General features: G+C 58.0%; 54 protein-coding genes and 1 tRNA gene (1 of these 55 only partly in view). 45 read left to right on the top strand and 10 right to left on the bottom strand.

Annotated elements, in window-relative coordinates:
• The 3 genes from VB144_07170 to VB144_07160 form a co-directional block, all read right to left on the bottom strand.
• On the bottom strand, window positions 1-369 hold the beginning of the coding sequence (locus VB144_07170; protein MEA4883421.1) for a fumarate hydratase. The gene continues 492 nt to the left of window position 1, outside the view; only the first 369 of its 861 coding nucleotides appear in the window; it begins with the start codon at window positions 367-369; its stop codon lies beyond the left edge, outside the window.
• Between the two features lie 98 nt (window positions 370-467).
• A complete protein-coding gene (locus VB144_07165; protein MEA4883420.1) occupies window positions 468-1712 on the bottom strand; it encodes a malic enzyme-like NAD(P)-binding protein in 1245 nt (414 codons plus the stop codon).
• Between the two features lie 87 nt (window positions 1713-1799).
• Window positions 1800-3272, bottom strand: coding sequence for an aspartate ammonia-lyase (locus tag VB144_07160; GenBank protein MEA4883419.1), 1473 nt, complete (start codon window positions 3270-3272; stop codon window positions 1800-1802).
• Window positions 3273-3915: 643 nt separating this feature from the next.
• Here VB144_07160 and VB144_07155 point away from each other — a divergent pair.
• On the top strand, window positions 3916-6027 hold the full coding sequence (locus tag VB144_07155) for a sodium-translocating pyrophosphatase (protein MEA4883418.1): 2112 nt from the start codon (window positions 3916-3918) through the stop codon (window positions 6025-6027).
• Window positions 6028-6339: 312 nt separating this feature from the next.
• Window positions 6340-7875: a 2,3-bisphosphoglycerate-independent phosphoglycerate mutase gene (gpmI, locus tag VB144_07150; GenBank protein MEA4883417.1), complete on the top strand. Its 1536-nt coding sequence runs from the start codon at window positions 6340-6342 to the stop codon at window positions 7873-7875.
• Here the strand turns inward: gpmI and VB144_07145 are convergent.
• Window positions 7830-8228, bottom strand: coding sequence for a hypothetical protein (locus VB144_07145; GenBank protein ID MEA4883416.1), 399 nt, complete (start codon window positions 8226-8228; stop codon window positions 7830-7832). The genes gpmI and VB144_07145 overlap by 46 nt on opposite strands.
• 143 nt (window positions 8229-8371) lie before the next feature.
• Between VB144_07145 and VB144_07140 the strand changes: the two genes are divergently transcribed.
• Genes VB144_07140 through VB144_07120 form a run of 5 tightly spaced genes read left to right on the top strand, consistent with a single transcriptional unit; the run spans window position 8372 to window position 13291 of the window.
• Window positions 8372-9952, top strand: coding sequence for an aminotransferase class V-fold PLP-dependent enzyme (locus VB144_07140; GenBank protein MEA4883415.1), 1581 nt, complete (start codon window positions 8372-8374; stop codon window positions 9950-9952).
• Window positions 9952-10617 carry a dTMP kinase gene (gene tmk / locus VB144_07135; GenBank protein ID MEA4883414.1) on the top strand — a complete coding sequence of 222 codons (666 nt, stop codon included), beginning with the start codon at window positions 9952-9954 and terminating at the stop codon, window positions 10615-10617. The genes VB144_07140 and tmk overlap by 1 nt, the downstream gene beginning before the upstream one ends.
• Window positions 10604-11662 (top strand): DNA polymerase III subunit delta', encoded by a 1059-nt coding sequence (gene holB / locus VB144_07130; GenBank protein MEA4883413.1) that lies wholly within the window; start codon window positions 10604-10606, stop codon window positions 11660-11662. Before tmk ends, holB begins: the two co-directional genes overlap by 14 nt.
• Before the next feature lie 11 nt (window positions 11663-11673).
• Window positions 11674-12513, top strand: a complete 840-nt coding sequence (locus VB144_07125) for a stage 0 sporulation family protein (protein ID MEA4883412.1) — start codon at window positions 11674-11676, stop codon at window positions 12511-12513.
• Window positions 12503-13291 (top strand): tRNA1(Val) (adenine(37)-N6)-methyltransferase, encoded by a 789-nt coding sequence (locus VB144_07120; protein ID MEA4883411.1) that lies wholly within the window; start codon window positions 12503-12505, stop codon window positions 13289-13291. The genes VB144_07125 and VB144_07120 overlap by 11 nt, the downstream gene beginning before the upstream one ends.
• A gap of 66 nt (window positions 13292-13357) precedes the next feature.
• Here the strand turns inward: VB144_07120 and VB144_07115 are convergent, their stop codons facing one another.
• Both VB144_07115 and VB144_07110 read right to left on the bottom strand, forming a co-directional pair.
• A complete protein-coding gene (locus VB144_07115; protein ID MEA4883410.1) occupies window positions 13358-13603 on the bottom strand; it encodes an AbrB/MazE/SpoVT family DNA-binding domain-containing protein in 246 nt (81 codons plus the stop codon).
• Window positions 13604-13795: 192 nt separating this feature from the next.
• Complete coding sequence (locus tag VB144_07110; GenBank protein MEA4883409.1) at window positions 13796-14482, bottom strand: hypothetical protein; 687 nt, start codon at window positions 14480-14482, stop codon at window positions 13796-13798.
• Between the two features lie 143 nt (window positions 14483-14625).
• Between VB144_07110 and metG the strand changes: the two genes are divergently transcribed.
• From metG to VB144_07090, 4 genes are all read left to right on the top strand, one after another.
• A complete protein-coding gene (gene metG, locus VB144_07105; protein ID MEA4883408.1) occupies window positions 14626-16593 on the top strand; it encodes a methionine--tRNA ligase in 1968 nt (655 codons plus the stop codon).
• Window positions 16594-16601: 8 nt separating this feature from the next.
• Entirely contained in the window at window positions 16602-17369 is a 768-nt protein-coding gene (locus tag VB144_07100; GenBank protein MEA4883407.1) for a TatD family hydrolase, read from the top strand.
• A gap of 135 nt (window positions 17370-17504) precedes the next feature.
• Window positions 17505-18035: a hypothetical protein gene (locus tag VB144_07095; protein MEA4883406.1), complete on the top strand. Its 531-nt coding sequence runs from the start codon at window positions 17505-17507 to the stop codon at window positions 18033-18035.
• 111 nt (window positions 18036-18146) lie between these two features.
• A complete protein-coding gene (locus VB144_07090) occupies window positions 18147-19079 on the top strand; it encodes a hypothetical protein (protein ID MEA4883405.1) in 933 nt (310 codons plus the stop codon).
• Here VB144_07090 and glpX read toward each other — a convergent pair.
• Window positions 19051-20058 carry a class II fructose-bisphosphatase gene (glpX, locus tag VB144_07085; GenBank protein ID MEA4883404.1) on the bottom strand — a complete coding sequence of 336 codons (1008 nt, stop codon included), beginning with the start codon at window positions 20056-20058 and terminating at the stop codon, window positions 19051-19053. The two genes, VB144_07090 and glpX, sit on opposite strands and share 29 nt — an antisense overlap.
• A 248-nt stretch (window positions 20059-20306) precedes the next feature.
• Between glpX and VB144_07080 the strand changes: the two genes are divergently transcribed.
• The 19 genes from VB144_07080 to VB144_06990 all read left to right on the top strand — a co-directional run bounded on the left by VB144_07080 (window position 20307) and on the right by VB144_06990 (window position 41144).
• Window positions 20307-20900, top strand: coding sequence for a TatD family nuclease-associated radical SAM protein (locus VB144_07080; protein MEA4883403.1), 594 nt, complete (start codon window positions 20307-20309; stop codon window positions 20898-20900).
• 152 nt (window positions 20901-21052) lie between these two features.
• On the top strand, window positions 21053-22168 hold the full coding sequence (locus VB144_07075; GenBank protein MEA4883402.1) for a DUF3798 domain-containing protein: 1116 nt from the start codon (window positions 21053-21055) through the stop codon (window positions 22166-22168).
• 107 nt (window positions 22169-22275) lie between these two features.
• Window positions 22276-23880, top strand: coding sequence for a sugar ABC transporter ATP-binding protein (locus VB144_07070; GenBank protein MEA4883401.1), 1605 nt, complete (start codon window positions 22276-22278; stop codon window positions 23878-23880).
• 1 nt (window position 23881) lies between these two features.
• The gene (locus tag VB144_07065; GenBank protein MEA4883400.1) at window positions 23882-24964 is read left to right on the top strand and encodes an ABC transporter permease; all 1083 of its coding nucleotides are present in this window, start codon (window positions 23882-23884) and stop codon (window positions 24962-24964) included.
• A gap of 5 nt (window positions 24965-24969) precedes the next feature.
• Window positions 24970-26103: an ABC transporter permease gene (locus VB144_07060; protein MEA4883399.1), complete on the top strand. Its 1134-nt coding sequence runs from the start codon at window positions 24970-24972 to the stop codon at window positions 26101-26103.
• Between the two features lie 88 nt (window positions 26104-26191).
• Window positions 26192-26701, top strand: coding sequence for a hypothetical protein (locus VB144_07055; protein MEA4883398.1), 510 nt, complete (start codon window positions 26192-26194; stop codon window positions 26699-26701).
• A gap of 312 nt (window positions 26702-27013) precedes the next feature.
• Window positions 27014-27814 carry a 3D domain-containing protein gene (locus tag VB144_07050; protein ID MEA4883397.1) on the top strand — a complete coding sequence of 267 codons (801 nt, stop codon included), beginning with the start codon at window positions 27014-27016 and terminating at the stop codon, window positions 27812-27814.
• A gap of 179 nt (window positions 27815-27993) precedes the next feature.
• A complete protein-coding gene (gene rsmA, locus VB144_07045; protein ID MEA4883396.1) occupies window positions 27994-28818 on the top strand; it encodes a 16S rRNA (adenine(1518)-N(6)/adenine(1519)-N(6))-dimethyltransferase RsmA in 825 nt (274 codons plus the stop codon).
• Complete coding sequence (locus VB144_07040; protein MEA4883395.1) at window positions 28818-29291, top strand: ribonuclease H-like YkuK family protein; 474 nt, start codon at window positions 28818-28820, stop codon at window positions 29289-29291. The genes rsmA and VB144_07040 overlap by 1 nt, the downstream gene beginning before the upstream one ends.
• Before the next feature lie 304 nt (window positions 29292-29595).
• Window positions 29596-30516: a sporulation peptidase YabG gene (gene yabG, locus VB144_07035; GenBank protein ID MEA4883394.1), complete on the top strand. Its 921-nt coding sequence runs from the start codon at window positions 29596-29598 to the stop codon at window positions 30514-30516.
• Between the two features lie 213 nt (window positions 30517-30729).
• On the top strand, window positions 30730-31008 hold the full coding sequence (locus tag VB144_07030) for a Veg family protein (GenBank protein MEA4883393.1): 279 nt from the start codon (window positions 30730-30732) through the stop codon (window positions 31006-31008).
• A 250-nt stretch (window positions 31009-31258) separates the two neighbouring features.
• Window positions 31259-32278, top strand: a complete 1020-nt coding sequence (locus VB144_07025; GenBank protein ID MEA4883392.1) for a hypothetical protein — start codon at window positions 31259-31261, stop codon at window positions 32276-32278.
• Window positions 32279-32280: 2 nt separating this feature from the next.
• The gene (locus tag VB144_07020; GenBank protein ID MEA4883391.1) at window positions 32281-33597 is read left to right on the top strand and encodes a peptidoglycan-binding protein; all 1317 of its coding nucleotides are present in this window, start codon (window positions 32281-32283) and stop codon (window positions 33595-33597) included.
• Between the two features lie 61 nt (window positions 33598-33658).
• Window positions 33659-35269, top strand: a complete 1611-nt coding sequence (locus tag VB144_07015) for a DUF3794 domain-containing protein (protein MEA4883390.1) — start codon at window positions 33659-33661, stop codon at window positions 35267-35269.
• A gap of 92 nt (window positions 35270-35361) precedes the next feature.
• Window positions 35362-37983, top strand: a complete 2622-nt coding sequence (locus VB144_07010) for a DEAD/DEAH box helicase (protein MEA4883389.1) — start codon at window positions 35362-35364, stop codon at window positions 37981-37983.
• A 194-nt stretch (window positions 37984-38177) separates the two neighbouring features.
• Entirely contained in the window at window positions 38178-38930 is a 753-nt protein-coding gene (locus VB144_07005) for a basic amino acid ABC transporter substrate-binding protein (GenBank protein ID MEA4883388.1), read from the top strand.
• Between the two features lie 177 nt (window positions 38931-39107).
• Entirely contained in the window at window positions 39108-39734 is a 627-nt protein-coding gene (locus VB144_07000) for an amino acid ABC transporter permease (protein ID MEA4883387.1), read from the top strand.
• Window positions 39727-40449: an amino acid ABC transporter ATP-binding protein gene (locus tag VB144_06995; protein MEA4883386.1), complete on the top strand. Its 723-nt coding sequence runs from the start codon at window positions 39727-39729 to the stop codon at window positions 40447-40449. Before VB144_07000 ends, VB144_06995 begins: the two co-directional genes overlap by 8 nt.
• Before the next feature lie 92 nt (window positions 40450-40541).
• On the top strand, window positions 40542-41144 hold the full coding sequence (locus VB144_06990) for a TlpA disulfide reductase family protein (protein MEA4883385.1): 603 nt from the start codon (window positions 40542-40544) through the stop codon (window positions 41142-41144).
• On the opposite strand, the gene VB144_06985 is transcribed toward VB144_06990, so the two are convergent.
• Complete coding sequence (locus VB144_06985) at window positions 41116-42000, bottom strand: phosphatase PAP2 family protein (protein ID MEA4883384.1); 885 nt, start codon at window positions 41998-42000, stop codon at window positions 41116-41118. The two genes, VB144_06990 and VB144_06985, sit on opposite strands and share 29 nt — an antisense overlap.
• 128 nt (window positions 42001-42128) lie before the next feature.
• Between VB144_06985 and VB144_06980 the strand changes: the two genes are divergently transcribed.
• The gene (locus tag VB144_06980; protein ID MEA4883383.1) at window positions 42129-43151 is read left to right on the top strand and encodes a sugar kinase; all 1023 of its coding nucleotides are present in this window, start codon (window positions 42129-42131) and stop codon (window positions 43149-43151) included.
• Here the strand turns inward: VB144_06980 and VB144_06975 are convergent.
• Window positions 43096-43596, bottom strand: coding sequence for a DMT family transporter (locus VB144_06975; protein ID MEA4883382.1), 501 nt, complete (start codon window positions 43594-43596; stop codon window positions 43096-43098). The genes VB144_06980 and VB144_06975 overlap by 56 nt on opposite strands.
• A gap of 260 nt (window positions 43597-43856) precedes the next feature.
• On the opposite strand from VB144_06975, the gene VB144_06970 reads away from it, so the two are divergent.
• The 11 genes from VB144_06970 to VB144_06920 all read left to right on the top strand — a co-directional run bounded on the left by VB144_06970 (window position 43857) and on the right by VB144_06920 (window position 54011).
• Complete coding sequence (locus VB144_06970; GenBank protein ID MEA4883381.1) at window positions 43857-45467, top strand: peptide ABC transporter substrate-binding protein; 1611 nt, start codon at window positions 43857-43859, stop codon at window positions 45465-45467.
• A gap of 107 nt (window positions 45468-45574) precedes the next feature.
• Window positions 45575-46504 carry an ABC transporter permease gene (locus VB144_06965; protein ID MEA4883380.1) on the top strand — a complete coding sequence of 310 codons (930 nt, stop codon included), beginning with the start codon at window positions 45575-45577 and terminating at the stop codon, window positions 46502-46504.
• A gap of 60 nt (window positions 46505-46564) precedes the next feature.
• Complete coding sequence (locus VB144_06960) at window positions 46565-47461, top strand: ABC transporter permease (GenBank protein MEA4883379.1); 897 nt, start codon at window positions 46565-46567, stop codon at window positions 47459-47461.
• Between the two features lie 31 nt (window positions 47462-47492).
• On the top strand, window positions 47493-48506 hold the full coding sequence (locus VB144_06955; protein MEA4883378.1) for an ABC transporter ATP-binding protein: 1014 nt from the start codon (window positions 47493-47495) through the stop codon (window positions 48504-48506).
• On the top strand, window positions 48506-49480 hold the full coding sequence (locus VB144_06950) for an oligopeptide/dipeptide ABC transporter ATP-binding protein (GenBank protein MEA4883377.1): 975 nt from the start codon (window positions 48506-48508) through the stop codon (window positions 49478-49480). The genes VB144_06955 and VB144_06950 overlap by 1 nt, the downstream gene beginning before the upstream one ends.
• A 110-nt stretch (window positions 49481-49590) precedes the next feature.
• Window positions 49591-50850, top strand: coding sequence for a D-alanyl-D-alanine carboxypeptidase family protein (locus VB144_06945; GenBank protein MEA4883376.1), 1260 nt, complete (start codon window positions 49591-49593; stop codon window positions 50848-50850).
• A gap of 84 nt (window positions 50851-50934) precedes the next feature.
• Window positions 50935-51954 carry a 4-(cytidine 5'-diphospho)-2-C-methyl-D-erythritol kinase gene (gene ispE / locus VB144_06940; GenBank protein ID MEA4883375.1) on the top strand — a complete coding sequence of 340 codons (1020 nt, stop codon included), beginning with the start codon at window positions 50935-50937 and terminating at the stop codon, window positions 51952-51954.
• Window positions 51947-52627, top strand: a complete 681-nt coding sequence (locus tag VB144_06935; protein ID MEA4883374.1) for a GntR family transcriptional regulator — start codon at window positions 51947-51949, stop codon at window positions 52625-52627. Before ispE ends, VB144_06935 begins: the two co-directional genes overlap by 8 nt.
• Before the next feature lie 3 nt (window positions 52628-52630).
• Window positions 52631-53401, top strand: a complete 771-nt coding sequence (locus VB144_06930) for a nucleotidyltransferase family protein (GenBank protein ID MEA4883373.1) — start codon at window positions 52631-52633, stop codon at window positions 53399-53401.
• Between the two features lie 33 nt (window positions 53402-53434).
• Window positions 53435-53818: a Rid family detoxifying hydrolase gene (locus tag VB144_06925; GenBank protein ID MEA4883372.1), complete on the top strand. Its 384-nt coding sequence runs from the start codon at window positions 53435-53437 to the stop codon at window positions 53816-53818.
• A 118-nt stretch (window positions 53819-53936) separates the two neighbouring features.
• Window positions 53937-54011 (top strand) — tRNA-Gln (locus VB144_06920).
• Between the two features lie 121 nt (window positions 54012-54132).
• Here the strand turns inward: VB144_06920 and VB144_06915 are convergent.
• Entirely contained in the window at window positions 54133-54507 is a 375-nt protein-coding gene (locus VB144_06915) for an alpha/beta-type small acid-soluble spore protein (protein ID MEA4883371.1), read from the bottom strand.
• Between the two features lie 174 nt (window positions 54508-54681).
• On the opposite strand from VB144_06915, the gene glmU reads away from it, so the two are divergent.
• Genes glmU through pth form a run of 3 tightly spaced genes read left to right on the top strand, consistent with a single transcriptional unit; the run spans window position 54682 to window position 57552 of the window.
• The gene (gene glmU, locus VB144_06910; protein ID MEA4883370.1) at window positions 54682-56028 is read left to right on the top strand and encodes a bifunctional UDP-N-acetylglucosamine diphosphorylase/glucosamine-1-phosphate N-acetyltransferase GlmU; all 1347 of its coding nucleotides are present in this window, start codon (window positions 54682-54684) and stop codon (window positions 56026-56028) included.
• Complete coding sequence (locus VB144_06905) at window positions 56028-56975, top strand: ribose-phosphate pyrophosphokinase (protein ID MEA4883369.1); 948 nt, start codon at window positions 56028-56030, stop codon at window positions 56973-56975. Before glmU ends, VB144_06905 begins: the two co-directional genes overlap by 1 nt.
• A complete protein-coding gene (gene pth / locus VB144_06900) occupies window positions 56968-57552 on the top strand; it encodes an aminoacyl-tRNA hydrolase (protein ID MEA4883368.1) in 585 nt (194 codons plus the stop codon). Before VB144_06905 ends, pth begins: the two co-directional genes overlap by 8 nt.
• The last annotated feature ends 119 nt before the right edge of the window (window positions 57553-57671 follow it).

The following is a 57671-nucleotide window of genomic DNA, read 5'->3' as shown; positions in this document are numbered from 1 at the left end:
GCGCTCAAACAACGGTTCCGACACCACAGATTTTCTCAGGCAACCCTTCTCGTAACCGCGCCGCACGCCCTCGTTGATGGCTGCGGCAAGGTCGCCTCCCTCGATCCTGACATCCTGCCCCATTTCAAGGAAGACCACCGCCACCCCCGTGTCCTGACACGCGGGCCTCTGCTCCCTGGCCGCAAGGCGGTGATTTTCCAGTATCATCTCGAGCACTTGCCGCCCTACCTCCGACTCCTCAGTGGCGGCGAACGCCTCTATCCTCTTGAGGTTTTCTTCCGGGAGATTGCAGCAAGCGCTGATGCACAGCTTCTCCATTGCGTTTGTGATTTCGCCTGCTGGAATGACTCTGGATTTCGCGCACCCCATCTCGTCACCCTCCTTGTCACGAAACTGACTGTCTGGTCAGGCAATTGTCGACCGCAGCACGGCCCAAGCCCGGACGTGCTGCCGGTCGACGGCCTCCGTTACTTCCACGCAGTCCTGACCGCTTCGACCATCTTGACGGTGTGGGCAGCTATCTCCTCGGGGCAAACCTTGAGCTTGGCAACGCCGGTTTCCATCGCCGCCTTGGCAACTGCGGCAGCCACGGCTGGGGCCACTCTCGTATCGAAGGGGCCAGGGATGATGTAATCCGGGTTCAGCTCGCTCTCAGTCACGATGTTGCTGATGGCGTAGACTGCAGCCAGTTTCATCTCCTCGTTGATGGCGCTTGCCCGTGCATCCAGCGCGCCGCGGAAGAGGCCCGGGAAAGCCAGGACGTTGTTGATCTGGTTGGGGAAGTCGGACCTTCCTGTCGCGATGACCTTTGCTCCGCCGGCCCTGGCCTCATCGGGCATGATCTCCGGCACCGGGTTGGCCATCGCAAAGATGATGGCATCCTTAGCCATGCTGGCCACCATCTCTCGGGTCACGCAGCCTGCTGCAGAAAGGCCGATGAAGACATCGGCGTCCCGGATGACCTCCGCAAGCTGACCCTGAAGCTTGTTCCTGTTGGTGATCGAGGCGATCTCGTCCTTGTACGGGTTCATGCCGAATGGCCTGCCCTCGTAGATGGCGCCCTTGGAGTCGCACAGAATCGCGTTCTTCACGCCTACTGTCATCAGTAGCTTCGTCACGGCGATGCCTGCCGCTCCGGCCCCGTTAACGACTACCCTGACCTCCGATGCCTTTTTTCCTACGAGCTTGAGCGCGCTGATCATCGCGGCGCACACCACGATAGCCGTGCCATGCTGGTCATCATGGAAAACAGGGATGTTGCTGATCTTCTTGAGTTTGTTCTCAACCTCGAAACATGTCGGCGCCGAGATATCCTCCAGGTTGATGCCGCCAAACGTCGGCTCGAGGCGCTTAACTATCATGACTATCTCATCAGGATCCTTTGTGTCCAGGCAGATCGGGAACGCGTCTACTGCGGCAAACCCCTTGAAGAGAACCGCCTTCCCTTCCATGACAGGCATTCCGGCTCCTGCGCCGATATCGCCTAGGCCCAGTACGGCCGTGCCGTTGGTGATCACAGCCACCATGTTCCCCTTGTTGGTGTAGTCGTAGATCTTGTCGGGATCGGCGTTGATCTCTTTGCACGGTTCAGCGACGCCGGGGGTATACGCCAGGCTCAGGTCCTGCTTGTTTCGGAGAGGGACCTTGCTGACTACCTCGATCTTGCCCATGTTGTCCTTGTGAAGTTTCAGGGCATCTTCCCTTAGCGACATGCATACTCCTCCTTATCTGCCTCCGTAGGGGCAGTTCCGGCTACTGGACTGATGCTTGGATGGGTCAGCGATCCACAGAGACGCAAGTCAGGACTTGGTGGTCGCACACGCATTGCTGGCAGCAGCCACTCTGTGACGGTTCAACTCCAGATCCGGCTTTCCGGGCCTTGTTATTCTAGACGGCGCGAATACGTGGCTCAGTTCCTGCTCGGTCATGAGCCCTCTTTCCATGACCAGGGCACGAACGTTCTTGCCCGTTGCGCGAGCCTCTTTGGCGATGTCGCAGGAAGGCTGGTAGCCGATATACGGAACCAGGGCAGTTGCGATGCCCACGCCCTCCTCGACCATCTCCAGGCAGCGCTCCTTGTTGGCCTTGATGCCAACGATGCATTTATCTTTGAATGTCCGGGCAACGTTGCCGAGTATCTGGATGGACTCCAGCAGGTTGTAGAGCATCACTGGCTGGAACACGTTCAGCTCGAGCTGCCCGGCCTGCGCTGCCATAGTGACGGCGAGGTCGTTGCCGAGGATGTTGAATCCGACCTGATTGGCAACCTCGGCGATAACTGGGTTGACTTTGGCTGGCATGATAGACGATCCGGGCTGAACCTCGGGCAATCGAATCTCGTAAAGCCCGGCCATGGGTCCGGAGGCGAGCAGCCTGATGTCATTGGCGATCTTGATCAGGTTGATCGCACAGACCTTCAGACAGGCGGATACGAATGCCACAGTGTCAAGGTTCTGTGTAGCGTCAACAAGATCCTCAGGAGACTTCAGGTCGTAGCCGCTGATCTTGGAGAGCTGGTTGACGGCAAGACGTATATACTCGGCGTCGGCATTGAGGCCTGTGCCCACAGCGGTGCCTCCCAGGTTGACCCACTCCAGACCCTTGCCCGAATACTCGATTCTCTCCACATCGCGGCCTATAGCTTTGGCCCACGCATGGAACTCCTGTCCGAGAGTTATCGGAACGGCATCCTGCAGGTGAGTCCGCCCCATTTTCGGGACATCCTTGAACTCTTCGCCCTTGTTGCGAAGGGCCGCAGCCAGCTCGCGGAGGGCTTTGACGGTCGGCTTCAGCTCTGTCAGAAGAGCGATTCTTGCAGCAGCAGGAAGCGCATCGTTGGTGGACTGCCCGAGGTTCACATGGTTGAGCGGGCTCACAAGGCTATTTGCGCCTTTCTCGCCCCCGAGAATCTCACTTGCCCTGTTGGCCAGAACCTCGTTGGCGTTCATGTTCATGGATGTACCGGCGCCGCCCTGTATGGCGTCGACGATGAACTCGTCCAGATGCTTGCCGGCGATGATCTCGTCAGCTGCCGCCGCTATGGCAGATCCGACTTCGGGCGACAGATAGCCGAGTTCCGCATTGGCGAGTGCCGCCGCCTTCTTCACCATGGCCAGCCCGACAACGAGCCCGCGATGCATTCTCTGCCCTGTGATGTGAAAGTTCTCACTTCCACGGAGTGACTGAATGCCGTACAAGGCCTGTTTCGGCACTTCCCTTTCCCCGATAAAATCCCTCTCCACCCTAAAACTGACACTATTCGAACAACTCATCTCGATTGCACCGCTCCTCAAATCGTATTGATACCGTGGTCGCGTGTGACGTCGAATGCTCACCGAATCAGGTTTCACACTGCGAAGAGTCTAGCCGTCACAGTCCCCTCAGTGAACCCCTTGCTGAAGTCTCTGGGCGCCATGCAATAGGGACTCCCCTGTGCCCGTTGTTCGTTGTAGTGTCTCATGTATACAATGTTCACTTCATGGGCTTCCACGATCGTTCGGGACTCGTGCCTGCTATGCACTCGGCCAAACCCCTCAACTCGATGATACATCATACCCCGCACTTTCTCCAATCGGGTTAGGGGCCCGAGAGACCACTCGGCGCTGTACGCGACAGGGTAGTGCGAAAGCCCTGCTCAAGGGGAATGCACTGTAAGCTCTTGACATAGTATCAAGGCGGCGCTCAATCTCGAACCGGGCAGGAGGCTGCCGAAGGGAGATGGCATCCCAGCAGCAAGCCGAGGAATGCCAGACTATGTTTGAATAGTGCTGAACCGAACTGCGATGCAGGCAGGAACGAGATGGTTTGACTGGGAAGTCCCTTCTATGCTATCGTGTATGAAGGTAGCTGGCAGAATCAAGGCACCTATGGAGGGAGGGTGAACGCCCGGAAATCGTTTTTCGGGCGGAGGCGTTGATGGATTTCGGGTCATTGGCGTTCTTGGTTCCGGTGAGCGCTGTCATTGCGCTTGCAGTTGCAGGGTACTTCTCAGCAGTGATAAGCCACAAGGACGAAGGATCGGAGGAGATGCGTCACATCTCTGAGGCAATTAGGGAGGGCGCAAGGGCCTACCTGAGCCGCCAGTATCGTGGTGTTGTTCTGTTTTTTGCCGTGATGTTTCTCGTTCTGTTGGTGCTTGCAGGCACTGGTCACCTAAGCTACTTCACTCCATTTGCATTCCTCAGTGGCGGGTTCTTCTCAGGGCTTGCCGGGTATATAGGGATGAGCACCGCGACCAACTCCAACGCCAGGACGGCGCAGGCTGCCTCAAGGAGTCTCAATGAAGGGCTTCGAGTTGCGTTCGCGTCAGGTTCCGTAATGGGTCTCACTGTGGTGGGACTGTCACTGGTCCACCTTTCTATCTGGTACTTTGGACTCACATGGTACTACACTTCTGTCCAGCCAATAGCGGATGCTGCCATGCGTCTGTCCACGGTCACATCGGCCCTGCTTACTTCGGGCATGGGTGCGAGTTCGATGGCTCTGTTCGCCAGGGTTGGCGGTGGGATATTCACCAAGGCGGCCGATGTAGGGGCTGACCTGGTCGGCAAGGTCGAGAAGGGGATCCCAGAGGACGATCCGCGCAATCCTGCGGTAATAGCGGATAACGTCGGCGACAACGTTGGCGACGTGGCTGGGATGGGTGCTGATCTGTATGAGTCGTACGTGGGATCGATTGTCGCTACAGCAGCTCTAGGTGCATCACTCAAGCTTGGAATCAACTGGGTTGTGCTGCCGCTGGTTCTTGCATCCATCGGAGTACTGGCCGCAGTCGTCGGCAGTTTCCTCGTTCGCACCGGCGAGAAAACTGAGCAGTCTGCCCTTCTAGCTGCGCTGCGCCGCGGCGTCAACACAAGCGCAATCATAATTGTCATAGCTGCCTGGATCCTTATACGCTCGACTCTCGGACCTGAGCACATGGGGGTGTACTGGGCAGTCATTGCTGGTCTCGTATCTGGTGTGGCTATTGGGCTCGTTACTGAATACTACACCTCTGCTGACCACGCTCCAACCAGACTCGTAGCTCAGTCCGCCCTCACGGGTCCGGGGACAGTCATTATCTCAGGCATGTCGGTGGGCATGATATCCACGGCGCTCCCCATTCTGGTCGTAGGAGCGGCGGTGCTGGTTAGCTACTTTGTGGCAGGGGGCGCCGCAAGCGAGACGATGGGCCTCTACGGAATTGCCATTTCGGCTGTGGGAATGCTCTCGACTCTAGGGATTACCCTTGCTGCCGACGCGTATGGCCCGGTTGCCGACAATGCCGGTGGGGTCGCTGAGATGGCAGGGATGCCTGCGTCTGTCCGTGAGCGCACTGATGCGCTGGATTCGCTGGGCAACACCACTGCTGCCACGGGTAAGGGATTCGCCATAGGCTCTGCGGCTCTCACTGCCCTGGCCCTCATTGCCGCGTATCGAGATCAGATTGCCGCCATACTCCCCGAGGCGAAGTTCGTATTCAGCCTCATGGATCCACCGGTGTTGGTTGGTTTATTCATTGGAGGCATGCTTCCGTTCGTATTCTCTGCCCTCACGATGCAGGCCGTGGGCCGCGCTGCGCAGGGCATCGTGGTGGAAGTTCGTAGGCAGTTCAAGGAGATACCTGGTCTCATGGAGGCCAAGGCCAAGCCTGACTATGCTAGGTGTGTAGATATATGCACAGCTGCAGCGCAGAAGGAGATGGTGCTTCCCTCGCTGATAGCTGTAATCGCGCCGATTCTTACTGGCATCTTCCTCGGCCCGAACGGGGTTGGCGGGCTTCTCGTCGGCACCGTCGTTACTGGCTTCATGATGGCCGTCATGATGGCGAACGCCGGCGGGTCGTGGGATAATGCTAAGAAGTACATTGAATCGGGCGAGCTCGGCGGGAAGGGCTCTGAGGCACACAAGGCCAGCGTTGTTGGCGATACCGTGGGCGATCCGTTCAAGGATACCTCGGGACCGTCTCTCAACATCCTCATAAAGCTGATCTCGATGGTCTCGATTGTGTTCTCGTCGGTGATAGCTACTCTCTCCTTCATCAAGTAGATGGAAGAGCAGCCTTGCCGCGCCAGCCACCCTCATACATAGGCGCCTTTGAACAGCGAGAGATCCGCCGGCCTGCATAAAAGCGGGCCGGCGGATCTCAATGGTGTGTCAAGGCCGATCTGAGCCAGCCAGGGCGGCGTCATGGCAGGGTCCACCAGGCGGCCGGCTGCTGCATCAAAGCACGTGGCGCTGGTCACCCAGGCCGTGCGTCGTGCAGGCAGCCCGTGCAGGCGGTGTTGATGGACCAGGGTGCATGTGATACGATAGTTCTGCTGTTCGAGAGGACAGCCTGCCTCTGGGGGTGCTAGCTCGATGAATCACTACCGGCCAGTTGCCCTTGTGATCTTGGATGGATGGGGAGTTGGAGATGGCGGCGCCGATGATGCTATCTCGGTTGCCTGCACTCCGAACTTCAAGAGACTGCAAAAGCAGTGCCCTCACACGACTCTTCCGGCCCACGGCCGTTCGGTTGGGCTTCCGGACGGGCAGATGGGTGGATCAGAAGTCGGCCACCTGTGCCTCGGCGCGGGCCGCATCGTCTATCAGGACCTGACATATCTGAATCACCTCATCGAAACGGGTGAGTTCCAGAGAAACGAGGTCCTAGTGGACGCTATGCAGAATGCCGTGAAGGCTAACAGAGCACTACACCTGATGGGCCTAGTTTCGCCTGGAGGGGTGCACTCTCATCAGAATCACATCTACGTGCTACTGCAGATGGCCCGCAACCTAGGCGTGGAACGTGTGTATGTGCATGCGTTCCTAGATGGTCGCGATGTGCCTCCGTCCAGCGCGGAAGGTTTCGTCGAGGCTCTGGAGGCCAAGATTGCTGAGATAGGCGTTGGCGAAATAGCCACGGTGAGCGGCCGATACTACGGGATGGATCGGGACAATCGGTGGGACAGGACCAAACTTGCGTGGGATGCCATAGTCCATGGCAAGGGCCGGACGGCCCACTCGGCCCTGGACGCGGTGAGGAACTCCTACGCTGACGGCGTGACCGATGAGTTCGTAGAACCGGTGGTCATATGTAATCACGATGGCTCACCAGTTGGGGCTGTTCGCGATGGTGACTCCGTCATATTCTTCAATTTTCGCGGTGACAGGGCGAGGCAGCTCACCGGCGCCTTCAACTTCGAGGACTTCACTGGGTTCGACCGCGGCGCACGGCCTTGCGTACACTATGTGTGCATGATGAAGTATCTCGATGCCGGCATCGCGGTTGCGTTTTCTGTCCCCGAGCCCTCGGATACTCTCGCTGAGGTCCTGTCGAAAGCGGGCAAGTCCCAACTTCATGCGGCAGAGACCGAGAAGTTCGCCCATGTGACTTTCTTTTTCAATGGGGGCCGCGAGGAGCCGTTCGCCATGGAGGATAGGGTGCTTGTGCCATCGCCGAAGGTTGCCACTTACGACCTTGCACCAGAGATGAGCGCGAGGGGAGTCGCCGCCGAGGTGACGGAGAGAATCCGCTCTGGGATATACGATTTCGTCATCGTGAATTTCGCCAATGGCGATATGGTTGGCCACACGGGCAAACGTGATGCGACGGTGGCAGCGGTCGAGGTGGTCGACAGCTGCCTAGGACAGGTGTGGGATGCGGTGCGAAGTGCCTCCGGAGCGATGATCATTACCGCCGATCACGGTAACGCTGATGAAATGGTGGATCCCGCGACTGGGCAGCCTAACACCGCGCACTCGCTGAATCGAGTGCCGTTCATACTTGCCTGCACGGATGTGACCGAGCTGCGTGATGACGGCGATTTCGCTGACGTTGCCCCTACGATACTGCAGTTGATGGGGCTTCAGCAGCCGACAGTCATGACCGGCAGATCGCTGATTGTGGGATAGGCCGCGTACCGGAACTCGCTCCTTCTGTAGGAGTGCGCAAAGGCCCTGGCCTGCAGATACAGGCCGATAGCTCCCGGAACCACCCTTGCACGCTTGTTCAACGCCTCGATTGTCAGTGGATCATCGGAGTAGATAACGGCACTGTTCGCGCCATGTTTTCGCCCTACTGCCAGGGCGAGCAGGATAGCCGCGTAGGCAGCAATGCGGCTATCAGCATTGCCCGGATCCCGTATCGGCTCGATGAACTCCGATACTGACCGGCCGTTGGGCCTCTGCATTAGGGCGACGGCCTGCCACATTTCGGACGGACCAGGCGGCACAGTGGTGGTGTAGATGTGAACCGCGCCTTTCATTGTTGATGCCCCCTTCGCCCATGGCGCATTTGGAGAACATGCGTTCACTAACCAGATGTTAGCACGAACACGTGTTCGAGTCAAGGGCGATGTCGTCCTAGTAACCGCCGTTCGGCGGTGCAAAGGAGAAGATAAGATCGGAAGTGTCTACCACCAACGAGAGCATCTCAAACCTTCTTGATATTCCTCTCGAGGAGTTCGATGCCCCGCTTTTCCAGACACTGCTGGGTTATGTGAACCAGCATGCGGTTCGTTTCCACATGCCTGGCCACAAGGGCGGACTGGGTTATCCGCCAGAGGTTGCCGAGGCATTCAAGGCCAACCTGCTCGCGATGGACATCACCGAGACGCGAGGCATGGACAATCTCCACTCGCCTTCAGGATGCATAAAGCGTGCGCAGGACCTGGCAGCGGAGGCCTTTGGCGCCGACAGGACCTTCTTCCTCACTAATGGAACCACGGCGGGCGTTCATGCGATGGTGATGACTACGTGCAAAGAGCGGCAGAAAATCGTCATACCCCGCGATGCGCACTTATCAGTCATTGGAGCCGTGATTCTGTTCGGATTGGTTCCCGTGTTCGTGTATCCGGATATCGATCCGGAATGGGGCGTGAGCTTGGGCGTGAGGCCGGAGGCATATGCGCAGGCCCTCGAGGAAAATCCTGATGCAAAGGCGTGCCTTATCACCAGGCCCAACTACTATGGAATAGCTGAGGACCTAGCTCCACTTGTGAAACTGTGTCATGACAGGGACATCCCGTTGTTGGTCGACGAGGCTCATGGTCCGCACATTCACTTCCACGACGATCTTCCTTTGTCTGGGCTGGACTGCGGGGCGGACATGGTAGTCCAGAGCACGCACAAGATGCTCGGATCGTTTACCGGCAGCTCCATGCTGCACATAAAGGGTGAGCGAGTCCACCCAGACCGTGTCCAGCGGATGCTGGCTATTCTACAGTCCACGAGCCCATCGTATATTCTCATGACTTCGCTCGACATCGCTGCGACTGTTGTGAGGATGCGGGGGCGTGAGCTGATCGATTATGCCGTGAAGCTGTCGGCTAGGGCGCGGCAGCGACTGGCTTCCGTGCCAGGAGTGAGAGTCCTATCCAAACCCTCCATGGATACACTCAAGCTAACTATCTCCCTTATCGATCTGGGCGTGGCTGGCTATGATCTAAAGAACCGGCTGATCGATGAGTGCAACGTCAGAGTTGAGCTCGCCGACCTCGAGAACGTGATCGCGTTCGTGACCTACGGCGACACTGAGGAGACTATCGACAATCTGGTTGACGCCGTGATCAGGATCGCCGATGAGGCGAGGCGCGAGCGTGAAGCGACGGGGTGCTGCTCTTGCACGGGCGCCGACAATTGTTCAGGCGCCGGCGCCAGCAGCCGCAAGCTTGTGAGGGGCGCAGCTGGAGCGCAGGCGGTTTTCACCAAGCATCTGTTTGCATCCGCCGAACGTGCGCTTCTGCCGCGGCAGGCCACTTTGGCTGCACATGAGCTTGCGAACATCGCTGAAGCGGCGGGCAGGGTGTGCGCAGAAGTTGTAGCGCCCTATCCACCCGGAATACCCCTTCTGTACCCCGGCGAAGTCATTGACGAGGGCCACCTGGTGGTTATAGAGGAGGCGCTCTCTCTGGGCGCCGCTTTCCGTGGTCTGTCGTTTGGCTCTGATGGACAGCTCATCGTGACCGTGGTGAAAGATGGGAAACGCTGATGCTGACGCGAGGGGCTTTCATAACTCTCGAAGGCCCTGATGGGGGCGGGAAGACCACACAGGCTGGGCTTCTCGCCCGCCGCCTAGCGGCGGAGGGATATGATGTAGTTCGAACCCATGAGCCAGGCGGCACCGGAATTGGACAGAGGATACGGGATATTATCCTCGACACCGGGTCTTCCGGGATGTGCGGCACCGCTGAGTTTCTCCTGTACGCGGCTGACCGTGCTCAGGATGTTGCTGAGGTGATCCTGCCAGCGCTTGCCCGTGGGCAGGTGGTGATCGCGGAGAGGTTCGTGGACTCAAGCCTTGCATACCAGGGGTACGGGCTTGGGATGGACATCGAGTCTGTGACCGTAGTCAACAGCATCGCCACTGGTGGACTAAAGCCGGACCTCACAGTTCTACTCGATGTCGATCCTCGGATCGGTGTGGAACGGGTCACAGGCTGCCGTGATGCTGACAGGATAGAGGCTAGGAAGATCGAGTTTCACGGAGCTGTCCGGGCCGCGTATCTCAGCCTTGCATCTCGTGAACCTGAGAGGTTCCGGGTAGTGTGCGTCGCGAGACGACGAGTAGATGAGGTCCACGAGGAGATCTACGCTTCAGTCGCGAGGTTTCTGGAGGATCGCGCCAGGGAGGTGCGGCCTGATGCGAATCTCTGAGATTGTGGGACACAGTGACGCCATCCGCCTGCTGGATATGGAACTCTCTTCACAGAAACTGTCACATGCCTATCTCCTTTGGGGGCCCCGTGGGAGCGGCAGAACACTCCTGGCGACCAGGCTTGCTCTCTCTGCCAACTGCACTTCACGGCCTGGCGAGGAGTTTCGCCTTGGCTACTGCGGCGAATGCACTAATTGTGAGAAGATCATTCGTGGCAGTCATCCTGATTTCTCCACAATCTCCCCCGATGGGGGCAGCATCAAGATATCGCAGATCCGCGAAATGCAGTCGAGGATTTCCCTGAGGCCGAACGAAGCAGAGCTGAAAACCTGGGTGATCAGGCGAGCTGATCTTATGACGGAGGAGGCTCAGAATTGTCTGCTCAAGGTGCTTGAGGAGCCGCCAGGTCACGCTCTGATCATCCTTACTGCAGAGAGTCCAGCCGCCCTCCTTCCCACGGTCGCTTCAAGATGCCACAGGGTGAGAATGACGTGTTTGCCGGTGAACGTGCTATCAGCCTGGGCAATTGAACAACTCGGCCTGACAAAGGAACGGGCGCGCTTCCTAGCGAGGCTCTCCGGAGGCCTTCCTGGCCGCGTGGTGAGGCTTGCATCGGACGCTGAGTATTTCGAGACGAGAGATCTCATAATATCCACGGCGCGGAAGCTGGCAGGATGTGGAGATGGCGCCGATGCTCTGGCGGCGTCAGAGGAGATTCTGGAGTGCGTGAAGAAGGCATCAGGAAAGGCAGCTGAGGATGACGCCTCAACAGAGGCTGCAACGATTGCCAGTCCGTCTGGGGTGTGCAACGTGATCGCCGCCTGGTTCAGAGATCTTTTCTTGCTCCGGGCGACTGGTGACGAGGAATTGGTGATGAACTCTGATTATCTTACTGCCATGCTGGATGATGCCCAGAGGCACGAATCTGGAGTGTTCAGTGAATGGGCAGCGCACGCCGTGAGAACCGCTGAGGCCATCAGGGCCAATGCAAACGTGCGCCTCGCCATGGACGACCTGTTTCTGAGTATAGCTTTGGTTTTGTGAGAGGGTGGCCTATGGTCAATGTGGTTGGCGTCAGGTTCAAGAAAGCGGGAAAAGTGTACTACTTCGACCCTGGAGATATGGAGATTCCCTCTGAGGTGGAGGTGATTGTGGAAACCGCGCGCGGTGTTGAACTCGGGGAGGCTGTGGTGGGGCCGAAGTCCGTTCCCGATGAGGACATCGTGCAGCCTCTCAAGAAGGTAATTCGCATCGCGTCTGATGAGGATAGGCGGCAGGTGACGGAGAACGAGAAAAAGGCGAAACGCGCCATGGAAGTCGGCCTGCAGAAGATAGCAGCTCATGATCTGCCCATGAAACTCGTTGATGTGGAGTACACTTTCGATGGCAGCAAGATCGTATTTTACTTCACTGCCGACGGACGCGTTGATTTTCGAGAACTCGTCCGGGACCTAGCGTCGGTCTTCCGCACCAGGATCGAGCTCCGGCAGATCGGGGTCAGGGACGAGGCCAAGATGCTCGGCGGCCTTGGGCCGTGCGGGCGTCCCCTATGTTGCTCGACGTTTCTTGGGGATTTCGAGCCTGTGTCCATCAGGATGGCCAAGGAGCAGAACCTGTCGCTCAACCCGACGAAGATATCGGGCATATGCGGCAGGCTGATGTGCTGTCTCAAGTTCGAATCCTCTGCGTATCGTTGCGCGAAAGCGAGTGTTCCGGATATTGGGGCCAAGGTTGTCACTCCTTCAGGCTTGGGGAAGGTCCTTTCGATTGATCCCGAGACGCGTAGTCTCACAGTGCAACTAGAGAACGGCCAGAGGCTGTCGATTCCCGACTGCGAGGCTACGCCCGCGGGCGAGCCCGTCATGGGCGGAGGACCAATGGCCGATGGAGAGTGACTCAGCTGTGAACGGCGGCGATTCGGACGGGAATGGCAAGCGCGATGCCATGGTCTATGAACATGAACGCGTGGATGACCTGCAACGTTCGGGACTGGTGATCATCCAGAATCCGGCGAAGTTCAGGTTCTCCATGGACGCAGTGCTCCTGTCGGATTTCGCCACGGTGAAACAGGGAGACCGCTGCATAGACCTTGGGTCGGGGACCGGCGTGATTCCCCTCCTTGTGTGGGCAAGGCGCGCCCCATCGGAGATTGTGGGAATAGAGATCCAAGGAGACATGGCTGACATGGCGCGCCGCAGTGTAGAGCTCAATGGGCTTTGCGACAAGATCCGGATCATCCACGATGATCTGAAGAATGCTGCTGCGGTGTTCGGCCCCGATTCCTTCGATGTGGCTCTCTCCAATCCTCCATACATCAAGCTAGATCGGGGAATGGTGAACCTCGACGATGGCAAGGTAGTATCGAAGCACGAGGTCGCTTGCACACTTCAGGACGTGGTGGGCGCTGCCGGCAAGCTGGTGAAATCCAGGGGTCGGCTGGCCATGGTTCATCGCCCAGCTAGGCTTGTGGACCTGCTTGTCGCAATGCGCGGCGCCAATTTGGAGCCCAGAAGACTGCGGTTCGTTCAGGCGAGGGCTGATGCCCCGCCGATGATGGTTTTGGTGGAGGCGGTTCGCGATATGAGCGCAGACCTCCTGGTGATGCCCCCCCTTATCCTATACGGAGTGGACGGGCAGTACACAGCTGAGGTGCGACAGATATATTTCGGATGAGCGAAGGGGCGCCCACGGCGCCCCCTCCCACCCGATTGGCCGAACGCTAGCGCCCTCCACGTTGGGCTAGCCAACGCTCTTCATGAGGTCGAAACACTCCTTGCAGATGTTCTTATCCTTGAAGATTCGGATGCCATCAGCGTTGCCACAGAAGATGCAGGCTGGTTCGTACTTCTTCAGGATGATCTTCTCGCCGTCAACGTAGATCTCAAGAGAGTCCTTCTCCGCGATCTGCAACGTTCTCCGTAGTTCGATGGGTATTACGACTCGGCCGAGTTCGTCCACCTTTCGGACGATGCCCGTGGATTTCATTTTCGCAGCCCCCCTTCAACATAGTTCGACAATAGTCTACAAACATATAATAGGAATCTTTCCAAGAGGAGTCAAGTAGCATGTTCACAATTCCTCGGGTGGTTCATTGTCCATTTGGACACAACTAGTAGCATTTCTGTGCTTTACAGGCAGATGTCACAGTCTTGACGTCGGGCGATGCCTAGCCGTGCGTCATTGAACCGGGTCCGCACTCGTCCTCTGGTGAAGAACAACAGTGGATATCAGATCGTCAAGGGCCGCCCTATGAATCTCCGCATTTGCCTGGTGCTCTACGAGGGTGAAGCTCATTCCCATGGTGAAGTCCGTAAGGAGAACCACCCGCATCTCTCCAACGGGCATGTACCGATCATAGGCTATACCTTGCATGGAAATGTCCAACCCCGGAAGTCCTGCGGCTTCGATTTTGTCCGAATGGACAATTCTTGTCTTCTGACCCGAAACAAGGATACTCCTGGCAAGTATGTCTAGGGGCGATAGCAGCTCCATGTCCAATGGAAACATGTCCACCACAGCCTCGAACTCCATGCCCGCGGCGTTGTAGCGGGCGAGGCACAGGTGGCGCGCGCCTCTGCCATCATTGCGCTCGTATACCACATACCCGGCATCTAGTGGAACCTTGAAGGAGAAGCTATCTCCGTATGTGATCTCAAGGAAAGAGCTGTTGGTCCTGGCGGAGGCAAGCGACAACGCGCCGAGAACCTGAGATTCGGATGCATCGGCGACGACTCCCGTTCCCAGAAAGGCGACTGCAATGGCGATCATGATCACTGCAGCCATGGCGGTGACGCTGGAGTGTGGTCGCAACCCAGTGCCGGGCACGCATTTGAGCGCATTGCGATGGCATATGCGGGTGGGCATTGTTTTCACCTCCGCACTAAAATACCACGTTCGGTCGTCTCTTTCAACAGCAAGGAATTCCTTGACAGCTCCGAAGAACGCAAGGTATAGTCGAGTTGATTCGGGACCGTCAGCATTCCCGAACGCCACTGGAGGACTATAAAATGACAAAACAGCCGTTCTACGTCACTACGCCGATATACTATGTCAACGATGTGCCGCATATTGGGCACGCCTACACCACAATTGCCTGCGATGTGCTGGCTCGATACAAGAGGCTCAGGGGGTTCGATGTGTCGTTCATCACCGGAACCGATGAGCACGGCCAGAAGATCGACAGAGCCGCACAGGCGAAGGGCGAAACTCCTAAGCAATACACCGACAAGGTGTCGGCCGCGTTCCGGGATCTGTGGAAGAGGCTCGACATTTCGAACGACAATTTCGTGCGCACCACTGATGAGGATCATGTCCGTGTGGCGCAGGACGTTTTCCAAAGGCTGTACGATTCGGGCGACATCTACATGGGCAGCTACGATGGATGGTACTGTACCCCATGTGAAGCGTTCTTCCCAGAAGCCGATCTGGTTTCCGGGAATTGCCCGGATTGCGGTCGCCCTGTTGAATGGATAAAAGAGGAGAGCTACTTCTTCCGCCTATCGAAATACCAGGATCGGCTGCTTGCTCATATTGAGGCTAACCCGGATTTCATACAGCCTACGAGCAGGCGGAATGAGATGCTGAACTTCATCAAGGGCGGCTTGGAGGACCTCTCAGTTTCGAGAACCACGTTCAAGTGGGGAATTCCTGTCCCATTTGAGCCGAAACATGTGATCTACGTCTGGGTCGATGCGCTTTCGACCTACCTAACGGCCATAGGCTATCATGATGACCCCGCGAGATTCGCCAAATACTGGCCTGCCGATCTTCACATGATGGGCAAGGAGATCGTGAGGTTCCACGCGGTGATCTGGCCTGCCATGCTCATGTCTTTGGGCATGCCTCTGCCCAAGAAGGTGTTCGGCCATGGCTGGTGGACTGTGGAAGGGGAGAAGATGTCGAAGTCGAAGGGGAACGTCGTAAAGCCGCAGGAGTACGTAAGCGAGTTCGGCGTGGACTCACTGAGGTATTTTCTCCTTCGCGAGGTGCCGTTTGGGCAGGATGGGGATTTCTCCAGATCCGATTTCATTTACAGGATCAACGCTGATCTTGCAAATGACCTAGGAAACCTGTTGAGCAGGACGACTGCGATGATCAACAAGTTTGCTGATGGCGCCGTGCCGGCCCCTGGAGAGTGGGGAGATGCGGACAAGAAGATACCTGAGCTTGCGGCGGAGGTCATCGAGAAGTGCGCCGACGCCTTCGATCGCCTTGCCTTCCAGGAAGGACTGGAGCAACTGTTTAGGTTGGTGGATGCCGGGAACAAGTACATTGATTCCGAGGCCCCGTGGAGCCTTGCCAAGACTGAACAGGGCATGAGAAGGCTTGGGACCGTCCTCTACAACCTCGCGGAGAGCCTGAGGGTTGTCTGCATTGCGATTTCGCCAGTGATAACCAGGGCATCCTGCGAGATCTGGCATCAGCTCGGGCTCGACGGGAGTCCCACAGACGCGGGTTGGGAAGCGACGGCTTGGGGCGGGCTTGCCCCTGGCACTGTGGTTAGGCGAGGCAATCCCGTTTTTCCGAGGGTGGATACGAAGCTCGTCGAGGCGAATTCCGCGGTCTCCGGGGCATCTGCAGGATCCAAGATCCCTGTGCCTCCTGCTCATCAGCCTGCTCCGAGTGTTTCACCGGAGGGCCAGAATACCATCGCGATCGAGGACTTCGCGAAGGTTGAGCTCCGGGTGGCCACGGTGATTGAGGCTGAACGAATTGCAGGCTCCGACAAGCTTCTCCGGGTCCAAATGGATCTCGGATCGGAGAAGAGGCAGATAGTGGCCGGTATTGCGCAGCACTACGCGCCGGAGGAGCTGGTGGGCAAGCAGGTTGTGGTGGTGGCCAACCTGAAGCCGGCGAAGCTTCGAGGAGAGATGTCCTACGGAATGCTCCTCGCTGCCTCAACGAATGGGGAGCCGAGGCAGCTGGCATTGATAAGCCCGGAGAGACTGATCCCTCCTGGAAGCAAGGTGAAGTAGGCTTGATCGTGGATTCCCACGCGCACCTAGATGATGCCGCGTACTCTGAAGGGGTGCGGGCGGTTCTCGAGAGGGCGCACGCTGCTGGAGTCGGCACGGTGATCAACCCTGGCTACAATCTGCAGTCATCGCAGATGGCCGTATCCAACGCAGGAGCACATCCGGAGGTATATGCACTGGTCGGCATTCATCCTCACGATGCATCTGGAGTGGGGGACGCGGAGATCGCGACCGTGGCCGAGCTGCTTTCGCTTCCGAAGGTGGTTGGGATCGGAGAAATCGGCCTAGACTACTACAGGGACCTTTCCCCCCGCGACCAGCAGTTGCGCGTGTTCCGTTCCCAGCTTGAGCTGGCCCGCGAAATGGGAGTTCCGGTGGAGATACACAACAGGGATGCTCACCATGACACACTGGAGATGCTCCGGGAGTACGCTCCAAACTTGCCGGCTGTGGTTATGCACTGCTACTCAGGCAGCAGTGAGATGGCTTCCGACCTGATGAGGCTGGGATGCTACATCTCCTTCGCAGGTCCAGTCACCTATCGGAACTCGCGGCGCCTGATCGAGGCAGCCGCTGCGGTCCCTCTTGAACGCATGCTTGTGGAAACGGACTCGCCATATCTCCCTCCTAGCCCCTACAGGGGAGAGCGCAACGAGCCTGCCTATGTGGTAGAGGTGGTTCGCAGGATCTCTGAGCTCAAGAACGTTCCCGTAACCGAGGTGGAGGCAGCGACTGCCGCCAATGCCGCAGCGATATTCAGATTATCACCAGCATAGGCGATGGGAAATCGCCCATAAGTGTTAGAGGAAGAATTTGGAACTGGGCGAAAACCCCTTTCTGAAAGGACCTCAGATGCGTGGCGTCCGCGTGCAACGCTGAATGAGGGTCCAAGTAGGGAGGGGGTTTGTCATATGTTGAACTCGCTTGCGAGGCGAAAGCGAATCCTGACCGTGCTGATCGGAGCAGCACTCCTGGCGTGGGCCGGCAATGCCTGCCATGGCGCTCCAGTATTGGACGGGGAGATCCAGGTGATGGCCAAGGTGGTTCCGTCTGTCCTACTGACCACAGGTGGGGCCATTCTCACGTGGAATGGGCTCGCGCCTGGCGAGAACATTCTGGAGGACGCGATAGATCTCACTGTCCAGGCGAACGTTCCATACTCGCTAATGATACAATCCGATGTGCCCAACATGAAGGAACAGCCGGCGTCCGCAGGGCCGAGGGCTCTCAAAGCTCCACTGGAATGGAGTCGGGAAGGCCTGCCGTTCGCTGCATTGAGCACTACGCCTGCAGTTGTCAAAACAGGTGGTCCCACGGGCGAGATGCATGAACTGTTGCAGATCAGTCTCAGGCAGATGCTTGGTATGGATGACCTGGCGCTTGAGAATCCGAACGCGGCGTATTCCACGATAGTGAGGTTCACTCTCAGCTCCACAATATAGCGGCGCTGTGCTGATCCGAGCGGGTCAGTTGCCAAGGCGCAACCTGCATCAGAGAGGAGGAGTCGCGGCTCCTCCTCCACGGTACGCCTGTGGGGAGGAGCCGCGCATGCGATGATACATTCCAGCGAGAACCGAAACCCTGTGAGAGCTGTGCGCCTATGCGCAGGCATTCTGCTAGTTGCGCTCGTAATCGCAGTTGCCCCCGGGCTTCCGGCGAAGGGTGCGCAGGCGCCTGTCGCCTTAGCTCGAGGCATATCCGTGATGCTGGCCCCAGCCGTGATAGAAGCAGAACTCACGAGGTTCCTGTGGCATGCCGATACCGCGGCGGGAGCGATTGCCATCACCAACTTCGCGTCGGTGTCGCTTTCGGTAAACGTCAAGACATATGGTGTTGAGCATGACGCTAATGGGCATATCGACGCTATGACCGTTTCAACTGAGGAATCGAAGGCGCTTCGCGTGTCCCCAGCTGCTTTCGTGCTCAAACCCGGTGGATCCGCTTCCGTGAAACTCACGGTGGATCCCGCGTACGCGGCAGATCGGGCGAAGAACAGCCTCCTGGCCGCAGTCTCGTTCGCCACGAGGCCCGCGATTCAGGCGCGGGCCGGGTCATATATCGCCGCTGAGAGCGTATTCGTGGCGCCGGTGATGTTGAGATTCTCTGGGAAGTGGGTAAGGAAGATCTCGGTCGTTGGAGTACAGGCGACTGGAGGGGGTGACGGGAGTTCACCTACGCTCATGGTCACGGTGAGGAATGACGGAAACACATATGCTCGTGCTTCTGCTGTGCTCTCCCATAGGATGCCTGGAATGAAGACGGCGACGGAGCTTCCTGTGCCATCTGGAGTGGTGTTTCCAGGCAAGGTGAGGGTGCTTGAGGCTAATCTGAAGGACACCCGGATGCCAACCGGGCGATGGGCAGCCGAGGTGCGGCTGTACGCCGATGGGGTGGCATGCGCGGGTGTCCAGTGCATGATGGAGGTCGCCGCATCAGGAGAGGTTCGGGTATCAGAGGTCAAACTTGCATCTCTACCCCAGCCCTGAATGATCTGAGGGTCTTCCTCGACAGATCATGGGTCGCGCGTATTCTGCGCACCGTTCCTGTCTGCATTCGCATCACCAGCGAATCGGTGGCAGCCTTGGCGCCATAGTATCTCGCGCCCTCAAGCATGTCGCCATCGGTTATGCCTGTTGCCGCAAAGATGATGCTATTCCCGTGGGCTAGGTCCTCGGCGCAGTACACTTTGGAGGGGTCGGAGAATCCGCGTTCCATGGCGCGTCCGGCCTCCTCCTCGTCCCTAACCCACAGCTTGGTCTGCATCTCTCCGCCGAGGCACTTGATGGCGGCGGCCGCGAGCACTGCCTCTGGGGCGCCCCCTATTCCCATCAGCATATCTACTCCGGTATCCGGAAGCGCCGTGGAAATCGCTCCGGCAACGTCGCCATCGGGTATGAGCTTGATCCTCGCGCCAGCTTCCCTCACCTCTCGGATGAGATCGGCGTGGCGTGGCCTGTTCAGGATGACCACCGTTAGGTCTTTCACCTTGCGCCCGAGCGCGGCTGCAACAACTCGAAGATTCTCCCTAACTGGGGCGTCGATGTCTATGTAGTCCTTGGCCTCTGGCCCCACAGCGATCTTCTGCATGTAGAAGGTGGGCACAGGCATCAGGGCTCCCTTGTTCGCTATGACAATCACAGATATGGCATTAGGGAGTCCGTTTGCCACCAGGCTAGTTCCCTCAACTGGGTCAACGGCAATGTCTAGCTCCTGGCCGTCGCGGCCTGCGCCTACCCTTTCGCCGTTGTACAGCATGGGAGCGTGATCCTTCTCGCCTTCACCGATTACTACGGTTCCGTTGATATTCACCAGGGATAGCATTCCGCGCATGCCGTCAACAGCAGCATCGTCAACTAGGTTCTTGTCGCCCATTCCCATGCATCTGCCCGCTAGAAGTGCTGCAGTCTCAGTGACTCTCACGAGTTCCAGCATAACCTCGCGTTCCTTATCCTCCACGGAGCTCATTGAGTCCATTCCCTCCTCCCATACTCAAGAGGCAAGTTGTAGGCAAAATAACACTATTCACATTCCCAGGAAAAGTTGCCTATCTACAGGCGTCAGCAGGCATGACTTCCAGTATGATGATAACATAGAACTGTGCACGCACGTGGAATCGATAGGCTCACAATCGTGTGCCAATCTCTCTGGGACCGGATGGAAACTGCACAGTCACTTCCATGACGGGAGTGGTGGTTTGGAGGGAGATCGTTACTGTGACCCTGACATATGAGATTGATGATGCGATGTACATCAACATCACGAACAAGTGCCCGAACAACTGCACATTCTGCATAAGGCACACTGGCGCAATGGATGACTACGATCTGTGGCTTGACGAAGACCCAGAAGCGGGCGATATCATCGACGAGATTGACGAGTGCGGAGGCATCGGCAAGTACCGCGAAGTGGTGTTCTGTGGGTTTGGCGAACCACTTGCCAGGCCGGACGTGGTGGCGGAGGTGGCGCGCTGCCTCAAGAAACGGCGACCAGAAGTAAGGCTGCGGGTGAATACGAATGGACTGGCGAAGCTGATCACCGGCCGTGATGTTCTTCCTGAGCTTGCAGGCTTGATAGACGTGATGTCGATCAGCCTGAACGCTCAGGATGCGGAGGAGTACGACCGGCTATGCAATTCCGAATACGGCCAGCAGGCCTATAACGCCATGCTGGATTTCGCCCGGGAGAGCAAGAAGTGCATCCCTAAGGTTGTGCTGACCGTCGTGAAAGTGCCTGGGGTGGATGTAGAAGCGTGTTCCCGGACTGCCGCCGAGATGGGAGTGGAGTTCAGAGCCAGGGAGCAGCAGTAGACTGGGGCGGTGAGTCGGTGCGCGCTTGGCATGAGAATCCATGGAAAGCGGCCGAGCAAGAAGGAAACATGTCGTGCTAGTAGAATATACCGGCAACGACTATGGGGCGCGCAAGCACGCCCCACTACTTTACAAGGAGGGATAGTGTCGATATGGCAAAGAGAGGCTTTCTGTTGATTCTCGCTCTTGCATTGGTTCTCAGCCTCGCTGGCATGTCCAGTGGAGCCCCGGCATTCAAGATCGGAGTCCTCACTGGTACGGTCTCTCAGGGAGAGGATGAGTACAGAGGCGCCGAGGCGGCGATCAAGAAGTATCCCGGAATGATCGAGCATCGCACCTACCCCGACAACTTCATGAACGAGCAGGAAACCTTCATCGGTCAGATTACAGGCCTCGCGGCTAACCGCGACATCAAGGCCATTGTAATCAACCAGGGAGTCCCCGGCACTGTCGCCGGTATCCGCAAGGCGCGCGAGCTCAGGCCCGACATGATCTTCATCGTGGGCGAGCCGGCCGACGATCCTCCGCTAGTGGATGGCGTTGTCGACCTGGCGTTGCTTCCGAACAACCCGGCCCGCGGCAACTCCATACCGCAGCAGGCAAAGAAGATGGGCGCGAAGACTTTCATACACTACTCCTTCCCGCGCCATATGTCATATCCTGATCTCGCCCTCCGTCGTGACGTCATGAAGCAGGAGTGCGACAAGCTCGGAGTTCAGTTCGTATTCGTGACTGCGCCCGACCCAATGGGCGAGGGAGGCCTTCCAGCGACTCAGCAGTTCATCCTCGAGGACGTTCCCCGTCAGGTGGCCAAGTATGGGAAGGACACCGCGTTCTTCTCCACCAACTGCGGCATGCAGGAGCCTTTGATCACGGCAGTGCTCCATGCCGGAGCGATCTTCCCAGAGCAGTGCTGCCCGAGCCCGACGCATGGATACCCGGGCGCTCTGGGCCTCAAGATCACCGATGATATCAAGGGCAACTTCCCGGCCATTGTGAAGGCGATCAACGCTGAGATAGTAAAGAGGGGCATGGCTGGCCGCTTCGCCACATGGCCGATCGCCACGTCCTACCTCCACAGCACTGTTGGCGTGGAACTCGCCAAGCTAGCCGTAGAGAAGAAGATCGATCTTAAGGACATGGTCGCTGTGCAGAAGATCATGGAAGAGTACGCCGGCGTTCCCATGAAGTTCGAGCGGCTGAGTGCCAAGGGTTCCTACTTCAAGTATCTCGTAGGCTCCATCACCTTTGGAAAGGACGTCAAGTAGTCGGCGTTCCAGAACAAGGTGCTGTGCGGGCGCCGGGCGAAGCCCGGCGCTCCTCCTGTAGTATTCTTCTGTAGTGTCCTTTTCATCTTACCGAGAGGAGCCTTGAAATGTCTGATGGGAATGTCTTGGAGCTTCGGGACATAAGCAAGAGCTTCTTCGGGACCAGCGTTTTGAAGGGTGTCAGCCTCTCAGTCAAGCCAGGGGAGATCCATGCGCTTGTAGGCGAGAACGGAGCTGGCAAGACGACTCTCATGAACATCCTCTTTGGGATGCAGGTGATATTCGACACAGGCGGATTCGACGGCCAGGTGGCAATCGATGGGCAGGGTGTAGATATCAACTCGCCCCGCAAGGCCATGGAATTGGGCATAGGCATGGTCCATCAGGAGTTCATGCTGATCCCGGGGTTCACCATTACGGAGAACATCAAGCTCAACAGGGAGATAACGAAGCCAAACATCGTATCGAGAGTGCTCGGGCCTAAGATGGAGACCATGAATGAGCCTGCGATGCGCCGCGACTCCCGCGCTGCGTTGGAAAGGCTTTCGCTCTCCATTGACGAGACTGCCCTTGTAGCAGGCCTGCCAGTTGGGCACATGCAGTTTGTGGAGATCGCACGGGAGATCGACAAGAAGAGCGTGCGGCTCTTGGTGTTTGACGAACCCACTGCCGTCCTCACTGAGAGTGAGGCATCCAAACTCCTAGAGGCGATGCGCAGGCTGTCCGCCGACGGAATAGCGATTCTGTTCATCACTCACCGTCTGGATGAGGTAATGGAGGTGGCCGACAACATAACCATCCTCCGCGATGGAGAGGTTGTGGCCAGAATGGCCAAGTCCGAGGCGAAGTTGGAGCGAATCGCCGAACTGATGGTGGGCAGGAAGATCCAAAGAGGCAAGCTTCCATCTAGGAAGGCGGATCCTTCGGAGGGAGATCCCATTCTCAGGATTCAGGATCTCACAGTGGACATGCCTGGCGAGCGCGTCACTGGTCTGAATCTTGAGGTCCGTCGAGGCGAGATACTCGGAATCGGAGGGCTTGCCGGTCACGGCAAGGTGGGGATCGCCAATGGAGTGATCGGCCTCTACCCATCAAATGGCCACGTGTGGAAGGATGGAGTAGAGATCCCGCTGAATGACCCGAGGCGTGCGCTTCTCTCCGGCATGGCGTTCGTGTCGGAAGATAGGCGAGGCGTTGGGCTTCTCCTAGACGAGACGATTCAGATGAACATCGTTCTCACAGCCATGCAGTCACAGGGCAAGTATCTGCGCCCTGGCCCGATCCAGTCTCTCCGCATGAGCGACGAGGCGCGGATTAGGGAGCATGCCCTGAAGATCATCAAGGAGCTCGATCTCAGGTGCACTGGTCCAGAGCAACTTGTAAGGCGGCTCTCCGGCGGGAATCAGCAGAAGGTGTGCCTTGCCAGTGCTTTCACCATGGAACCCGAAGTGATGTTTGTGTCGGAACCGACCCGTGGGATCGACGTCGGGGCCAAGCAGCTCGTCCTGGATCTTCTGGTCAAGTTCAACAGGAATCATGGCATGACCATCGTGATGACATCATCTGAGCTTGCAGAGCTCAGGAAGATATGCGACCGGATCGCCATCGTATACCGAGGGCAGATAGCAGGCATATTGCCGCCTGATGCATCGGATGTGGATTTCGGTCTGATGATGGCGGGCCGCGGCGTTTCCCGGAAGGAGGTAAGCTAGGATGGCTGGAAAGAATGCCACTGCAACAGAAGTGCAGCCTAAGGGGTTATCTGCTCTGGCTGGGCTGTACAGCGGGTTCGGATTGCCGCGCCTCATCATAGCCCTCTTCCTTCTGTTCCTGTTCGGCGTAGCCGTGGTGATGAAGATGGATCTCACGATTCTCATCAGCGACTCTCTGGTTCGAATCGGCATGAACGGGCTGCTAGTGCTTGCGATGCTCCCGACCCTGTCGTGCGGCGTCGGCCTCAACTTCGGGCTTCCGGTAGGGGTCATAGCAGGCCTAATCGGCGGCGTCACAAGCATGAACGCGGGGCTTCGGGGGTTCTCAGGATTCCTCGTGGCAATTCTCATATCTGTGCCAATCGCCATACTGGCTGGTTACCTCTATGCGATGCTGCTGGAGCGGGTCAGAGGCGAGGAGATGATGGTGGGCACCTACGCCGGGTTCTCCATCGTTTCGCTGATGTGCGTGTTCTGGTTGCTTGCGCCGTATCGAAACCCCGCTCTGATCTTTGCAATCGGCGGGAAAGGGCTTAGGTACACCCTTTCGCTCAGCAACATGTTCGCGAAGGTGCTCAACAACTTCCTTGCATTCAGGGTGCTAGGAATCACCATTCCCACCGGGCTGCTGCTATTCTTCGCGGCGTTCTGTGTGCTGACTAGCCTGTTCTTCAAGTCCCGCGGCGGGCTGGCAATGCGGACGGCAGGCGCCAATCCCATGTTCGCCACGTCATCCGGAATCAACGTCCGTGCGATGCGCACAACTGGAATAGTGCTTTCCACTGTGCTGGCGGCAGTGGGAATACTGGTGTACGCGCAGAGTTACGGTTTCCTGCAGCTTTACACTGCGCCGCTGTACGCTGCGTTCCCTGCAGTCGCCTCCATCCTGATTGGCGGCGCCACGCTCCGAAATGCGACAGTGGGCCATGTGGTGATAGGCACAATCCTTTTCCACACACTGCTCACCATCGCGCTTCCGGTGACGCAGAGCGCGATGCCAGGGGCGGATATCAGTGAGATCGCTCGGATGATCATAAGCAATGGCATGATCCTATATGCCCTAACCCGGACTGAAAGGAGGTAGCCGGCATGACGAGTAATGCTGTCACTAACGTGAACAAGCCGGCGGCCGCCAAGCGCAAGGCCGGGGCGAGCATACTGAAGGAGTGGTCGGTGCCCATCTTCTTCTTGGTGGTGTCGATCATCCTGGTAATCGCAGCCAAGTTGGATATCAACTACCTTATCAACGAGATCATCACGAGGCTCGGGAGGAACACATTCCTTGTGCTGTCCCTCCTCATCCCTGTCATGGCGGGGCTTGGGCTCAACTTCGGGATTGTCATAGGCGCGATGGCAGGCCAGACAGCGCTAGTCATAGTCACTCACTACAGAATCGGCGGGATCAGCGGCTTCCTGCTTGCGGCGCTGGTCTCAGTGCCGTTCGCGGTGCTTTTCGGGTGGCTGACTGCGCAGGTTCTTAACCGGGCCAAGGGCCGAGAGATGGTTACTAGCATGATCATGGGCTTCTTTGCAAACGGCCTTTACCAGCTTGTGTTCTTGGTCCTCCTCGGAACGCTGATACCGATGAAAGATACGGTTCTCATGCTCACTTCTGGGGTAGGCCTTCGAAACACGGTGGACCTGATTGCTATCTCCAACTCCTTGGACCGAGCGTTCGACCCAATATGGAAGGGTCTCATCATGGCCGATCTGGGCCCGGCGCCCATTGGCCCATGGCGCATACCCGTGGCTACACTGCTTGCTGTGATGGCCATCTGTGGCGTGTTGGCCTTCCTCACTCGAACGAAACTGGGGCAACAGATGCGTGCAGTCGGACAGGACATGCACATTGCGGAAGTGGCAGGAATCAACGTGGACCGCACGAGGGTGATCGCACTTGTGATCTCCACCGTGTTGGCCGCCTGGGGCCAACTGATCTTCCTGCAGAACATGGGTAGTATGAACTCTTTTAACAGCCATGAGCAGGTGGGAATGTTCTCCATCGCGGCCCTGCTGGTTGGGGGAGCGACGGTAAGGCGGGCCACGATATGGAATGCCATTATCGGTGTTCTTCTATTCCACACCCTGTTCGTCGTATCGCCCCTGGCAGGCCAGCGTCTGTTAGGTGCGCCGCAAGTAGGCGAGTACTTTCGGAGCTTCCTGGCCTATGGTGTCATCGCCGTGGCCCTGGCGCTTCACGCGTGGCAATCCAAGGGTAAGTGAGCGCGGGGATATAGGCAAGTGACAACCCCCACCCGAATATAGTTGTTGTGGGTCGGCCCCATGACCAGATTTGGGACGCTGGGGGGTGATGCGGCAGGTGGTTTTCACTGGCGACACGGGCCGTGATGAGCATCCCAAACGGCCGCAGGAGATGGATGCGCAAGCCTATCTCGTCCGTAGGAGGGGGATCGAGCCCGGGCAGCTGGGGCCCGATCGGTTCCAGCCCGACTTCGGAACTGTCGCGGGTACGGGGGATGTGTGGGCTGTCGGAACGGCTGGGATGAACTACGAAACCGGCGAGCCTGCCATTCTCAGGGAAGATGTGGGCGCCCGTGAAGGTGAGCGCATAGCCGCTGTCGAGCCTGGGGCGGGATGGGTTCCAGCTGGGCTTTCGAACGCGGCGGCTCCTGCGGAGAGGCCCGTGGTTCCGGCCACAGAGGCAGATGAGGCTCTCGAGTCAAACGAGGATCATATGTCGCCTCAGGCAAGTACTGCTGCAGACCAGGGGGATCTTGAAAGGCCGCAGGCGTCCACGGCGGATTCCCAGCCGAAGTCCAGAGTCATAGTGTGGAAAGGGTTCCCAAAGCCACGCTCATAGACTCCGGATGATCAAGAAACGAACGAGGAGAACGAACGGTTCATTCAAGCAGGGGAGCGGGCGCGTGCCCGCTCCCCTGCTTGAATGAACCGGGCCATTCACCAAGCAGGCCGCAATGAATATTCTGTGGGCTGATGGGTGATTACTTAGATATGGAAGGCTGATCGGGCCATGGGCTAGAGGACGGGGCGCGTTTGACAACTCAGGTGCAGGCGTATAGTATAGGTGACAATGACGCCCAGGATCAGGATTTGCTGGCTCATCGGTTCCACTGATGGGCATTCGATATACACTCAGATGGGAGGATTCCATGTGCTACCCGCGAGGCTTTCACGCAGGCAGCGCAGTTTGGGTCTGCTCGTCTTGGTCCTGATAGCAGCGGTATCGGGGCTGAAGGCAGGCGTTGATCTGAGCGCTGCCAATGAACCTGGCCGAACGGTCGCCTTCTATCCGGATAGAAAGTATGTGGAGAAGGTCCTGCAGGCATCTGGCGCAGCCACTCCAGGCAAGCTTTCCAAGGCCATGCCCTTGGGTGTTGGCTGGGTCACTGACGATTTCGTGAAACGAACAGTCCTGATCCCCAGAAGCACGCAGCGGATTTCCGATCCAAAACTCGATCGAGGCATGACGAGAATCGTCCGTAACGGGCGAGACGGCGTTATGGAGCAGACTCTCCTTCTGAAGGTTGGACAGGCCGGAGTGTTGAGTGAGTCAGTAGTGTCCCAGCGGGTCCTGGAACGCCCGGAGCCGACGGTAATGGCCGTTGGCGCCAGGGCGCCAGCGCGTGTTTTGGTGACCTCTCGTGGCAGCTACACCTATCGGAAAGTGCTCAACATGGTGGCCACCGGGTATGAGCCATCGGAGCGTTCCTGCGGGAAGTCGGCTGACGGCTACACCGCCATCGGCATGAAGGTTCGCCCAGGGATAGTTGCTGTTGACCCAAGGGTGATACCCCTGAGAACACGTCTTTACGTGGAAGGCTATGGCCCTGCTCTCGCAGCCGACGTTGGGGGAGCAATCAAGGGAAACCGGATCGATCTGTTTTTTGAGACTCTTCAGGAGGCCCTGGCCTTTGGGCGGCGCAGGGTGAAGGTGTACATCGTCGAGGATTAGCGCTGGCAACTCGCCACGCCTGCATGGCCGGCCCCCCCGGAGCCGGCCGTTCTGTTTATCTGCCTCCATTTCCACCTGTTTTCACTCCACACGACTGCATCAGCCGTGCTCCTATGCCGAATGTCACGGCGCCTTCCTCAGGATGCGATGGGCCGAGTCAATTGTGATACAATATGGTCATGAGCAAACTCGGTCAGAATTTCCTTGTAGATCTGAGCGTTCGGGACGAGATCATTAGGTCGGCCGGAGTGGATAGTGGAGACTTAGTGGTGGAGATCGGGCCAGGCAGGGGGATGTTGACTCGCCCCCTCGCCGAGCGGGCAGGCGGGTTGATTGCGATCGAGGTTGACCCGGAGCTTGCGGGCAGTCTGGAGAGAGTGTTCGCCGGTTCGTCGCATGTCCAAGTAGTCCATGCGGACATCCTTGAGTGCGATCTTGGACGGCTGGTTCGTGAGTGCTGCTCAGGCGTGAAGACCTACTCCCGGGTTCTTGCAGTGTCAAACCTCCCCTACTGCATAACCACGCCAATCCTCCACAGGCTCTTCGCCGAGGCGCCGATCTTCTCAAGCTTCGTGCTCATGGTCCAGCTTGAAGTGGCTCAGAAACTTGTGGCTGCTCCTGGAACTAGCGCTTACGGACCCCTATCAGTCCGGGCTCAGTACGCAACTGCGCCCAGGATTCTGTTCACCGTTGAACCCGCCGCGTTCGATCCGCCTCCGGCGGTTCAGTCCGCTGTGGTGAGAATGGATGTCTGGTCGACTCCACCGGTGGAGGCGGACCCAAGTCAGCTTGTTGCCATGGTGGGTGCGGGTTTCCGGCTCAGACGCAAGACGCTAAGAAACTCCCTTTTGGGTTCGTCGCTTTTCGGAGGAGACTCGCGCGCCGTCGATGACGTGCTTTCGCAGGCAGGCATCGACGGACGGCGGCGAGCCGAGACGCTCTCCCTCGAGGAGTTTGCGGCAATAGCGCGGGCCCGCGGAGTCTGCAAAGCGAGTGATGGATAATGGTGCATTTCACAAGCCCGAGCAAAGGGCGCCTCAGTTTTGAGGAGGCATTCGCCGATATCATACGGTTCGTGCAGGACGAGCCGGACGCCGTCTACAAGCTCATTATCGGCACCGATTCGCAGGTGGGGGAGGAGACCTGCTTCGTCAGCGCCATAGTGATCCATCGCGTTGGAAGGGGAGCGCGCTACTACTACAGCCGCGAGTATGAGCGGGTGGGGAGGAGCCTCCGCCAGCGCATCTTCTACGAGGCCTCGAAAAGCCTGGAACTGGCTAGCCAGGTCGCGTCGTGCCTCGCGGAGAATGGTCACGCAGATCTCAACGTCGAGATCCATCTCGATGTTGGGGAGAACGGGAAGACCAAGGAGCTTATCCGGGACATCGTTGGCATGATAACCGGCACGGGCTTTGCTGCCCGCATCAAGCCGGATTCCTACGGCGCATCGAAGGTGGCGGATAAGCACACTAAGTAGACCCGCATGCTTGTCTCACATATGCTTGCTTCACGTTTGCTCACACGTAATCCCTATCCTAGCAGGCTGCCGTCTGCTTCAAGCAGCCCGGCGTGCGCGGTGGCATGGTCCTTGCTTTGCTTTCTCCACATATCCTGAAACGGGAACCGAAGTTGGCTGGGCTATAGCCTGTGCGGTTGGACTAGCCTACCCGCCGGACACGCGGCGTGATTCTGCCGGTAGGCAATTTCCCACGGCAGAGTCCGCCGCAGACAACCGCGGAGCTCGCGAGCTCAGCCTCTTCCCCAGGAAGGGGGGAAGGCATTTGGCGAATTGCGACCGTATTCACGAGGGAGATGTCGTTTCCCGCAGGTCATATGGGCAGGATCTGCTCTTTCGGGTAGTGAAAGTGGACTGCTATGGGCAGTCTGATGCCACCGCCACTTTGAAGGGGATAAGTGCGAGATTGCTTGCTGATGCTCCAGTCTCCGATCTTGTTCTTGCAGATGAGCGCGCCTTAGTTGAGCAGAAGCGGCGGGCCTTGCGGGAATCGGCAGAGCATCTGAGGAGTGTGCGTGTTAGGCGCATAGCCGAGGAGCAGGTGCGACACAGGAGAGATCGCCGCCGAACTAGGGGCGTGAGCATAGCCGACGACCTTTTTGACGTGCCGGGCAAGGTGCTTCACCTCGATGGGGATGCCGATTACCTACGGGACTGCATGAAATTCTACAAGGAGCTGGGCGTGCCCGTAGTGGGCAAGCATGTGGCCGCGGAAGAGCAGCCTAAGGCGATAAGTGATCTTCTCCGCGAACACACGCCAGACGTCCTCGTGCTCACTGGCCATGATGCTCTGAAGAAGAAGGGCGCGGAACGGACGTCTATCGATAGCTACTGGAATTCGGGGTTCTACGTTGGGGCGGTGCGTCACGCTCGGCAGTACGAAATGGATAAGGATGGCCTGGTGATCATCGCAGGGGCCTGCCAGTCCTATTACGAGGCGCTTATCGAGGCAGGTGCGAACTATGCAAGCTCTCCAGATCGTGTCCTGATCCATTGCCTGGATCCGGTTCTCCTGGCAGAGAAGGTCGTGAATACCCCTATCGAGGAAATCGTCAGAGTGGACGAGGCCATCGAAAGCACAATAACCAAACGGCCTGGTGTAGGCGGTTTGCAGACTCGAGGGAAGATGAGAATCAGCTTGCCAAGGACAGCTGTAGGTGTGTTCGGCGCGGGGGTCGAGGGATAGTGCGCATGCGGTGCTTGTGAAGCTCTCAGGCGACAATGTTGCAGACGCGTCGCGGGGCGACATCATCATAGACGCGCAACACTTAACACAAAAGCCGCGCTGAGGCCTTGACAGGCGTCAGAGGGCTTTGGTATAATAATCGGCCTCACTTGACTTTGCTTCCTCATCGTGATATCATTACAAAAGATGAGGCTGGGAAGGAAGGTGAAGGCGTTGGCGGTCGACAACATCCTCGAGAAGATCAAAGGGGATCTTGATTCCTTCGTAGGCAAAACCGTGAAGCTGAAGGCCAATCAGGGCCGTAAGAAGATCCTGGAGGCCGAGGGTGTTTTGGAGCAGACGTATCCCAAGGTCTTCGTGGTGCGCATAAATGAGAACCCCCATACTGTGAAGCGCGTATCCTACAGCTATGCGGATGTTCTCACTTCAACGGTTGAGGTAAGTATCGACGAAATGGGCGCTGAAACGAGGATCGGGTGCATGGGATCCTGATCGCCGTCGGGCATATGGTTGCAGTAGATAACCTCCCTGGCTTGCTCCGAGTTAGTGCAGATGCAGACTTGTGAACCCCTTCCGTTGCAGGCGGAGGGGGTTCTTCTCTGTGTGCGTCCCTGAGCGCGCACATGCGTGCCCATCTCTAGAGGCATTCGTGGCAACGTGCAACTGACGTATCACGCCAATAATCCCATCGGAATATACATAAGGCGCGGCCGAAATCGCAAGCGGAAGGGCGATGGCGGGGATGCATGAGTACCGAGGTGTATTCCACGTTCACAGCACCTTCTCTGATGGGCTTGCTCCCGTGGAGAAGATCATGGAGGAGGCCAATTACGCGCAGGCCGATTTCGTGGTGCTGACCGACCACAATACCCTGCGAGCCAAGGAAGAGGGGCTTGAGGGATGGCATGGGAGATGCCTCCTCCTAGTTGGGGAGGAGATAACGCCTGACACCAACGCAGATCACTACCTGGCCCTGGATATCTCGAAGGAGATCTCGGCATCTGCGTCACCCTCAGCGAATGTGGAAGCAGTGAAAAGGCAGGGTGGAATCGGGTTCATCGCTCATCCTACCGGCGGCGCCATGATCAAGGCTGAGTTCATGGAGTACCCGTGGACCGATTGGGACGCAGGACCATTCGATGGCATCGAGATATGGAACCATACGTACGATGTAACCGGTAGGGCCAAGAACGTGCTTCAGCTGATTGTGTTTGTCCTCTTTCCAGTTTTCGCACATGGAGGGCCGGTAGACAGTGTGCTTGCAACGTGGGATTACTTCGCAGCTAGTTACCGCAGGCACATCGCAGGGATAGGCGGAGTGGATGCCCACGGGATAATGTCGATGTATCGGGATTCTTTCCACACGGTGAGCACATACATCCTCACTCCGGAGCCATTCACCGGTTCGCTCTCCCACGATTCGGCCCTGGTGTACTCTGCACTAAGGTCTGGCCGGTGTTTTGTGGGGGCCGACAAGGTGGACGATGCCTCCGGGTTTCGCTGTCAGGTAGTGGGAAGCGACGACAATGTCATTGAGATGGGCGGCACGATACCAGCGGCTGAAGTGGGGACACTCAATGTGTCGTCGCCGCGTGCAGGCCTGATCAGACTGGTTCACAACGGCGTCGCCGTGGTTGAGCAATATGGCAAGACACTCGAGGCGAAGCTCAGTCGGCCCGGCGCCTACCGGGTTGAGGTGAGGCATAGAGTCTGCAGACGGTACCTGCCATGGATATTCGGGAATCACGTTTTCGTGGTGTAGACATGAGCATGCTCGATATTCAGAAAGGCCTTGAACGCCTAGGATTTGACCCGGGGCCGCTCGATGGAGCGTACGGACCTCTTGCGCGGGATGCTGTAAGGCAGTGTCAAGCTGCCTATAGGCTTCCCGCAGATGGAATGCCCGGCCCTGACCTAAGGCGCCTTCTCAGGCTTCCCATACCGACCTGCAGGATGACAGCAGTGGCGAGAAGAGGCGACACCCTTGCTGCTATGGCGCAAGCCTGCAACACGACTGTGGAGGCCCTGCGCGACGGCAATAGACGCAAGCAGCGAGAGGATGTGCACCCAGGAGAACCGCTCGTAGTACACAAGCGGGTTGCAGGGGCATTCCACGATGGAAGAGCCTTGGGCGGGCGCTGGACATTCTGTGCGCAGCCAGCCTTTGGCATATCCGCAGCTGGAGACGTGACGCTTGATCTGCCGGTTGAGTGCATGCAGGAGACGGCTGCCGCGGGGAGTGGCGCCATGCCGGCGCCAGCAGGAACACGGGATACGCGAAAGCCCAGCGTCAGCGGTGATGCTCCATCAGGTTTCGTGCCTCGCGGATACTTCGCTGTTTTGGCCGGTTCGGAAGAGTCGAACGACGGCACACGGGAACTCGTACGAAGGCCCTCACGTTACCGCAGGACTGTCGAAGGAGTCGCCCGCGGAGCGGCGGCGGCTGGATTCTCCGGGGTGATCCTTGATATCGGCGACATAGAAGACCAGGATTCCGACAGATACTTGCGATTCGCAGCTTGTGCAGCCCGGGAATGTCGGTCCTCTGGTCTTGGCCTGGGAGTAGTGACGCCAGCCGTCACTAGAGAGAGCGCAAGGCGGGGTTGGGCAATCGGATACGATACTGAGGCTCTAGGCGCCATAGCCGATTTCCTACTTCTCGAGCATATGGATCCCACATCTTTCTGGGATGAGGTCGTTTGGGCCTGCAAGGTTGTGCATAGGTGGAAACTCATATCCATGATCGAGCTTCGCCCCGTTCTGAGTGAGGATGGCTCTGTCGCGGATCGCACTGGAAGCAGACGTTCCGTGCGAGGCAAGGTGATGAGCTGGGAGGAACTCCGCCTCCTTCGAGGAAGGCATGTGCTTCGCGAGGGCCGCGATGAGAAGTCCGGCGTCCCGTACATCACCTATAGGTCCAGAGGCGCCATTCATCGCGTTTGGGAGGAAGATGCGGAGAGCCTCGGCAGGAAACTGCACGCCATCAACAGGTTGAACACCTTGGGAGTGGCCCTTCGGGGCGTGCGCGGCGCGCCTCAGCAAGTCCTCTGCGAAACAGCCCGCAAGTTCATTATCCTCTGACCCCGGGCATATACTCTTGCGGAGGGCGGATCAATCCGCCATCGCCAGGGGGGAGGAGCAAGTGGGAATTCAGCTCGACCGCAGGAAACTCTCGATCATGAGAGTCTCAGGGCAGGGTATGGCTGAGGTCAGCATGCAGAGGTCTGTCGCACTGCCCCAAGACCTGCCCGATATGTGGGACGCCCGGGCGGAGGCCGTCCTCTGGGCGCGTGGGGTTCCGGTGATCACGTCGATTGAGCCCGCGGATGGGCAGATCAGGGTAGCCGGGCACATACACTCGACACTTCTATATGCTGCAGGGGCTGAGCCGGGGTCGATCCATGCAGCGACCTTCGATGAACTGCGTTTCGAGGCGGTTGTTGTTTCGCCTGGGGTGGGGCCGGGCGATGACGCGTGGGCAGACGTCGTGCTCGCGGAGCACACGGCCGAGGCTTCAGGGTCGCGAGGTCTGTCGCTCGCAGCCACACTCTCTGTTTGTGCGCAGGCCGCCAGGAATGAGGCGGTGGACGTGGCAGTTGCGGCTTCTGCAACCGGTGGATCCAAGATAGCCGTCCAGTTCAATGAGGTCACAGTGGTTACCGCCGTGGCCATCCTGTCAGAGAAGGCCGAGTGCGTCGACAAGATGGAGATTCCGGCGGGCGCCCCCCCCTCCAGCGGAATGGGGGCGCCGTGTGGCGTAGCTGGAAATGTGAAACTTGTGAGCGTGCAGGTGGCCGACGGACGAATTGCCATTGAGGCCGAGATAGGGCTGGAATTGGCATATGCGGCAGATCGAGGGGCGCCCGCGCTCAACATCATCAGACGCGAGCGCTTGCCAGTCCACAAGGTTATCGATGTTTCTGAGGCCAAGAAGGGCATGAGCGCGCGCGTGAGTCTATCGATAACCAAGCTCACCGCGGCGGCGATATCCCCCAGGGAATTCCAGATCGATGGGGTTCTCGCCGTGAATGCAAGGCTCGTAGATACCGGGCAAGTGGCGGTTGTGTCGGATATCATCTCAGAGACCCAGGAGATAGTCGATATCGAAACAGTCATGATTCATGCAGAGAAGCTGGTGGGCGAGGGGAAGGTCGATATCGATCTCCAGGACTCTGTTGCCGTCCATGCTCTCATGGGAGGCCGTTCTCTCACAGGGGTGGAACAGGTGAAATCGACGGTGAGCCACATCGCTCTGTCTGAGGTGGAGACTCTAGATGGAGAGGTCTCAGTGAGAGGAATCGTTACTGCCAGAACCGTTTTCGGCGATATGCAGGAGGATGAGGAGGGGCAGTTCCCCACCGCCTTCGCCATCGACATTCCAGTGGAGTTCTCCGATTCAGTGGAAGTGCCTGGGACGATCGACAAGGATCGCGCGGAGATCACAGCGATGACCGAAGCTGTGTTTATAGAGAAGACCTCCCAATCCAAGCTCGATGTGGACGGGTCGGTGAGGATCGACGTAGCGGTGTACCGGGAAGTGACTGTTCCAGTGGTGACTGCTGCGGAGACCATAACTCCGATGAAACTGGACCCGTACGCCATGACTTTCTACGTGGCCGGACCGGGCGATACACTCGCCAGGATATCCAGAAGATATGGCGTTCCACTGGACAAGATCGCATCGGCGAACGGAATGGGCCCCGCCGATCAGCTCGGGCTGGGGCAAAAGATATACGTTCCTGCGAAGAGATAGCCGCCTGGCAAAGGGAAGTGCACAACCCAAGAGGAGTCCGCCCCCATTCGAGAGAATACTAATAGTCCACGGATGAGACAGGGGGCGGACTCTTGGACGCGTCCAGATTCATAAACTCCCTCGTGGCTAGCAGGGATTACCGGGATCAGATCGCATACGTTGAAACGATACCGGCCCGTCCGGCACGCTACGGTGTGCTTGACCCGCCGGCGCCCCCCGCGCTTGCTTCCGCGCTCGAAGGCATGGGCATTACGACCCTCTATACCCACCAGGCGGAGGCGGTATCCCTGGCAAGGGCCGGTCACGACCTTGTGGTCGTCACATCCACTGCCAGCGGCAAAACCATGTGCTACAATATCCCCGCGATAGAGAGCCTGATCAGCTCCAGCCAGGCCACCGCGTTGTACATCTTCCCTACCAAGGCTCTTGCCCAGGACCAGCAGCGGGGCTTGGCCAGATTTGTGGATCTTGAGCCAAGCATGCCCGTGAAGTCCGGAACGTACGACGGCGACACTCCAGATTCCACCCGTAGGAAGCTCCGCGAAGAGGCGAACATCATCCTCACCAACCCTGACATGCTGCATCAGGGAATCCTGCCGTCCCATCCGAACTGGAGGAGGTTCTTCGCCGGTCTTCGCTATGTGGTCATCGACGAGATCCACGCCTACCGGGGTGTGTTTGGCTCGAATGTGGCGAATGTGATCCGTCGGTTGAACCGGGTGTGTGCGCACTATGGCTCAAAGCCCACCTTCATATGCTGCTCTGCCACGATTGCTAACCCCGGCGAGCTTGCAGAGAGGATCTGCGGTCGAACAGTAGCTGTGGTGGACGACGATGGGTCTCCCCGGGGCCCGAGGAAGTTCGTCTTCTGGAATCCTCCCAAGCTCGGAGGGACGATGGAGCGCAGAAGCTCAAACCATGAGGCAGAGCATCTCATGGTGCAGCTGATGACAGATGGAGTTCCGACGATCACCTTCGTTAGAGCGCGAGTCGTCGCGGAGCTGATATACAGGTACACGGTAGAGAACCTCAGGCGAACCGCCCCTTCCCTTGCCCGAAAGATCAAGCCCTACCGGGCTGGCTACCTTCCAAGCGATAGGCGCGAGATCGAACGGCAGCTCTTCTCGGGCGAGCTTCTGGGCGTGGTGAGCACAAACGCGCTTGAGCTCGGAATAGACATCGGAACCTTGGATGCGAGCCTCATCGTGGGCTATCCGGGGACCATAGCCTCCACCTGGCAGCAGGCTGGGCGTGCAGGGCGGAAGGGCGAGGAATCACTGGCCGTATTCATCGGCCACGATCTTCCCATCGACCAGTATCTGATGAGGCACCCGGAGTACTTCTTCGAGCGCTCCCCTGAGCACGCGATCATCAATCCTTCTAATCCATACATCCTCATGGGGCACCTTCGTGCTGCATCCGCAGAAATCCCAGTGGCCGCTGCGGAGCTTCCGGGTTTTGGGGATTACGCAGGCACACTCATCACCATGCTTGAGGAGAAGGGCGACGTAATAAGGACCCGAAAAGGATGGCGCTTCACTGCGGCGGGCTTCCCTGCGAACGATGTAAAGCTCAGGAACATGGGCGAAAACACCTACACAATCGTGGACACTTCAACCGAAGGCGGGAACCGCGTCATCGGTACGATAGACGAGCCCTCAGCCTTCGAGCAGGTGCACCCTGAGGCCGTATACATGCATGAGGGTGAAACATACCTAGTGTCAGAGCTGAACCTCACAGAGAAGGTCTCGTATATACATAAGGCGGACGTCGACTATTTCACTCAGTCGGTAACGGAGACTAGAGTCCGAATAGACGAGGAGGAGCAGCGCAAAGCCTGGCGGAAGAGCGAGGCCGAGTTTGGCGATGTCACGGTGACGAGCCTTACGTTCATGTTCCGCAAGATCAAGTTCTACGAGCGAGACAGTATAGGGTTTGGGAAGATCAACCTGCCTCCGCATGAACTATGCACCACTGCCGCCTGGATGACGCTTCCAGACAGCACTGCCGGGCTTTGCGAGGAGTATGGCAGAGTGCCTATGGAGGGGCTGATAGGCATCGGGAATGCGGCTTCAGCGGTCATACCTCTGTTTGCCATGTGTGATCAGATGGATATCGGAACCACAGTGGACTCATCTAACACTGGAGTTCCCACGTTGTTCATCTACGATAGGCGCCCGGGCGGGGTGGGGTTCGCCCAGAAATCATACGAGATGATCGAGGAAGTCATGGAGGCCTGCCTGAATCTGATAGAGAATTGCCCGTGCACTGATGGCTGTCCATCCTGTGTCGGGTCTCCCATACCCCCATATGCACAGGATGATCCGGATACTACTCCCCGGGGCCGGATACCCGACAAGGAAACATCCCTTCTGATCCTTCATGACCTGCTCGAGAGGGATCCATACATTCCAACAGGTCCGCCTCGTCGTAGGGACCTGCAAGGCAGCTCAGATGGTTCGAGTGCCGGAGCTGGCCTCGCTGGCGGCGATGACGGCAGGCCGACTGGGTCCGGCGCTGACGCCGGCGTGGGGCAAGGGCTGCAACAGCGGCGGAATGCGCCCGGCGGGAATCGTATCGGGACGGCAGGCCGAAGGGGACATGTGTCGATCGAACTGAACAATGGGCCAGACGATAGAACATGGAAAGTCGCGCTCAAGCCGTTGCCAGAGGGGGTGGAGAGGCGGATCAGGATAATGTTGAGCAGGTCATAACTGAACAATGGCGCACTGCCCGGATCTGGAACCTGGCGATCCTGCGATCTATCAGTATTTGCGCTGCAGCGTGTGGGCGTTACAGGCTCATTGCAGGCGCCGCGGCGCCACTGCATACGGTTGACAGTACTGCTGCTTGGGCGTATAATCATGCAATAACCAGTGTAAATGGTATTCAGGAGGCGTTCAACGAGATGAAAAGACTTATCAGTGCGGCATCCCTCTTTGTAGCCGTTGCTCTTCTACTGGGCGGCCTGGCAATGCCGGCCCTGGGCGCGGCGAAACCAGTGCTCAAAGTCGGCACTAGCGCGGATTTCCCGCCTTTTGAGTTCCAGGATGAGAAGTCCGGCGCATACACAGGTTTCGATCTCGACCTGATCCGCGCCATCGGCGCTGCCGCCGATATGGATGTGCAGATTGTGAATACTGCGTGGGATGGACTGATCCCGGGTCTGCTCACTGGCAACTTTGATTGCATAGTCTCTGCAATGACCATCACCGACGAGCGCCTGAAGGCAGTGAGCTTCTCCGATCCATATTTCACTGCAGGCCAGGTGATAGTCACACTCGCGAAAGATGCCGCCATCAAGACCGTCGACGACCTGCCTGGCAAGAAGGTGTCTGTGCAGATCGGCACCACTGGAGATATCGTGGCGACCGGAATCAAGGGCGCGATCGTGAAACGATTCAACCTTGCTCCCGATGCCATCCAGGAAGTCAGAAATGGCGCATCAGCAGCGTGTATCATCGACCTCGCTGTTGCGGCGGAGATTGCCAAGCAGTACAAGGACATAAAGTACGGCGCTCCATTCACGATGGAGTACTACGGAATCGCCATCAGAAAGAACAACGCGGATCTGCTCAAGAAGATCAACAAGGGATTGGCTTCTGTTAAGGCATCAGGCAAGTATGAGGAGATCTACGCGGCGTGGTTCGCCGAGAACTAACAGAGCGACTGATCTGGCTATTGAGCGGGCCGTGCGAGTGCCCAGCGCCCCGTGGCGACTGGGTGCTTCGGTGCACGGCCCTTCGCCGTCTCGCACGTCCTATTCGACGTCCGACGGCCATGTCTCTAGGATGGAGGAATACGGGTGGGGCTTGATTTCTCGATTATCCCGGGGGTGATGCCAGCGCTGCTCACCGGGGCTCGCCTGACAGTCGAACTTGCAGTGCTGGCGGTGGGAATCGGACTCGTAATCGGATCATTCGCTGGAATTGCCAGAGTGGGCGCGAAGCCTGCGGCGCGCATCATATCGGGCGTGTACGTGGATTTCATCCGTGGGACGCCTCTTCTGGTTCAGCTCTTTCTCGTGTATTTCGGCCTTCCCTCGATCATCCGTCGGCCTGTCCAGCCGTTTATCGCTGCTGTGGCAGCCATGTCGATCAACAGCGGGGCGTATGTTGCGGAGATCGTGAGAGCAGGAATCCAGTCGATCGACAGAGGGCAGACAGAGGCGGCAAGATCCCTCGGCCTCACATCCGCGCAGTCCATGCGGTACATCATCTTTCCGCAGGCATTCAGGAGGATCATCCCGCCGCTAGGCAATGAGTTCATTGCACTCCTCAAGGATTCATCACTGGTGTCGGTGATTGCCCTTGAGGAGCTTCTGCGGAAGGGGCAGGTCGTGATCACCAGGACCTTCAGGCCGTTTGAGGTGTACTCTGTGATTGCTCTGATCTACCTTGTGATGACCCTCTTCATTTCCAAGCTGGTGAACTGGTCCGAGAGGAAGTTGAAGACCGTTGATTAGGACTGTGGGACTGAAGAAGTCGTTCGGGAGCAACCAGGTTCTCAGGGGAATCGATGTGGACATCGACCTTCATGAAGTGGTTGTGGTCATCGGTCCATCTGGATCCGGGAAGAGCACTTTTCTGAGATGCCTGAACCTCTTGGAGAAACCAACGCAGGGCGAGATTTATTTCGGCGACGAGCTGATCACTGCTCCGGGCATCGACGTGAACAGGGTCAGGCGCGAGATGGGAATGGTGTTCCAGAGGTTCAACCTCTTTCCGCATCTCACGGTCATGGACAACATCACCCTGGCGCCAATTAGGGTAAGGCGCGTCTCTCTTGAAGAGGCCAGGGAAACCGCCAGAGCGCTCCTGAAGAAGGTGGGGATCGGAGAGAAAGAGAACGAGTATCCCAACCAGTTATCAGGCGGACAGCAACAGAGAGTAGCGATTGCGCGGGCTCTTGCCATGAAGCCCAAGGCAATGCTGTTCGACGAGCCCACTTCGGCGCTCGATCCTGAGATGATCGGGGAAGTGCTTGATGTCATGAAGAGCCTCGCCGAAGAGGGCATGACGATGGTCGTCGTCACTCACGAGATGGGCTTCGCCCGCGAGGTTGGCGACAGGGTGCTGCTCATGGACGAAGGGCTGATCGCAGAGGAAGGGCCCCCATCCGAGATTCTCAAGAACCCCAAGAACCCGAGGACGAAGGCATTCCTGAGCAAGGTGCTATAGGGGCAGGAGGGCTGAATCATCGGCCAGTGCCGCAGGCTATGGGGAATAATCCGCCGACCCCCGCTCGTAAACATGCGAACGGGGGTCTTCATGTGGTGAAAATCAGGCTCAAGCCTATTGCCAGGATAGCCATAGTCGGCTTACTCCTTGGCGCCACGATGGGTGCTCTTGGGTTCGGCTTTCCAAGCAAATGGGCCAAGCAGAAACCTGGTAAATACACGGAGAATGGGCAGATACAGGCATCGCCGTCTCCAGGCTATCGGGCGCCGGATTTTGAGTGGGTCCTTGCGAGCGGCGCAAGGATGTCTCTTCGGGGCCTTGCGGGCAAGGTGATCGTGCTCACGTTCTTTCAGACGAAGTCGGGCGCCAGCCTCGCTCAGCTATCGGCCATGGAACAGCTGGCCGTGGAGCAACTGGCCATGGAGACGCAAGGCTCAGGAAGCTGCCTGGCGCTGGGAGTGGCGGCATTCGAGCGCGATGATGTCGTATGCTCGTTCATCGCTTCACATTCGCTTCACACCATGCCTGTGGCGGCGGACCCGTCCGGGAGGATCACTGATCTGTACGAGGTGACGGCGGTCCCCACTACATTCGTGATCGATAGGGATGGCATCGTTTCCGACCTCCGTGTGGGTTCAATGACTTACGCGGAGCTATCGAGGGCGATCAAGCGTGCGTCCGGAACAGGGCCTTGAATGCCATCGGAGCGCCGAGCGCTCCCCACAGAGCCATGATCGCGTAGCGCAGCATGTTCCAGAACGCGTGCGGCGGAAAGATCGCCTTGAGGCCGTATCGTATTCCAAGGAGCGCTCCAAGGCCGAGTACGACCTTGGCTGCCTGTACAGGCAGGCCCGCTCGAACATCATACTTGACATACGCATCCTCAATCACATGTCCAACTCCCAACCCAAGCAAGAAGCCTAGGAGTTCCGATGATCCCCGAGCCAGGGTTGGGTCGATGGAGGAAAGTGCGAAAACCACGATCGGCGCTGCGATCGACGCCGCAAGCCTGCCCTGGATCGAAACGGGGTTCCCGGTTCGTGCAAAGTGCCCTTCTGAGGCGACGTACGCCCATGCGATGATCAGACCCAGTGCCGCTCCGACTACGACGTCCTCTGGATAGTGGCATGTCGCATACACGCGGGTGAAGGCTACTGCGACAACGATGGCGATCCCGGCAACTGTTGCCCAGGTTCGTCGTACGCGTCGGGCGATGTACGTCCAGAAGGTAGACAGGCCCTGCGCGTGGCCGCTTGGGAAAGACCATCCTGTTCCTGTGTCGGTGAGGAATGCCGGAGCGCCGAGGCGCGGGTAGGCTACGTACGGGCGAGGGACCTTGAACACGCACTTGAGGCCTACATTGATGTAGGATGATATGGAGGTCACTATCCCGAGTCCGAACCCAAGCGACTTGTTCACGCACCAGTAGATTACGGGCACAACAAGCATGTAGAAGCTGGACGAGCCCAGGTCTGTGATTGCTTTCATTGTCCGATCAAGCCCAGGACTGGCAATGCTTCTGAGGGATTCAAACACTGCGGGACCTGTCAAGAGCAACCACCTCCGCCGGATAGGTTCTGCGACAGCTGCCCAAATCCTCCGCGGAGGATCGCGGATGGCCTTGTGGAAGGATTCAGCAATGGGAACGGCCATGTAGATCAGGGGGGATCCAGTTGATCGTGAGCCTAGGCGATGTGATGGTTGACGTTTACTTCCGGCTTCCCGATTCGCGCAACCCGCGCACTGACACAGTGGGCACTGTAGAGCTTTCCGGAGGAGGCTCGGCCGCGAATTTCGCGGTGTGGATTGGGAGACACGGACGGAGGTCCGCTCTGATCGGGCGTGTGGGCGCGGATTTCGTAGGGCGTGCGATGGCGGCGGAGTTCGAGGCAGAGGGGGTGGAACCGCATCTGGTGTTCGATCCCCAATGCGGAACAGGCAGAGTGGGCGTGCTGACGGCTGCGAATGGTGAGCGTGACATGGTGTGCGACAGGCGTGCGAATACACGGCTTGTCCCTGAGGACGTCTCGGCCTCACTGATCGCCACGGCGGAATGGGTGCACGTGTCCGGATATGCGTTTTTTGAGGATGGCCCGGCCAGGGCCGCGCGACGATGCATCGAGCTTGCTGTCGACGCGAGTGTCCCAGTATCGGTGGATCCTGCGGCATACTCCTTCATCAGGCGCATCAGTCCTGCGGCGATGCTCAAGTTGTGCAGAGGCGCCAGCGTCATCCTGCCTAACCTGGACGAGGGGATGGCCATGACCGGACTTGCTGACCCTGAGCGGATCGCATCGGCTCTTCTGAAGCACTTCCCAGTGGTGGCGCTGAAACTCGGGGCCGACGGGTGTCTTGGGATGTCACGAATAGGGACCAGCGTGGATGGGCATCACCTGCTGGAAGCGAGTGATGACGCGATTCCGGCAAGGACTTTGAGCGAGGGCGATGGACGCACGCCCTGCTTTGTGCGTCTTGCCGCTGAACCAGCCGTGGCTGTAGACACTACTGGCGCCGGGGACGCGTTCGATGCAGGATTCGTACTAGCGTGCTCGAGCGGGGCCGGACTCGCGGAGAGCCTGGCCGCCGGCAATCGCTTAGGAGCTGCTGTCGTATCGCAGATCGGAGCCCGTCCCAGGATCGGACTCCTCAATTCAGCAGGATGTACGCCCCTACTGCCACGAGAACCAAACCCACGAGCTTGAACGGCGTGAATGCTGCGCGTTCCGCCCCGAGCCAACCCATATGATCGATTATGCCAGCCATTCCGATCTGCCCCACGATGATCGCTGTGGTGGCGTTCACTGCACCCGCGGATTGGATGCCATATGCCACTGCGACTGTGATAAGGGGGCTTACAGGGCCGCCAAGAAGTGCCCACCATGGAACGCGAATGATCTGCGCAAGGCCGAGCCCTCCTTCTCCCGGAATGCGCCCCAAGAGCCCGCTGTGGCCCAATCCAAAGGCCATGCCTACGCCCGCTGCTGCCGCGCCTGACGCCAGGACAACGAACGTGATCTCGGCAAGCCCGACAACCTTGGCGGCGGCCGCGTTAACAGTGCCCTGGAATGCCATGGCGACTCCGCTTCCGGCGGCGATGAGCAGAGCAGGATTGAGCATCTGAGTGAGGGAATACCGTAATCTATCCATCCAAACATGAACCTCCCAGCTGTGTAAGGCTGACTCAGCTAAGGCCGTGTAGCTAGTCTTTCCCATTAGATTTGTGGGTACTGACAGTGTGAAGCAGGAGGAAATGGCGGGACGGAATCGAATACATGACTAATTGCTGTGCTATAGGAGCCTTGGCGGGCGTCGCACCGATTTGGCGTCTGACCGACCGCTACAGCAAGAGCCACTCCCTGCGCTCAGGCAGTGTGCCGGCTCCTAAAGAAAAAAGGGGGTATTCATGGATGCGAAAGTCACTAGTACTGCTTGCGTGCCTCGTCGCTGTGATGGCGCTAACCTCCGTGGGCTTCGCCGCGCCGGAAAGGCTAGCCAACAAGCAGGTAGCGAGCTACAACGTAGGCACTGAGCCGGAGACGCTCGATCCAGCGATGTCAACCGGCATTCCTGAGGCAGTGGTGGAGCTGTCATGCTTCGAGGGCCTCACCAGGCTTGACGACAAGAACGTGCCGCGGCCTGCCATAGCTGAGAGCTGGACTATCAGCAAGGACGGCCTGGTGTACACGTTCAAGCTCAGGAAGTCCAACTGGTCCAACGGCACGCCGGTCACTGCCAACGATTTCGAGTGGTCGTGGAAGCGCGCACTCGATCCGAAGACCGCTGCCGAGTACGCCACCCAGCTCTGGTATGTCAAGAACGGCAGAGCTTACAACGAGGGTAAGATCAAGGACGCTGCGCAAGTCGGCGTGAAGGCGATCGACGCCTACACCCTTAAGGTCACTCTTGAGAATCCCTGCACATATTTCCTACAGCTTTGTGCGTTCCCAACCCTTATGCCTGTGAACCGCAAGGTGGTAGAGGCCAACCCGACTGGCTGGTTCCTGAAGCCAGAGACCTACATCGGAAACGGCCCCTTCAAGATCGTGAAGTGGGAGCACAACTCCAAGATAGACCTCGTTCCCAACCTCCACTTCTGGAACGTGGGCAAGGTGAAGGTCACCAACCTTACCTACTACCTCATCGACGATATCAAGACTGTCCTTTCGATGTTCGAGACCGGCCAGCTCGATTCGTTCGAGGCGCCGCCGGCTGCTGAGATCGCCCGACTCACAAAGGAAGGCGTTCTCGACATCAAGAACTACATCGGCACCTACTACTACATGTTCAACACCACCAAGGCGCCGGCCAACGATGTTAGGGTCCGCAAGGCTCTCACCATGGCCATCGATCGCCAGAAGCTGATCGATTTCGTCGTCAGGGGTGAGCAGAAGCCTGCCCTCGCCTACGTGCCGTTCGGCCTGGCTGATGCTACTCCGACGCCCGATTTCCGCACTGTTGGCGGCAACCTGTACAAGGAAGACCTGGCTGAGGCCAAGAAGCTTCTCGCCGATGCCGGCTACCCGGACGGCAAGGGCTTCCCGACACTCACCATCCTCTTCAACACCTCCGATAACCACAAGAAGATCGCTGAGGCCATTCAGGAGATGTGGAAGAAGAACCTGGGCATCAACGTGCAGCTGACCAACCAGGAGTGGAAGGTCTACCTCGACACCCGCGACACCCTGAACTACCAGGTGGCGCGCGCTGGCTGGATTGGCGACTACCTTGATCCGATGACATTCATGGATATGTGGACCACGACCAACGGAAACAACGATACCGGCTGGTCAAACAATAAGTACGACGAGCTGATCTACGGCGCGATGAAGGAAGGCGACTCGGCCAAGCGCGCTACGATGCTCCACGAGGCCGAGAGCATTCTCATGGCCGAGCTTCCGATCATGCCGATCTACTTCTACACTAACGTGGTCGTGCAGAAGCCGTACCTGAAGGGCGTCAGATTCTCGCCCCTGGGATTCGTCGATTTCGCAGCGGCCTATGTGCTTGAGCACAAGTAAAATGGCGGATCTCGCACGTATCCTTAGGTGATCCAGCAGTGTCCGGGGGTGTGCACGGGCGACCGGCGCATGCCTCCGGCGCTGCCATTTGACGGGAGCTGATATCCTTGGCCTCGTACGTCCTAAGACGATTCATCTCCGTGATGCTGGTCCTGCTGATCGTTGTTACTGCAACGTTCGTCATGATGCATGCCATACCAGGAGGGCCGTTTACCCGTGAGAAGGCCCTTCCTCCTGAGATCATGAAGAACATCGAGGAGAAGTACAAACTTAGTGATCCCCTGTGGAGGCAGTATCTCGATTACATGGGGAACCTGCTTCATGGGGATTTCGGCCCTTCGTTCAAATACGCTGGGCGAACTGTGAACGACATCATTGCTGATGGATGGCCGGTCACGGCCAGACTAGGCGCCTGCGCGATTCTGTTCTCTCTCTTTGTGGGGGTTCCATCAGGGGTCATTTCCGCCCTCAATCAGAATAGGTGGCCTGACAATTTCGTGATGGCCTTCGCCGTAATCGGCGTTTCCGTGCCTTCCTTCGTGATGGCGACACTTCTCATGTATGTATTCGCAGTGAAGCTGCGATGGCTTCCGGCAGCAATGTGGGGCACGCCTAAGCATGTTATCCTTCCCATGCTTGCCTTGTCTGGGTTCCCAACAGCCTTCTTCGCAAGGCTAATGAGATCGAGCACTCTCGATGTTCTCTCGCAGGACTACATCAGGACTGCAAGGGCCAAAGGGCTTTCCTGGTTTGCAGTGGTCATGCGGCATGTAGTGAAGAACGCCATAATGCCCGTGGTGACCTACCTGGGCCCCATGGTTGCAGGCATCCTCACTGGCAGTTTCGTGGTTGAGAGCATCTTTGCGATACCTGGCCTAGGCCGATTCTATGTCACGAGCATATACAATCGAGACTATACGACTATTCTTGGCATGACCATATTCTACAGCGTGCTTCTGGTATTCCTGAACTTCCTCGTCGACATCGCGTATGGATGGATCGACCCCAGGATCAAGCTGGTAGACGCAAAGGAGTGAGCGGCTGTGGAGCAATGTGCAAAACCTGCTGTCGGGGTCGGGCCAGTATACACCCAGGAAATGTTCAAATCAGTCGATAAGGACATCGCGAGCGCCGAGTCCATAGTCCGCCCCTCGATAACCTACGGGCAGGATGCCTGGCGAAGGCTGAAGAAGAACCGCGGCGCGATGATAGGGCTTGCGACCGTCGTCGTGATCATCTTCATCGCGGTTTTCGGCCCTATGCTATCGCCATACAGCTATTCTGACCAGAGCCTATTCGACCAGAATCAGTTCATCTCCCGCGCCCACTGGCTGGGGACTGATGACCTTGGCCGCGACCTGCTGACGCGAATCATGTATGGCGCCAGAATCTCCCTCACCGTCGGGTTCGTGGCGAGTCTCATAAACCTGACCATGGGAGTTGTGTACGGCGGCATTTCCGGCTATGCAGGCGGGTCAGTTGACAACGTGATGATGCGTATTGTGGAGATCCTCGACGCGATTCCGCTGTTGCTGTACGTGATTCTTCTCATGGTGATCCTCAAGCCAGGCCTTCAGAATATCCTGATAGCCCTGGGGCTTGTCTATTGGCTCAGCATGGCGCGGATCGTGCGCGGCCAGATCCTCAGCCTGAAAGAGCAGGACTACGTCCTTGCAGCTCGGACCATCGGCGCCAGTAGGTGGCGAATTCTCCTCAAGCACCTGATTCCCAATGCGATGGGGCCTATAATAGTCACGGCCACATTGAATATTCCTGCGGCGATATTCACCGAGGCATTCCTGAGCTTCATCGGGCTAGGAGTGAATGCTCCCATGGCGAGCTGGGGCGTGCTGGCTTCAGAGGCCTTGCAGAGCTTCAGATCCTACCCGTATCAGCTCTTCTTCCCGGCTATCGCTATCAGTCTCACAGTGTTCGCATTCAACTTCTTCGGAGATGGCCTGCGCGACGCATTAGACCCCAAGCAGCGCAAGTGATCGGCCGACATAGAGTAGGGGGGAATACCTCTTGGATAGACTTCTAGAAGTCAGAAACCTGAAAACGTCCTTCTTCACCTACGCCGGCGAGGTCAAGGCAGTGCGCGATGTCAGTTTCCATGTGGATGCCGGCGAGGCCATAGCGATAGTTGGAGAGTCGGGGTGTGGAAAGAGCGTCACTGCAATGTCGGTGATGAGGCTTGTGGCGCCTCCAGGCCGGATCCTTGAGGGCGAGGTCATATTCAACGGCAGGGATCTGGTTAGCCTCACAGAGAGACAAATGCAGCACGTCCGCGGAAACGAGATCGGCATGATATTCCAGGATCCAATGACGTCGCTGAATCCAGTCATCACTATCAAAGCGCAGATCATTGAGGTTCTCAAGCTTCACCAGAATCTCAGCAGAGAGCAGGCGTCTGCAAGGGCTCTGGAGCTCCTCGAGATGGTCGGCATACCTTCTCCGGAAAGGCGCCTCAACTCATACCCCCACGAGTTCAGCGGAGGCATGAGGCAGAGAGTCATGATAGCCATGGCGCTTGCATGCAATCCGAAGCTGCTGATCGCAGATGAGCCCACAACTGCACTTGATGTGACAATCCAGGCACAGATCATCACCCTGATGAAGGAACTAAAGAAGCGGCTAAACATGTCGATCATTATCATCACTCACGACCTCGGTGTGGTGGCTGGGCTTGCCCAGCGAGTCGTAGTGATGTACGCTGGCAAAATCATTGAGACTGGCTCGGTGAGGGACGTATACTACAATGCACAGCATCCCTACACCTGGGGGCTCCTCAAGTCGGTTCCCCGGCTTGATTCCGAAGGGAAGAAGAAGCTCGTGCCAATCCTTGGTCAGCCCCCGGATTTGATCAGCCCGCCCGCGGGATGCCCGTTTGCGCCTAGGTGTGACTGGGCCATGGCTATCTGCAAACAGATCCCGCCAGAGTATATCGATGTCTCAGCTACAGGCCATAAGGTGGCATGCTGGCTGCAGCACCCGATGGCGCCTGCGATTGAGCGGGTTTCGAAAGGGGGCGTGGCCTGATGGCGCCGCTAGTTGAGGTTAAGAACCTGAAGAAGCACTTCTCTATCGGCGGGGGCATGTTCAGCCGAAAGCGCAGTGTGCTCAAGGCTGTTGACGACATCAGCTTCACCATCGACAAGGGCGAGACTCTCGGCCTCGTTGGTGAGAGCGGGTGCGGAAAGACCACCGCCGGAAGGACCATATGCAGACTGTACGAGCCAACAGCAGGGCAGGTGCTGTTCGAGGGCAAAGAGGTCTATTCCCTCAGTACCGAAGAGATGCTGACAATGCGACGAAAGATGCAGATGATATTCCAGGATCCGTACGCATCTTTGAACCCGCGCATGACGGTAGGGGATATCATCGGCGAACCTATCGACATTCATCACCTGGCCGAGAATAAGCAGGACAGGCTCGCGATGATCCACAACCTTCTCGCCACGGTGGGGTTGAACCCGGAGCACGCCACCAGGTTCCCTCACGAGTTCAGTGGAGGCCAGAGGCAGAGAATCGGAGTCGCTAGGGCGCTCGCGGTGGAGCCGAGCTTCATCATATGCGATGAGCCCATATCCGCCCTTGATGTGTCCATCCAGGCTCAGGTTATCAACATGCTTGAGGATCTTCAGGAGAAGCGAGGACTCACGTATCTGTTTATCGCCCACGACCTGGCGATGGTGAAGCATACAAGCCGCAGGATCGCCGTAATGTACCTCGGGAGCATAGTGGAACTGGCGGAGAGCGCGGAGCTCTACAGGAATCCCCAGCACCCCTACACGAAGGCCCTGCTGTCCGCTATTCCAATTCCCGATCCAGATGTGGAGGCGCAGCGGCACAGGATCATATTGGAGGGAGACGTCCCGAGCCCGATAGATCCTCCGCCGGGATGCAGATTCCGAACGAGGTGCAGGGAAGCCAAGAAGATCTGTGCAGAGCAAACCCCGGCACTGGTGAATATCGGCGGCAAGCATCAGGTCGCGTGCCATCTTGTGAAGTAGCTTCTGGCTATCAGTCATAACCCCGCGGATGGCGGGGAGAATGTAGTGCTGAAGAAGCCGTGCCGTGTATTCACGGCACGGCGCCGTAGTCCCTTGGAAGAGGTGTTACCGTGCATCGATCAATCAGACCAGTGCGACTCGCCGGGCTCGCCGTATTGGCGCTGCTATGCGCCTCGCTCTCCCTGCCGGCGCTGGCCGAGGCCATCGGCTCTATGGCTGCGGCGATTGCAGCTCCTGTTCCCATGCCTGCTCCAGTTCCTGCCGCCATGTCCGCTTCCGTTCCCACAGCTCCAACCATAGCCGCGAGATCTGCAATACTAGTGGATGCCGAGACCGGGCAGGTGCTCTACGCACTCAATGCTGATGAGCGTCTGGCCCCTGCGTCGATAACGAAGATCATGACGATCCTTATTGCTATGGAGCATGTGAGGGCTGGCCGGATCTCTCTAGACGATGAAGTTACGGTGAGCACCGAGGCATCCCTGATGGGCGGATCGCAGGTGTACCTCAAGGAGCGGGAGAAGGTTCCTGTCCGCGACTTGTTGGCGGCAGCCGCCATAAGGTCCGCTAACGACGCGTCACTGGCCATAGCTGAGCATGTGGCCGGTACGGCCGACGATTTCGTGATGCTTATGAACAGGCGCGCCGCGGAACTCGGAATGGTCAATACGCACTTCTCCAACCCGGAGGGCTTGGATGCTCCTGATCACGACACAACGGCGGCGGACATCGCCATTATGGCCCGTGAACTCGTCAAGCACCCGGAGGTGTTGGAGTGGACTCGGACATGGATCGGCAAGATGCGCGGGGGCGCCTACGATCTATTCAACACCAACAGGCTCATTGTTGAGTATGAAGGCGCGGATGGCCTGAAGACAGGGCATACTGAGACAGCCGGATACTGCCTTGCCGGGACTGCGAAACGCGGGGATCTTCGGCTCGTATCGGTCGTAATGGGAACTGCGACTGATAAAGACAGGGTGCGCGAGACTGCCAAGCTGTTAGATTACGGTTTCAGGAACTATGAGCGAGTGAAGCTGGCTTCCGCTGGCGCTGAGGTGGGCGCAGTGAGAGTCCGATCCGCAGCGAGGCAGAATGTCGTGGCCGTTGCCGCGACCGCCCTATTGCCGTTGGCGCCGCGTGGGACTGCGTCCGAGGTGAAGATCGAGTTCGAGCCTATGAAGGAGGGCCTCCGCGCGCCTATAAAGAAGGGGCAGGTAATTGGAAGGGCGGTCGCGCGCCATACATCAGGCGCCGAGTATGGCTCAGTGGAGGCCCTTGCCCAATCCCATGCCCCGCGGGCGAATTTCATAGTGCGTGGATGGAGGGCCTTCGTAGATCTCTTCGCAAGGCTGTTCAGAAAGGGGTAGCATACTGCGGGTGCGAAATGCGATGCGCGAGTCATACTGATGCTTGTACTTGCATTATCGTCCCTGTGGACAGTGTGAAGTATAGTGTATACACTTGAACTGAAAGCATGGGCAAAGATCAACCTCGCGCTTGAGGTCCTCGGGCGCCAAGCAGATGGCCGCCACAGCCTCGAAACGGTTATGCACCGGGTGGAGATAGCTGATGATGTGACGATCATCCGCCGAACAGGGGCGCCTCCTGCGATATCAGGCCCGGGGCTGGCCGCTGGCCGTATCCTCACGATCACCGACTCCACTCAGGCGCCTGGGGGTGCAGCCAACACCGCATCCCGGGCCGCTGCGGCGTTTCTGGATGCGATCGACTCAGCACGCATCCGTCGCGGGGATAGCGTGGAGATTCGGATCAGGAAGCGGATCCCAGTGGCCGCAGGGCTCGGAGGGGGCAGTGCGGATGCCGCAGCGGTGCTTGTTGGGATGAACCAGCTGTGGGGCGCTCCCCTTTCCATGGAGCGACTTCTCGTGGTTGGCGGGGTGATTGGCGCTGATGTGCCTTTCTGCATTCTGTCGCATGGCGACCCCCCTCAGGCGTACGCTGCATTCGCCACAGGAGTGGGTGACACGCTTACACCTATTCCAGGGCTTCCAGGCGTAGCTGTAGTTCTGGCTAAGCCAAGCAAGGGCCTGGAGACTCGGGAGATCTACGCCACGTGGGACGAGATGCAGAATCAGGGCGAAATGCGAGATCGCGCGGCGCCGATCCATGAGAGATCTGTGTCGGGTTTTGCACGCTTACTTGCTGAGGTGCTGCTTGGGGCGAGCACCGAGAACAAACTGGCCAGGGCGTGCCTATTCATGCGAAACGACCTCGAACCGCCTGCCGTGGCGGCATGTCCGGAGGTAACTCTGATCAAGGCGAAACTCGCAGAGCTTGGGGCGATGGCTACCGCGATGAGCGGGAGCGGCCCAACCGTGTTCGGAGTGTTTGGCGCTGAAGACGAAGCGCTCCATGTGGCGGACTGTCTTGGCCGGTGGGGGTCAGCTGCGGGCCTCAGTGTGATCGTCACACATGCGGGAATCGCGCCGGAGAGTGGGAACATTGAATAGTACGAGAATACAATTGAGAGGAGACGACTACAAGCCCCTGCGTGATGTCGTCTTCGAAGGACTGCGGGAAGCGATCGTTTCCGGACGACTTGAGCCCGGAGAGCGCCTCATGGAAGTGCACCTTGCTGAGGAAATGGGTGTCAGCAGGACTCCCGTCCGTGAAGCTATCCGAAAACTCGAACTCGAAGGTTTTGTGGTTATTCTGCCACGCAGGGGGGCATATGTCGCCGATCTGTCCGCTAAGGAAATTGCGGATGTTTTCGAGATCCGCGAAGCCCTTGAAGAACTTGCAGTCGCGCTCGCTGCGGAGAGGATTAGCGACGACCAAATTGCTGAGCTGACTGTCCTTCTCGATGAGATCGTATCTCGCCTCGATGAGCAGAACGTGGACGCACTTGTGCAGGCGGACATCAGATTCCACGATGCGATTTTCCGCGCATCGCAGAATTCCCGACTTTCGCAGATGGCGAGCTTACTCAGGGAGCAGGTCCACCGGTACCGAAAGAAGTCGCTTTCGTATCCAGGGCGCATCAGGTGGTCTATTGCCGAACACCGCGATATTCTGGAGGCTCTGGCTGCACGAGATCCAGCCAGGGCACGGGCAGCAGTGCGCAACCACATAGAGAGTGCGGAGCACAGTCTGATCGGGGTATTGGAGAAAGAAGGGAAGTAGGCTGTGTCCATACGTGTAGACGCAGTGGTGCTTGCGGGCGCCGACAACTCCGGCCGTCTCGCTGAGGTGTCCGATGCTAGGTATGAGGCAACCATCGAGATAAACGGCAAGCCCATGCTTGAATGGGTGCTCACCGGCATCTGTCAGGCGGAATGCGTTGACCGCATCATCGTGGTTGGCCCAGTAGAGGCGATTCGCCCCATCGTTGATAAGATGGGCGCGGCCAAGGACATCTCTGTTGTGGAGAGAAGAGGCTCCATGATCCAAAACCTCCTCGCCGGGCTAGAGAAAGTCCCCGAGGGCAGAAAGGCGCTCGTGGCCAGTTCCGACATTCCGTTCATCAACGGAGAGGCGATCGATGGGTTCGTGAAGATCTGCGAGACCATGCCCGCCGAAGTCCACTATGCGCTAGTCCCCAAAAAAGTCAACGAGGCCAAGTTCCCCGGGGGGGAGAGGACATACATCCGGATGGCAGATGGGGTGGTGACCGGAGGCAATGTGTTCATGGCGGACCCTGCGGTCGTCCGGAAGAATGCAGGTGTGATCAAGGACGCGCTCGGCCTCAGGAAGAAGCCTCTGGCATTGCTATCCATGCTCGGCCTCGGTTTCGTGATCAAGTTCGCATTTCACCGGCTGTCGATAGCGGACGTTGAGAAGAAGGCCAAGAGCTGGATTGGGCTTAGCGCACGAGGGGTGATCGTTCCATACGCCGAGATAGGCGTTGATGTCGACAAGCCCAGCGATTATGAGCTTGCTAAGAGGATGCTATCATAGTTGCCGGATCGTCACGGAGGGAGACACACGCAGATGAAGGAAGCAGTCGTTAGTGGCGGCGCGCCGAAAGCGATTGGACCATACTCCCAGGGAATACAGGCGACGGGGCTCATTTTCGTGTCCGGCCAGATTCCGCTGGATCCTGGAACAGGCACTATGGTTCCTGGAGGCATTGCAGAGCAGACAGTCCGCGTTCTCGAGAGCATCGCAGGAGTGCTGGCGGCGGCGGGCGCGGGGATGGAGTCGGTGGCAAAAACCACTGTGTTTCTTACGGACATGGATAACTTCGCAGCCATGAACCGAGTGTACGCATCCTACTTCCCTGGCGTCGCGCCCGCTCGTTCCACCATAGAGGTGTCTCGGCTTCCGAAGGACGCCTTGGTGGAGATCGAAGCCATAGCCATCGCTCATAGATAGGTTGGGCTGCGATATTGCACATTCGGTGACACAAGAAGCGCGCGCCACGATTGAAGACGTGAAGGCGTCATCATTTGATGCGCGCCCTTATCTATGCTACAATGATACCGCTCAAGAATGGGGCGTAGCCAAGCGGTAAGGCACGGGACTTTGGATCCTGCATTCGGAGGTTCGAATCCTCCCGCCCCAGCCATAACCGGATAGAAGCGCAGGCGGGGCATATGCTGCTCCGCCTGTTCGGGTTTTTCGCGGCACGAAATCTAGCCCGAATTACGCTGCTGCTATGGTGTAGGTCTTCCCATTGCTGCCGTTGGTTACACTGAAGCGCCAGGGAAGGCCGACGTGGATATCTGCTCTGGGTTCAGCACGTCAGTTCCCTGCTGATTCCAGCTAGACTGCTGTGGGGTGTATCCAGTCCCCCCGGTCCTGGCGCCAATGGTCTCGGAAAACCCCTGCTTTACGCCAGCGCTGGTAGTGGCTACAAGGGACGCCTGGGCCGCCTCGATCATCCTGCGGACCATGTTGCCTCCAACACTTCCACAGTCGCGGGCGCTCACATCTCCCCAGTAGTCACTCTGCACGGCCTGAGATGGGACGTTCAGTTCATTCGCGATTTCATATTTCATCTGCTGCAATGCCTGTCGTGCCTGAGGAACCAGAGTGCGCTTGCTGCTGCGTCGTGCGGGCATTCTCTCACCTCCTCATGTTTCTGCCTACATTCTTTGCCCAGGCAGACGGGGATATGTTAGTGAATCTATGGCGCGAACCGCGCAGTTTGCCATCACGCCGAAAAGTTGACGAACCTGCATGGTTGGTATATGCTCATACTGCTCAAAACCTTCTTTTGCAGTGGAGTGAGTTATATGGATCCCTCCGTTGGGCTGGTGCTGGCTGCCGGATTGGGAAAACGCATTAAGTCGGAGATGCCAAAGGCCCTTCATCAGGTTGCGGGAATTCCCATGATCGATCATGTGGTTCAGGCGTTGAAGCTCTCCGGTGCTTCTCGTGTCATTGTCGTAGTGGGGCACGGCGGCGAAGCCCTGGAGCAACATCTCAGTTCCAGCGCAGAGGTGGTATGGCAGGATGAGCAGTTGGGCACCGGTCATGCCGCATCCTGTGCAGCGCAGGCGCTCGCCGGATACGATGGAAATGTCGTCGTGATGCCAGGAGACGTTCCACTGCTCCGGGCATCAACTATTCGAAACCTTGTGGAACAGCATTTAAGGACCGGGTGCGCAGCTACGGTTCTGAGCATGGTTCTCGACGAGCCGGGTGCGTACGGCCGGATAGTGCGAGATAGTCGGCGGAACGTGGCATCAATTGTGGAATACCGCGATGCGTCGGAGGAGATCCGCTCTTTAAGAGAGGTCAACACCGGCGTGTTTTGTTTTGCCACGCCACTTCTGTTCAACTATCTGCCGCAGCTTACCAACAACAATCAGCAGGGCGAGTATTACCTTACAGATGTCGTGGAGGCTTTCATCGCAGCAGGCCACGCGGTTGGAGCCTGCACGCTGGATGACCCATCGGAGGGCGCCGGAATCAACTCCCGTGTGGAACTGGCTCAGGCGGAGCAGGTGATGCGCAACCGAGTGCGGCGTGAACTGATGGAGTCGGGCGTCACCATGGTCGACCCTGCCAGCACCTTCATTGATTCCGGAGTGGTGATAGGCGAAGACACTGTGATAATGCCTTTCACCGTAATTTCCGGCAAGTGCGTGATCGGCAAGTCGTGCAACATTGGTCCATATGTAAACATTCGCGATTCATCTATGGACGATGGGTGCAACATCGGTCCGTTCGCATACATCCGCCCTGGCACGCACCTTGCGCGACGTGTAAAGGTGGGCGACTTTGTGGAAGTGAAGAACAGTTCAGTAGGGGAAGGGACCAAGATTCCGCATCTCTCATACATCGGCGACGCCAAGCTTGGCGCCGGAATCAACATCGGCGCCGGCACTATCACTTGCAACTACGACGGGATGGCGAAACACACTACGGTCATCGAGGATGGAGCATTCGTCGGAGCCAACTCCAACCTGGTTGCTCCAGTGAAAGTAGGTCGGGAAGCCTACATCGCCACCGGATCCACTGTGACCTCTGAGGTCCCGGCTGGCGCCCTGGCGATAGCCCGGGCGAGGCAGGAGAATAGGGATGGGTGGGTTGCGCGGCGGAAGGCAGCCCAGGCTTCCAGGGAGGAGAGGAAGTAATGCTCTCGTGTCATCGTAAGCTCAAGATCTTTGCCGGCAACTCTAATCCGGCTATGGCGGAGGAGATTGCTGCTAACCTCGGTGTCCCGCTTGTGAAGTCGTGTGTAAGCAAGTTCAGCGATGGCGAAACCCGGGTGCAGATACAGGAGAGTATAAGGGGCGCCGATGTCTTTGTGATCGAGTCTCTTTGCAGGCCTGTGCACGACAACATCATGGAACTGCTAATCGTAATCGATGCGCTCAGGCGCGCCTCTGCGCGTTCCATCACTGCGGTCGTCCCATACTACGCATATGCCAGGCAGGACCGTAAATCGCAACCGAGGGAGCCTATCGCCGCGAAGCTCTTGGCCAACCTCATAACCGCGGCAGGAGCATCGCGCGTGCTCGCAATCGACCTGCATGCTCCTCAGATACAGGGGTTCTTCGATATTCCGGTGGATCACTTGAAGGCGGCCCCGATACTCGCTCAGCACCTGGTATCCCGCGGGTTCGAGGGGTCTGTGATCGTCTCGCCTGACGTGGGAGGCGTGGCTCGGGCGCGCACCATCGCGGGGCATCTCGACGGGACTCTGGCCATCATAGATAAGCGCAGGCCGCGGCCTAATGTGGCTGAGGTCATGAACATAATAGGCGATGTCAAGGGGCGTCCAACGGTCATCGTGGATGATCTCATCGATACTGCAGGCACCGTGTGCGAGGCGGCACAGGCTTTGCTTGCTGCAGGCGCTACGGAGGTCAGAGCCTGCTGCACCCATGGGGTTCTCTCCGGGCCAGCGATACCGAGGCTGAAGCAGTCGCCAATAACCGAGCTAGTGATCACCAACACCATACCCATGGAGGCTCACGAGAACACTGATAAGATCACAGTTCTCTCAGTGGCGCCGCTGTTCGCCGAGGCCATCAGGAGGATCTACGAGGAGCTCTCAGTGAGCATACTGTTTGAATAGCGAGCGATACGACATGCTTCTCATATGTGGGCTCGGGAATCCAGGATCTGCCTATGAATGCTCAAGGCATAACATCGGGTTCATGGTCCTCGACCGCCTAGCGCGGGAGATCGGCGTCGCCTTCAGAAAGGCGCCGTATAACGCGCTTGCCGCCAGGGGAAAAGTGGCGAGGATTGACGCGGTGCTCGTGAAGCCGCAGACCTACATGAACCTGAGCGGCTTGGCTGTGGCTGGAGCCGTTCGATGGCACCGTGAAGGGCCGGAGTCACTGCTCATCGTCTATGATGACATGGATCTGGAGCCCGGTCGGATTCGGATCCGCCCCAAGGGCAGTGCAGGCGGGCATAACGGAATGAAATCCATAATCGAGCATATCGGTTCCGATGAGATTCCCCGCCTGAGAGTGGGGATAGGGAGGCCCTCCCCCTTGGAGGACTCGGTGGATCATGTACTTAGCACGTTCAGCCGAGAGGAACTTCCGGTGATGTCGGATGCCATAGTGGAGGCAGTCCAGGCCATACTGTGCATTGCTGAGGAAGGCATGGACATAGCCCAGACTCGGTTCAATTCCCGATGATTCGTCGGAGGCATCGGATTCAACGCGATTTTCACCGCCTGAGGCTGCAAATCCACAGGGTTGACGATGCCTCAGCCTGTAGGCCGGCACAGGCGGTGCATTGGTGGGGATTGAAACTC

The sequence above is a fragment of the Clostridia bacterium genome (assembly GCA_034926675.1).
Classification (GTDB): domain Bacteria; phylum Bacillota; class DTU025; order DTU025; family DTU025; genus JAYFQW01.
This window is presented reverse-complemented; position numbering and strand designations above follow the sequence as displayed.

Excerpts from the sequence above, each read along its gene's own strand:
- VB144_07075 (MEA4883402.1), top strand. The coding sequence starts at position 21,053 with ATGGCAAAGAGAGGCTTTCTGTTGATTCTCGCTCTTGCATTGGTTCTC.
- gpmI (MEA4883417.1), top strand. The coding sequence starts at position 6,340 with ATGAATCACTACCGGCCAGTTGCCCTTGTGATCTTGGATGGATGGGGA.
- VB144_07090 (MEA4883405.1), top strand. The coding sequence starts at position 18,147 with ATGATACATTCCAGCGAGAACCGAAACCCTGTGAGAGCTGTGCGCCTA.
- VB144_07145 (MEA4883416.1), bottom strand. The coding sequence starts at position 8,228 with ATGAAAGGCGCGGTTCACATCTACACCACCACTGTGCCGCCTGGTCCG.
- VB144_06960 (MEA4883379.1), top strand. The coding sequence starts at position 46,565 with ATGTTCAAATCAGTCGATAAGGACATCGCGAGCGCCGAGTCCATAGTC.
- VB144_07040 (MEA4883395.1), top strand. The coding sequence starts at position 28,818 with ATGGTGCATTTCACAAGCCCGAGCAAAGGGCGCCTCAGTTTTGAGGAG.
- VB144_07005 (MEA4883388.1), top strand. The coding sequence starts at position 38,178 with ATGAAAAGACTTATCAGTGCGGCATCCCTCTTTGTAGCCGTTGCTCTT.
- tmk (MEA4883414.1), top strand. The coding sequence starts at position 9,952 with ATGCTGACGCGAGGGGCTTTCATAACTCTCGAAGGCCCTGATGGGGGC.
- VB144_06970 (MEA4883381.1), top strand. The coding sequence starts at position 43,857 with ATGCGAAAGTCACTAGTACTGCTTGCGTGCCTCGTCGCTGTGATGGCG.
- VB144_07065 (MEA4883400.1), top strand. The coding sequence starts at position 23,882 with ATGGCTGGAAAGAATGCCACTGCAACAGAAGTGCAGCCTAAGGGGTTA.
- VB144_06925 (MEA4883372.1), top strand. The coding sequence starts at position 53,435 with ATGAAGGAAGCAGTCGTTAGTGGCGGCGCGCCGAAAGCGATTGGACCA.
- VB144_06915 (MEA4883371.1), bottom strand. The coding sequence starts at position 54,507 with ATGCCCGCACGACGCAGCAGCAAGCGCACTCTGGTTCCTCAGGCACGA.
- holB (MEA4883413.1), top strand. The coding sequence starts at position 10,604 with ATGCGAATCTCTGAGATTGTGGGACACAGTGACGCCATCCGCCTGCTG.
- rsmA (MEA4883396.1), top strand. The coding sequence starts at position 27,994 with ATGAGCAAACTCGGTCAGAATTTCCTTGTAGATCTGAGCGTTCGGGAC.
- VB144_07155 (MEA4883418.1), top strand. The coding sequence starts at position 3,916 with ATGGATTTCGGGTCATTGGCGTTCTTGGTTCCGGTGAGCGCTGTCATT.
- VB144_07000 (MEA4883387.1), top strand. The coding sequence starts at position 39,108 with ATGCCAGCGCTGCTCACCGGGGCTCGCCTGACAGTCGAACTTGCAGTG.
- VB144_06975 (MEA4883382.1), bottom strand. The coding sequence starts at position 43,596 with ATGGATAGATTACGGTATTCCCTCACTCAGATGCTCAATCCTGCTCTG.
- VB144_07095 (MEA4883406.1), top strand. The coding sequence starts at position 17,505 with ATGTTGAACTCGCTTGCGAGGCGAAAGCGAATCCTGACCGTGCTGATC.
- VB144_07120 (MEA4883411.1), top strand. The coding sequence starts at position 12,503 with ATGGAGAGTGACTCAGCTGTGAACGGCGGCGATTCGGACGGGAATGGC.
- metG (MEA4883408.1), top strand. The coding sequence starts at position 14,626 with ATGACAAAACAGCCGTTCTACGTCACTACGCCGATATACTATGTCAAC.
- VB144_07115 (MEA4883410.1), bottom strand. The coding sequence starts at position 13,603 with ATGAAATCCACGGGCATCGTCCGAAAGGTGGACGAACTCGGCCGAGTC.
- VB144_06905 (MEA4883369.1), top strand. The coding sequence starts at position 56,028 with ATGCTCTCGTGTCATCGTAAGCTCAAGATCTTTGCCGGCAACTCTAAT.
- glmU (MEA4883370.1), top strand. The coding sequence starts at position 54,682 with ATGGATCCCTCCGTTGGGCTGGTGCTGGCTGCCGGATTGGGAAAACGC.
- VB144_07160 (MEA4883419.1), bottom strand. The coding sequence starts at position 3,272 with ATGAGTTGTTCGAATAGTGTCAGTTTTAGGGTGGAGAGGGATTTTATC.
- VB144_07070 (MEA4883401.1), top strand. The coding sequence starts at position 22,276 with ATGTCTGATGGGAATGTCTTGGAGCTTCGGGACATAAGCAAGAGCTTC.
- VB144_06950 (MEA4883377.1), top strand. The coding sequence starts at position 48,506 with ATGGCGCCGCTAGTTGAGGTTAAGAACCTGAAGAAGCACTTCTCTATC.
- VB144_07125 (MEA4883412.1), top strand. The coding sequence starts at position 11,674 with ATGGTCAATGTGGTTGGCGTCAGGTTCAAGAAAGCGGGAAAAGTGTAC.
- VB144_07055 (MEA4883398.1), top strand. The coding sequence starts at position 26,192 with ATGCGGCAGGTGGTTTTCACTGGCGACACGGGCCGTGATGAGCATCCC.
- VB144_07060 (MEA4883399.1), top strand. The coding sequence starts at position 24,970 with ATGACGAGTAATGCTGTCACTAACGTGAACAAGCCGGCGGCCGCCAAG.
- VB144_07110 (MEA4883409.1), bottom strand. The coding sequence starts at position 14,482 with ATGCCCACCCGCATATGCCATCGCAATGCGCTCAAATGCGTGCCCGGC.
- VB144_07165 (MEA4883420.1), bottom strand. The coding sequence starts at position 1,712 with ATGTCGCTAAGGGAAGATGCCCTGAAACTTCACAAGGACAACATGGGC.
- glpX (MEA4883404.1), bottom strand. The coding sequence starts at position 20,058 with ATGAGCTCCGTGGAGGATAAGGAACGCGAGGTTATGCTGGAACTCGTG.
- VB144_07020 (MEA4883391.1), top strand. The coding sequence starts at position 32,281 with ATGAGCATGCTCGATATTCAGAAAGGCCTTGAACGCCTAGGATTTGAC.
- VB144_07025 (MEA4883392.1), top strand. The coding sequence starts at position 31,259 with ATGCATGAGTACCGAGGTGTATTCCACGTTCACAGCACCTTCTCTGAT.